Origin of the sequence: Bradyrhizobium sp. AUGA SZCCT0431 (genome assembly GCF_018131065.1) — a bacterium.
GTDB lineage: Bacteria > Pseudomonadota > Alphaproteobacteria > Rhizobiales > Xanthobacteraceae > Bradyrhizobium.
In genome coordinates this window covers 168,415-210,140 of record NZ_JAFCLR010000012.1, presented here as the reverse complement: position 1 = coordinate 210,140, position 41,726 = coordinate 168,415, and the positions used below count along the sequence as shown (strand labels likewise).

The window sequence follows — 41,726 nt, the reverse complement described above, 5'->3', positions numbered from 1 at the left end:
GCAACATCGACGTCCATCGCATCCCCGTCCTACGTTCGCGACGATGGCCAACGCCCCTCTGAGCAGGACGGGATGGCCAAAGATATACTCCTGATTGCCCTTCTGGAAAAGCGAAATATTTTTTATTTCGGGGCTTGACATGATTTCTGTAAAACAGAAGTGATTTGCCCGTCGGGTTATTTTGTCGCACCTCTCCGTCATTGCGAGCCACCGGGTCGCGCGAATGCGCGCCCGATGACAGGCTCCGCGAAGCAATCCATCGTGTGGCAGCAGAAGCATGGATTGCTTCGTCGCTAACGCTCCTCGCAATGACGAGAGAGAGAGAGAGAGAGAGAGCTCATTCCCCGATCAGTGTCAGCCACTCATCCTCGGTCAGCACGGCCACTCCCAGCTCACGCGCCTTTATCAGCTTGGATCCAGCATCCTCGCCGGCAACGACATAGTCCGTCTTCTTCGACACCGAGCCCGCGACCTTGGCGCCCAGACGTTCCGCCACCGCCTTGGCTTCGTCGCGGGTGAATTTGGTCAGCGAGCCCGTGAACACCACGGTCTTGTCCGAGACCGGCGAGCTCTTGCGCGGCCGTTCGGCGGGCTTCACCTCGATCTCGCGCAGGAGTTCGCCGAGCGCCTTCACATTGCGCGGTTCGGCAAAGAACTCGACCACGGCTTCAGCCACGATCTCGCCGATGCCGCCGATATTGTTGAGGTCCTGATAGGCCTCGGTGGTGTTCTCGTCATCCTTCGTGCCCTTGGCGGCCGCCAGCATCGCCTCGCGAAAATTATCGATCGTGTGGTAATGCCGCGCCAGCAACTTGGCGTTGCCTTCGCCGACATGGCGGATACCGAGCGCGAAGATCAGGCGATGCAGGTCGATGCTGCGGCGGGTGTCGATCGCGTTGAACAGATTGCGCACCGAGGTCTCGCCATAGCCCTCGCGCGCCATCAGCTTGCTGGTGGAGCGGGCGTCGCGCTTCTGCAGCGTGAAGATGTCGACCGGCGACATCACGAGGCCGCCTTCGTAAAACTCCTGGATCTGCTTGTCGCCGAGGCCGTCGATATCGAACGCCAGCCGGGAGACGAAATGCTTCAGCCGCTCTGTCGCCTGCGCCGGGCAGATCAGGGCGCCGGTGCAGCGCCGCACCGCCTCGTCTTCCTCGCGCACCGCGTGACTGCCGCACACCGGACAGGTTTCCGGAAATTTGTATGGCCTTGCGTTTTTCGGCCGCTTGTCCATGACGACGCTGACGACCTGCGGGATCACGTCGCCGGCGCGCTGAACGACGACGGTGTCGCCAATGCGCAGGTCGACGCCGTCGCGGATCGGGTTGCCATCGTTACCGATGCCCTTGATGTAATCCTCATTGTGCAGCGTCGCGTTGGAAACGACGACGCCACCGACCGTGACCGGCTCGAGCCGCGCCACCGGCGTCAGCGCCCCGGTGCGGCCGACCTGGATGTCGATGCCGTTGAGGATCGTGGTCGCCTGCTCGGCCGCGAATTTGTGCGCAATCGCCCAGCGCGGGCTGCGCGACACGAAACCGAGGCGATCCTGCCAGTCGAGCCGGTCGACCTTGTAGACCACGCCGTCGATATCGTAACCGAGCGTGGCGCGCTCCTCGCCGATCTTGCTGTAGAATTTGAGAACGTCATCGACATTCTTGCAAAGCTCGGTCCGCGGGTTGACGACAAAGCCGGCTTTGTCCATCCACTCCAGCATGCCGTGCTGCGTATCGGCCGGCCGCTCGCTCATCTCGCCCCAGGTATAGGCGAAGAATTTCAGCGGCCGCGACGCGGTGATCGAAACATCCTTCTGGCGCAGCGAGCCGGCCGCCGAATTGCGCGGATTGGCAAACACCGTGTCATCGGCTTCCGCCTGCTTCTTGTTCAGCTCGAGAAAATCCTTCTTGAGCATGTAGACTTCGCCGCGCATTTCGCAGGCCGCCGGAATGTTGCGGCCCTTCAGCGTGTGCGGAATATCCTTGATGGTGCGGACATTGGCGGTGACGTCCTCACCGGTAAAACCATCGCCGCGGGTCGCGGCGCGGACCAGTTCGCCGTTCTCATAGCGCAGCGACAGCGAAAGGCCGTCGATCTTCGGCTCGGCGACCAGCGCCGGAATATGGTCGGCATCGAGCTTGAGGAAACGCCTGATGCGATCGACGAATTCGGTGACGTCCTCGTCGCTGAAGGCGTTGCCGAGCGACAGCATGGCAACGGCGTGCTGCACTTTTGCGAACCCGCGCGCCGGTGCTGCGCCGACTTTTTGCGTCGGCGAATCCGTCGTAACGAAGTCAGGAAACTTTGCCTCGATCGCCTCCAGCCGCTGACGCAGCGCGTCGTAAGCCGCGTCCGATACGGTCGGCGCGTCCTTCTGGTAGTAGCGCTCGTTATGCGCCTCAAGCTCCAGCGAAAGCCTGACATGCTCGACCTTGGCCTGGGCCTTGGTCAGCTTGGCGACGTCAACGAGCGGTTTTTTGGATTTTGCAATCATGATGTAGGCTGTTCGTCATTCCGGAATGGTCCGCAGGACCATATCCGGAATCTCGATGTAAGGGCACCGGTAGCATGGCCTACTACGTGTACATTCTCGCGAGCCGAAGAGATGGAGCGATCTACGTTGGCGTTACCAACGACATCGTGCGTCGAATCTACGAGCATCGGATAAAGGCCGTCCCGGGGTTCACGTCCAAATACAATATCACACAGCTGGTTTGGTTCGAAATATACGACGATCCGATTTCCGCGATTTCCCGTGAGAAAGAACTCAAGAAATGGAAGCGGAGTTGGAAGACTCAACTTATCGAAGCACAGAATCCGCTTTGGAAAGATTTGTACGAGTCGATCTGTATTTAAGTTCGTCATTCCGGGGCGATGCGAAGCATCGAACCCGGAATCTCGAGATTCCGGGTTCGCTTCGCGCCCCGGAATGACGGAGAGAATCTACGCCGTCGCCGCGCGCAGCAGCCGGTCGGCGGCGGCCCGTGCTTCCGCGGTGATCTCGGCGCCTGCCAGCATCCGGGCGATTTCCTCGCGGCGGTGGTCGGCGGCGAGCGCGTTGACGCGGGTGGCGACGCGCTTGCCCTTGTCCATCGCGTCCTTGGAAATCAAGAGATGATGGTTGGCGCGGGCGGCGACCTGCGGCGCGTGGGTCACCGCCATCACCTGGACCTTGCCGGCAAGCCGCGCCAGCCGGGCGCCGATGGCGTCCGCCACCGCACCGCCGACGCCGGTATCGATTTCGTCGAACACCAGCGTGGGCGCCGAGCCGCGGTCGGACAGCACCACCTTGAGCGCCAGCAAAAAGCGCGACAGCTCGCCGCCGGAGGCGACCTTCATCATCGGCCCCGGTTTGGTGCCGGGATTGGTCTGGACCCAGAACTCGACGCGATCGATGCCCTGCGGGCCTGGCGATTGGGCGTCGGTCTCGACCTGCGCCATGAATTTTGCACGTTCGAGTTTCAACGGCGCCAGTTCGGCGTTGACGGCCTTGTTGAGCTTTTCCGAAGCTTTGGTGCGGGCGGCCGAGAGCTTGGTCGCTGCCGCGGCGTAGCGCTTGTCGGCTTCATCAGCGGCGGCTTCCAGCTTCTTCAATTGGTCCGCGCCGGCATCGATCAGCGCCACGTCGGAGGCATATTTCGCGGCCAGCGCCGCCAGCGCCTCGACCGGCGTCGAATATTTGCGCGAGGCGGCGCGCAGCGCGAACAGGCGCTCCTCGATCCGCTCCAGCTCGGCCGGATCGAAATCGGCGGCAATCAGCGCGGCGCTCAGATGCTGATCGGCCTCCTCCAGCGCGTTGATCGCGATATCGATCGCCTTCACCGCGGGCTCGACCAGCGCCGGCGAATTGGCGGCGCGGCGTTCCAGCCGCCGCACCGCGGCCGCCAGCGCCGGGACCGGCGAATGGTTGCCGCCGACGGCCTCCTGCGCCTCGCGCAGATCGCTGGCGATCTTTTCGCCCTGCATCATCGTGGTACGGCGTTCGGCGAGCTCGGTTTCCTCGCCTTCCCTGGGCCGCAGCGCTTTCAATTCGTCGGAGGCGTGGCGGAGGTAGTCGGCTTCGCGGGCGGCGCGCTCCATGCCGGCGCGGTGGGCGTCGAGCGCATTGTTGGCGGTGCGCCTGATATCCCACAGCGTTTCCAGCGCAGCCACGTCTTTTTCGAGCCCGGCGAAGGCGTCGAGCAGTTGCCGGTGGGTCGAGGCATCCACCAGCGCACGTTCGTCGTGCTGGCCGTGGATCTCGACCAGCGCAGCACCAACGGCTTTGAGCGTCTGCACACTGATCGACTGGTCGTTGATGAAGGCGCGGGTGCGCCCGTCGGCGAGCTGCACGCGGCGCAGGATCAGCTCGCAAGAATCTTGAGAACTCGCGTCGTCGAGGCCGTTTTCGGAGAGGATCTTTGCGGCCGGATGGCCCTTGGGCACGTCGAAGGTGGCGGTGACCTGGCCCTGCTCCACGCCGTGGCGGACCAGCCCGGCGTCGCCGCGGCCGCCGAGCGCCAGCGCGAAGGCATCGAGCAGGATGGATTTGCCCGCGCCGGTCTCCCCGGTCAGCACCGCGAGGCCACGGGAAAACTCGATATCGAGCCGTTCGATCAGGACGATGTCACGGATCGACAGACGGGCCAGCATGCGAACTAAATTCCTAGCCGAGACCCATCTTCTTGAAGGCCCTGGAAATATAGGAACCCTGATTCTCGCTCGGCTCGAGACCGCCGGACTTTACTAGATTATAGGCGTCCTTGTACCAGCGGCTGTCAGGAAAATTGTGCCCAAGGACGGCGGCGGCGGTTTGCGCTTCGCCGACGATGCCGATCGCAATATAGCCCTCGGTGAGGCGGAACAGCGCCTCCTCGACATGGCGCGTGGTCTGGTAGCGGGTGACCACGGTCTTGAAGCGGTTGATCGCCGCGGTGTAGTCGCGCTTTTTCATGTAATAGCGGCCGACATCCATTTCCTTGCCGGCAAGCTGGTCACGCCCGCCTTCGAGCTTGGCCTTGGCGCTGGTGGCGTATTCCGAGGTCGGATATTTGCGAATCACCTCTTCGAGCGCGGCGATCGCCTTCTCGGTGCGGCCCTGATCGCGCGAAATATCCGGGATCTGGTCATAATGGGAAGCCGCGATCAGATATTGCGCGTAGGCGGCGTCGGGGCTGCCCGGATGCAGCGTGACGTAACGGGTCGCCGCGCCAATGCAGCCGTCATAGTCGCCGGCTGAGTAGAACGAGTACGCCGACATCAGCAGCGATTTGCGCGCATAGTCGGAATAAGGATGCTGCCGGTCGACCTCTTCGAATTTCTTCGTCGCCGCCTTCGCATCCTTGCGCTGGTTCATCAGGTACAAGCCCTCATTGTAGAGCTTGTCCGCGGGTTCCTCGATGAAGGTGTCGTCCTTGGCGGTGAACTTGTCCCACAGCGAACCGGTGCCGCATCCGCTCAAGGGGACAGCCAGCACGATCAGGCCCGCCGCCAGCCGGAGCGACCGGCCGGCCCGATAAAGGCCGGATGATTTGCATGGTTCGAGCGTCATACGCTGTGCCGACATGAAATGTGAGACCTGACGCCTTTTACGCAGTTGTAGCTACGCAGTTGGTAGCGGTGCGGCTGGTGGTTGAGCCCGTTCATCCATGAACCGCGGTCATGAACGCAATATTCCCCGTGCCCCATATTCCCAAGCGCTCAGTATTGGTGGCGCCCTGTCTTGCAACCGCGGGCCTATCTAGCCGAAAAATGGTCCTTAACCAACCGAATACGCAGGCATTTCGCCCGGATTAAGGCGGCAAGACACCATCGTTACTAATTGTGGTTACTACGGAAATTGGGATGGGCGGCCGGAAAGCCGGCTTCAGGACATTTCCAAATAGAAAGTCAGGACACGTCCGGGCCATAGGCCGGAGCGACCATACCGCCGACCATTCCGGCGCCGGCTTCGACGCGGGGGCGGCGTGCCGGTTCGGCCTCGACCACCCGCCAGGCGCTGCGATCGGCCATCAGGGCCGTCAGCACCGCGTGGTTGAGCTTGTGGCCGCCACGCGACGACCGGTAGGCGCCGAGCAACGGCAGGCCGGCCAGCGCGAGATCACCGATCACGTCCAGCACCTTGTGGCGGGCGCATTCGTCGCTGTAGCGCAGGCCTTCGGTGTTGAGCAGACGGGTCTCGTCGAATACCACCGAATTCTCAAAGGACGCGCCGAGCGCGAAACCGGCGCTCCAGAGCCGCGCCACGTCATTCATGCAGCCGAAGGTCCGGGCGCGGGAAATCTCGCGACGGAAGCTTTCGGGGCTCAGATCGAGCGAATAGCTCTGGCGGCCGATCACCGGATTGGCGAAGTCGATCTCGACCTCAGCGCGGAAACCGTTGGCATAGGGCAGCAGTTCGCCGAAGGAATCACCGATTGCGACCTGCACCGGCTTCAGCACTTGAATGAAGCGGCGCGCGGCGGACTGGGTCACGATGCCTGCCTGATCGATGGCGGCGACGAAGGCAGCCGCGCTGCCGTCCATGATCGGAACTTCCGGGCCGTCGACTTCGATGGTGGCGTTATCGACACCCATGCCCCGCAGCGCAGCAAGCACATGTTCGGCGGTGGAAACGAGCGGGCCCTGGCGGTCACCGAGTACGGTCGCAAAGTCGGTGGCGATCACGGATTCCGCGATCGCGGGAACTTCGCGGTCGGCATCATCAAGACCGGTGCGGACAAAAATAAAACCTGCGTGGACAGGCGCAGGTCCGATAGTCAGATTAACAGGTAAACCAGAATGAACGCCGACACCCGTCACGGTGGCTTGCGACCGAAGCGTTGTCTGACGGCTGAACTTCATTCGATAATCGCCCACTACCGACTTATACCTTCAGACAGAAAAGGTCCGCTTTCGCGTCGAATCTGCTTCCGGTATCCCCAAGTCACGGCAGACCATAGTCACTGCCCTTGAGCGCACAACTCACGCTTTTTTACCGATTGTTACCCTATCTCTGCCGCATTCAGGCCAAGGCTTAACCAAATTCCGGCGCGGTCCGGCCTCGTTCCGGCCGCCGCATCAGATCACGGAAATCATAATTAATCATTTAATATCAGTGACTTGATTACGAAGCTTTGAAGCCTCGCATTGCACAGGAAAAAGGCCCCGGCTGAAACCGCCGGGGCCTTTTGGGTTGCCTGAATTGTAACAAAAACTCAGTTGGACTGCCGCCGGAGGAAGGCCGGGATATCAAGATGGTCGTCGCCCTGTGGCGCCGCGGCAACAGGTGCGGGGCGGCCATGGACATCCAGACCTTGCGGCGCGGGACGTCGGGCATACTCAGATACCGGCTCGTTGCCCATCTGCTGGGCGACGGAACGTTGCGGCTTGCGCTCGGGCAGCGGCGCCATCGCCGGACCGGAGGCGCGGGCCGCGATCGGCGGCTCGCTCTCTTCGTCGCGGCGGCCGAGGCCGACATTGGCCAGGCGCTGCAGCAGCGACAGCCGGGCCTTCTGCGGATGCTCTTCTTCCGACTCGCCGCGGGCCTGCCGGATTTCGGCCTGGGCCGTCATCGGAAGGTCCTCGAACTTCGGCATCCGCGGGCTGCGGGCGGGCGGACGTTCGGCCGCCTGCGGGATGAAGGTCTCCGGCAGCGCAGCATGCGCTTCCGGCTCGGCGCGGGCCGCCTCGTTGTGATCCGGGAACAGCGTGGGCTTCTGCGCAATCGGGCGAACCGTGACGTCGCCATAGGAACCGGGCTGCAACGGCGCCTGGGCCTGCGGCACTTCCGGAGCGACCGCCGCGGCAATGGCGGCGAGCGCGGCACGCTCGACGCTGCTGGACCCGCGCTGCTGCGGGGCGGCGGCGGGAACCGGGGGTGGCGCGGCCTGCTGGGCGGACGCGGGGGCCTCGAGCTTCTGGGCGCGGTCGGCAAGGCGCTGGTTGTCAGCACGCAGCCGTGCGGTGAGATCGGCCAGACGGGTGTCCGGCGTCGGGGCGGCCGCGTTGGTCGCGACCGCAGCACCGCCTCCGGCCGCGTTGCGCGCGATCAGCGCCTGTTCGATACCGGTGGCAACGACGGAGACGCGGATGACGCCGTCGAGGTTTTCGTCGAAGGTCGCGCCGACGATGATGTTGGCGTCCTGGTCGACTTCCTCGCGGATGCGGGTGGCGGCTTCGTCGACTTCGAACAGGGTCAGGTCCTTGCCGCCGGTGATCGAGATCAACAGGCCGCGCGCACCCTTCATCGACGAGTCGTCGATCAGCGGATTGGCGATCGCAGCCTCGGCCGCGGTCAGCGCGCGCTTCTCGCCGGTGGCTTCGCCGGTGCCCATCATCGCCTTGCCCATTTCCCGCATCACGGCGCGGACGTCGGCGAAGTCGAGGTTGATCAGGCCTTCCTTGACCATCAGGTCGGTGATGCAGGCGACGCCCGAATAGAGCACCTGGTCAGCCATCGCGAAGGCGTCGGCGAAGGTGGTCTTTTCGTTGGCGACCCGGAACAGGTTCTGGTTCGGGATGATCAAGAGCGTGTCGACCACCTTGTGCAGTTCGGCAATGCCGGATTCGGCGGTGCGCATGCGGCGCTGGCCTTCGAAGTGGAACGGCTTTGTCACCACGCCGACGGTGAGGATGCCCATCTCGCGCGCGGTCTTGGCGATCACGGGGGCTGCACCGGTGCCGGTGCCGCCGCCCATGCCGGCGGTGACGAACACCATGTTGGCGCCGGTGAGATGATCGCGGAGCTCGTCGATGACCTCCTGGGCCGCGGCCGCACCGACATCGGGCTGCGATCCGGCACCTAGGCCCTGGGTCACTTGCGTGCCCATCTGCACGATGCGCTGGGCCTTGGACATGGTCAGCGCCTGCGCGTCGGTATTGGCGACGACGAAATCGACGCCCTGCAACCCGGCAGTGATCATGTTGTTGACGGCATTGCCGCCTGCTCCACCGACGCCGAAGACGGTGATCCGTGGTTTCAGCTCGCTGATGTCAGGGGGTGTCAGATTGAGTGCCATGGTTGCCTCTCGATTATTACGCGCGCGTTGGTTCGCCCCGGCCGACGGCCGCGGGAGTGGGTGCAGGAGTTGGTGCAGGAGTTGATGAATGTCGTTTGGTATGAAAACCGGTCATCAGAAGCCCTCTCGAAGCCATCGTCCGACCCTTCCGAAATAGCCGTCAGTCCCTGTCCTGAGCTGCCGCGTATGCCGCGGTTCGACGTGTTCAAGGTGTGCGTATTGCGGATAGACCAGGAGGCCCGCGGGCACCGCGAACGAAGCGCTCTTGGCCTCATTGGGCAGCCGGCCGAAGCCGAGCGGGCGGCCGATCCGGACCGGCCGGTTGAGAATGCGGGTGGCAAGCTCGACGGTACCGGTGAGCTGGGACGCGCCGCCGCTCAGGACAACCCGCGCCCGCGGCTCTGCCGCAAAGGGGGAATCCGCGAGCCGGTCCCGGACCATTTCAAAGATCTCCTCGGCGCGATGCCGGACGATGTTCGCGATCGTGGCGCGCGAGACGATCTGCGGCGCATCGCGCTCGTCATCGCCTGCGGTCGGTACGGACATCAGCTCGCGCGCGTCTGACCCGCCGGTCAGCACGGTGCCGTATAAGGTCTTGATTCGCTCGGCATCCGCAATGCATGCGCCGACGCCGCGTGCAAGATCCATCGTCATGTGTTGCCCGCCGACCGCAAACCCCGAGGCGTGCACAAAGCGTCCGGCCGAATAGGTCGCGATCGTGGTCGATCCGGCGCCCATCTCGACCACGGCGGCGCCGATGTCGGCTTCGTCGTCGGTGAGGACCGAAAGGCCTGCCACATAAGGACTTGCCGCCATGGCCTCGACGTTGAGATGGCAGCGCTCGACCACCAGCATCAGGTTCTTGGCCACCGTGGCATCCGCCGTCACGACGTTCATGTCGACGCCGAACTGCCGCGCCACCATGCCGCGGGGATCGCGGATGCCCTTGACGCCATCCAGCGTGTAGCTGACCGGCAGCGCGTGCAGCACGGTGCGGCCTTCGCCGGTGGCGTGGCGCATGCCGGTGGACGTCACGCGGGTGACATCTTCCGAGGTGACCGAGCCGCCTCTGATATCGGCGGCGGCTTCGACCAGCTGGCCCTGCAGCCGGCCGCCGGAGACCGACAGCAAGACGGATTCGACACGGACCTTGGCCATGCGTTCGGCCAGCGCCACCGCCTGGCGCACCGCCTGTTCGCATTCGGCCAGATCGACCACCGCACCGGCCTTGACGCCGCGCGACTGGATCTGGCTGTAACCGATCAGTTCGACCGCGTGGCTGCGGCCGCGCAGTGCCTCGTTCGGCGGCGACGGCTTCAGCCGCGCGATCATGCAGGCGATCTTGCTGGTGCCGATGTCGAGCGAGGCCACCAGCGCGGTGCGCTTCTGCGCCATCGGCCGCGTCTTCGGGGTCTGGTTGCGATCGAGGCCGGTCATGCTGCGTCACCGGCTTTTTTCTTGGTCTTCTTGTCCTTGAACAGTTCCTCGCGGGCCTTCGCCGCGTCTTCGGACAGCAGCACCGTCAGCCGGTCCGGCAGGCGCATGTCGACCACGACGATGTCGCGGGAGAACAGCCTGTCCTCCTTGTCGAGCTTGCTCAGCAGCGCCAGCGCATTGCCGACGTCGTGCTCCGGCAGGCGGATATCGAGACCGTCCTTGAGGCGCAGGTTCCAGCGCCGTTCGCCGACATAGATCGCAGCCTTGGTCACGCTGCGGACCTGCGGATAGCGATCCAGCAGCGCCAGGAAATCCCTCGCCTTGTCGGCGGCGCCCTTGCCCACCACCAGCGGCAGCGAGATGAAGCGCCGCGACATATAGGGTTCGAGCACCGCGCCATCCTCGGCGATGACGGACAGCCGGCCGTCCTGCTGCCACAGCGCGAACGCGGTACGCTCGACGATGTCGATCTGCAGCCGGCCGGGATAAAGCTTCAGGATCGCGGCGTCTGATATCCAGGGATTGGTCTTGAGCTTGTCGCGCACGGTGGCGGCATCGAGGAACAGCAGCGAGGAGCGGCCGTTGACGCCGCCGATCGCGAGCACTTCATCCTGGCTCAGCTGCTTGCGGCCGTTGATGGCCACCTCGGTGATGCGGAAGCCGGCCGAATTCGCCAGCGCGTTGCGGGTATCGCTGAGCGCACCGACGAACTCGTCGACATGGCCGCCCTTGACGACACCAAGCAAGGCGCTGCCGAGCAGCATCAGCACGGTCAGGGCGACGCCGGCACGGTTCGGCAGGTAACGTTCGAGCCACAGGATCAGGCGGTTCGGCGGTTCGCGGTCGATCACCCGCTTCGCCCGCACGCGGGCGCGAAGGCCCAGCCGCTCGCGCAACAGCACGACCGCTCCGATAGCGGCGGCTTTCAGGTCAGCTTGGGGCCCCAGCGATCGCAGCGATCGAGCGAGGCGTCCTGCACCATCCATTGCACGAGCTCGTCAAAAAGTTGTTCCCGCAAAAAGGCTTGCGGGCTCTGGCGCACGTGATGTCTCGGTGATGCCGGGATGGGTTAAGACCTCGGTTGTGAGGAGGCCATTTTTCCCTCGATGCGATCGTCGAAGCGGAAATCCGCAACAGCTTACGCCCCGGCAGCCAAGCGCCACATGCGCCGCCAGCGTTAACCTTCGGACTTCCTGGTAAACAAAGGGTAAATCTGACCGGTCAGCGGCGTGTTTTGAGCAGCCTTGTGAGTAGTTTGCCGGGCATTGGTTAGGATTTTAGTAATATTTCATCCGGGCCGGGCGAGTTCCCTCATTTGGCGCATTAACCCGGCGAATCACCCCCGCCTGTCGACACGCTTCTCGGCCAGTACGATCTGGTCGCGCAGGAAATCGGAAAAATCGATTCCCTGGGCCTTCAGCGCCTTCGGATAGAGCGAGGCGGCGGTCAGCCCCGGCAAGGTGTTGGTCTCGAGATAGATCAGCCCCTTGGCCGAGACGATGAAATCGCTCCGGGAATAGCCGCTGCACGACAGTGCCCGGTGCGCCCGGTGCGCGTGATCCATCAGGTCAGCGGTAATCGCGGGCGAAAACCGGCCCGGGCAAATCTCCTGGGTCGATTTGAGCAGGTATTTTGCCGTGTAGTCGAACGCGCCCTCGCCCGGGATGATCTCGACGGGCGGCAGCGCCATGATGGTGCCGTCGGATCGCTCCAACACGCCACAGGTGGCTTCGACGCCGGAAACGAATGCCTCGATCAGATATTCCTCCGATTTGGCGGCATTCCGGACCGCGACGAGGTCCTGCTTGGCGTTGACAAAAATCAGGCCGTAGCTCGATCCGTCGCGCGCCGGTTTCGCAATCAGCTTGCCGTATTCGGCGAACGCGGCATCGATATCGTCGAGCGCGATGCCTACCGGCGTCTCCACGCCCGCAATCGCCGCGAAGCGCTTGGCCGCGGTCTTGTCGAAGGCCAGATTTGAGGACGCCGAGCCGGATCCCGTGAAGGGAATGCCGCGCATTTCGCACATCGCCTGCAGTTCGCCGTTCTCCGCCCTGCCCCCGTGCAGGCCGAGCACCAGCACGCGATCTTCGGCTTTCGCTTTATCGAGCGCCGCTTCGAATGCGATGCCGCGATTGCCGGGGTCGAATTCGTCCTCGAACGGCCGCTGGTGATTGAGCAGGGCTTCCGACTTTACGTCGTGCACGGTGTCGGCGACGTGCCAGAACCACAGATCCGCCTCCGGTAAGGCCCGATGCAGCGCCTGCGCGCTCGCCACCGAGACCAGCCGCTCCTTGTTGGTGCCGCCGAAGAGAATGGTAATCCGCATCAGCCTTGCCCTGCTCTTTCGTCATTCCGGGATGGTCCGAAGGACCAGACCCGGAATCTCATTGCCCTTATATCGTTTCGAGATTCCGGGTTCGCGCGATGCGCGCCCCGGAATGACAACTAGGTTGGAATCCCGATCCGCTTGATTTCCCAGTGTAACTCGATTCCGGAATTTTCCTTAACCCGCGCACGCACGGTTTCGCCCAGCGTTTCAATGTCATGCCCGGTCGCGTTGCCGGTGTTGATCAGGAAGTTGCAGTGCATTTCCGACACCTGCGCGCCGCCGACGCGCAGGCCGCGGCAGCCGGCGGCGTCGATCAGCTTCCAGGCGCTGTTGCCGGGCGGGTTCTTGAAGGTCGAGCCGCCGGTCTTTTCGCGGATCGGCTGCGCGGTCTCGCGATGGGTCTGCACTTCTTCCATCCGCGCCCGGATGGTTTCGGGCGCGGCAATGGCGCCGCGGAAACGCGCGGAGGTGAAGATGATGGAAGGATCAACGCCGCTGTTGCGATAGACGAACTTCATGTCGGCATTGCTGAAGACATGTTTCGTGCCGTCGCGGCCGATGCCGGTGGCCTCAATCAGGACGTCCTTGGTCTCGCTGCCATTGGCGCCGGCATTCATGCGCAGCGCGCCGCCGATGGTGCCGGGAATGCCGAACAAGAATTCCATGCCGCCGATAGTGGCTGATGCCGCGGTTTCCGCCACGCGCTTGTCGAGCGCGGCGGTGCCTGCGACCACGACGTCGCCATCGGCGCGGGTCTCGCCGAACGCGCGCGGCGACAGGCGGATCACGACGCCGGGAATGCCGCCATCGCGCACGATCAGGTTGGAACCGACGCCGACGACATAGACCGGCAATGCGTTCGGCAGTTTTTTCAGGAAGTACGCGAGATCATCTTCATCCGACGGCGTGAACAACACCTGCGCCGGACCGCCGACCCGAAACCAGGTCAGCTCTGCCAGCGACTGGTTCGCCAGCAACCGCCCGCGCAGGTCGGGCATCGCAGCTTTGAGATCGAGGGTGATGTCGGGGAATGCTGCCACGTCTACCCCAGCACCTTCAATTCGCCGGGCAGCGCGTAGGCCCATTGGGTGATGTTGCCGGCGCCGAGGCAGACGACGTAGTCGCCGCTATCAGCGATGCCGCTGATCACCTTGGCAAGTTCGGAAGAGTTTTGCAGCGGAATGACCTCGCGATGGCCGTGTGCGCGCAGGCCGAGCACGAAATGGTCGCGATCGATGCCCTCGATCGGCGCCTCGCCCGCCGGATAGACTTCGGCGACGACGACCGCATCGGCGTCGTTGAAGCAGGTGCAGAATTCCTCGAACAGCGATTGCAGGCGGGTAAAGCGATGCGGCTGCACCACGGCGACGATCTTGCCGTTGGTGGATTCGCGCGCCGCCTTCAGCACCGCTGCGATCTCGACCGGGTGATGGCCGTAATCGTCGATGATGGTGACGCCGTTCCATTCGCCGGTCTTGGTAAAGCGCCGCTTGACGCCGCCAAAGCCCGCCATCGCCTTGCGGATCACCTCGTCGGAAATGCCGAGTTCATGCGCCACCGCAATCGCCGCCGTCGCATTCGATGCGTTGTGGCGTCCCGGCATCGGCAGCATGATGTCGGGTATCTCGTGGGTCGCGTCGGTCTTGCGGTTGCGGAACACGACCTTGAACTTCGAGCCGCCGCCCATCGGCGTGAGATCGACCAGCCGCACATCGGCCTGCGGGTTCTCGCCATAGGTGATGATGCGGCGATCCTCGATCTTGCCGACCAGGGTCTGCACCACAGGATGATCGGTGCACATCACGGCAAAGCCGTAGAACGGCACGTTCTCGACGAAATTGCGGAATGCATCCTGGATCGCCTCGAAAGTGTTGAAGTGATCAAGATGCTCGGGATCGATGTTGGTGACGATCACGACATCGGACGGCAGCTTCAGGAACGTGCCGTCGCTCTCGTCGGCCTCCACCACCATCCAGTCGCCCGCGCCCAATCGCGCGTTGGAGCCATAGGCATTGATGATGCCGCCATTGATCACGGTCGGATCGAGGTCGCCGGCGTCGAGCAGCGTCGCGACCATCGTCGTCGTCGTGGTCTTGCCATGGGTGCCGGCGATCGCGACGCAGCTTTTCAGCCGCATCAATTCGGCCAGCATTTCGGCGCGGCGCACCACGGGAATGCGCTGGGCGCGCGCCGCCATCAGTTCGGGATTGTCGCGCTTGATCGCTGTCGAGACCACCACCACGTCGGCGCCGTCGACATTCTCGGCCTTGTGGCCGACCGAGACGGTGATGCCCTTGTCGCGCAGCCGAGTGACGTTGCCGCTTTCAGAGGCGTCCGAACCCTGCACGGTATAGCCGAGATTGCTCAGGACTTCGGCGATGCCGCTCATGCCAATGCCGCCGATCCCGACGAAGTGGATGGGTCCGATCTCGCGCGGCAGTCTCATGGTTCGTTCCTCGGCGTCATCGCCCGCAAAAGCGGGCGATCCAGTACTCCGCGCCGCCAGCGAGTCCAACCATCGGCGCGGTGTACTGGATGCCCCGCTTTCGCGGGGCATGACAAGAGCTTTTTCCGCCTAGATTCCGGCAACTTTCTGCACCAGATCGGCCAGCCGCTCGGCAGCGTCCAGCCTGCCCACGGTGCGGGAGGCGGCGGCCATCTCGGTCAGCTTCGCCGGCTCGGCGGCGAGTGCGGAGATTTCAGAAGCCAGGCGGTCCGGCGTGAACTCCGCCTGCGCGATGCGCAGCGCCCCGCCGACCTTGGCCAGCACGCCGGCATTGGCGAACTGGTCCTGATCGATCGCGCCGGGCAGCGGCACCAGGATCGAGGGCCGGCCGATCGCGGCGAGTTCAGCCACGGTGCCGGCGCCGGAGCGCGAGACCACCAGATGGCTGGAAGCCAGCCGCGCCGGCAAATCCGTGAAGAACGGCGCCAGCTCGGCGCTGATCTTGAGCCGGTCATAGATCGCGCGCACCCGCGCCATGTCTTCTTCGCGCACCTGTTGCGTCAGGATCAGCCGGCTCCACAACACCGGCTCCAGCCGTTCGATCGCCGGTGGCACGATGTCGCTCATCACGCGCGCGCCCTGGCTGCCGCCGACCACCAGCAGGCGAAGCGGCCCGTTCGCCTCGGGCGACGCAAAGGGAATCGCGGCGGCCGCCAGGATCGCCGGACGCATCGGCGTGCCCACCGTCGTTGCCTTGCTTGCCAGCGCCGGATCGCGATCGAGCACGCCCGGCAGCGAGGTCGCGATCGCGTTGACGCGGCTTGAGAGAAACCGGTTGGCGCGACCGAGCACCGCGTTGGCGTCGTGGATGAGGCTGGGCACGCCGAGCAATCTGGCCGCCATCAGCGGCGGCAGCGTCGGATAGCCGCCGAAGCCGATCACGGCTGATGGCTTCAGCCGCCGCACCAGATTGAGCGCTATGAGGCCGCCATAGCCGAGCATGACAGCGGTGCGCGCCAGCGCGATCGGGTTGCGGCCGCGCACGGTCTCGCTCGGCACCACGTCGATATTGTCCTTGGCCCTGGAGAACAAGCCGCTGTAGCGCAGCGCGCGGGCGTCGGTCGCGAGCCGCACGCGAAAGCCGCGTTTGATCAGCTCGACGCCGAGCGCTTCCGCCGGAAATAAATGGCCGCCGGTGCCGCCAGCCGCGAGTAGGATGAGGGGTGAGGTATCCATGGGAATTCTTCTATAGCCAATCAGCCGTCATTGCGAGCGCAGCGAAGCAATCCATCTATCCGTTATGCCGCGCTATGGATTGCTTCGCTGCGCTCGCAATGACGGGGTTAGATCTACCTCGCCGCCTACGCGTAACTCCGCACCGAGTTGGCATTGTTCTGCGACTCGATCTCGGTGCGCGGGCGCTGCCGCGTCAGCGCCAGCATCATGCCGACGCCGTAAGCCAGCGAGAGGAACGAGGAGCCGCCATAGGAGATGAACGGCAGCGTCATGCCCTTGGCGGGGATCAGCTGCAGATTGACCGCCATGTTGATCGCGGCCTGCACGCCGAACAGGATGGCGAGGCCGGAAGCGGCAAACCGGGAGAACATGTCCTCGCTGGCGTAGGCGCGCAGCAATGTGCGGATCACGACAAAGGCGAACAATGCGACCAGCGCCAGGCACAGGATGATGCCGAACTCTTCCGCCGCCACCGCGAACACGAAGTCGGTGTGGCTGTCCGGCAGGCTGCGCTTGGCGATGCCTTCGCCGGGCCCGAGCCCGAACCAGCCGCCGTTCCAGAATGCATCCATCGCCATGTCGAGCTGGAACGTATCGCCCGAGCCGGGATTCATGAATCGCTTGATGCGGTGGGCGACGTGCGGCACCAGCAGATAGGCGCCGAACAATCCGGCGGCGGCGGCGCCGGCAAGACCGACCACCCAGATCATCCGCATGCCCGCGATGAAGAACAGCGCGCCCCACACCATCAGGATCAGCATGGTCTGGCCGAAATCCGGCTCCATCACCAACAGCGACACCAGCATCAACAGCAGCACCATCGCCATCGAGGTTGCCGGCATCTCCGGACGCTTGGTCGATTCCGCAAACAGCCACGCCGCGATCACGACGAAAGCAGGCTTGGCGGATTCGGAGGCCTGGATGTTGACGCCGAGCAACGTGATCCAGCGCCGCGAACCCTTGACCTCGGCGCCGAACATCAGTGTCGCCACGATCAGCACGATCGAGACCGCAAATACCAGCAGCGCCCCGCGGCGGATGTTCTTCGGGGACATGAAGGATACCCCGATCAGCACGATGAAGGACGGCAGCAGGAACATCACGTGCCGGTTGAAGAAGTGGAAGGGATCGAGCCCGATCCGGGTCGCCACCGGCGGGCTCGCCGCCAGCGACAGGATGAGGCCGCCCACGACCAGCGCGATGATCGCCGCGAGCAGCAGTCTATCCACGGTCCACCACCATTCCGAGAACGGGGTGCGTTGGTCACGGGCGAGCATGGGCGTCCCCAAATGGCAGAGGTAACGTCCATTGGTGGCGGAGGATGGTTTCCAAGGGGTTAATGGACCGTCTCAAATTTTTCGGTTTCACGATTTGCGCCCGCGGCTTTAGGGTGGGCCCCAAAATCAAAGGGGGAAACCATGCAATCGCTCACCTGTCTCGTCGCCGCATCGCTGCTCGTCGCATCGCTTCAGAGCGCATCCGCCAAGGACGAGAACTGGGTGGTTTCATGGACGGGTTCGGTCCAGGGCCCCTATCCTGTCGGCAACCCGTCCGCCCAGCCCGACCAGAAATTCGCCTTTCCCGATCCTGCAGCCGGCGCGCGGGATCAGACCTTCCGCCTGATCGTGCGTCCCGATCTGTGGGGCCGCCAGGCCCGCCTTCGTTTCAGCAACGCGTTCGGCACCAAGCCCGTGACATTCGACGGCGTTTGTGCCGGCCTGCAATTGGGCAGTGCGGCGCTGCTCCGCGGTTCCAATCGCCTGGTGACGTTTGGCGGCAAGATGTCCGTCACCGTCCCACCCGGCACCTCGGTCTGGAGCGACGCGGTCACGCTGCCGTTCGCAGGGCAGCCCGACAACCTCGCCGGCCGCAAGCTCGCGGTGAGCTTTCACATCGCAGGTGAGAGCGGTCCGATGACCTGGCACGCCAAGGCGCTGACGACCTCTTACGTCACCGCGCCCGGCGCCGGATCCAAAGGCACCTTGGAGGACGAGGCGGCCTTCCCCTATACGACCGCATCCTGGTTTTTCCTCGATGCGATCGAGATGACCGCGCCCACGGATGCTTTCGCCATCATGGCGTTCGGCGATTCCATTACCGACGGCACCGCGTCCACCATGAACGGCGACGACCGCTGGCCCAACGTGCTCTCGCGCCGCCTCAAGGCAATCCATGGCAACAAGGTCGCGGTGGTGAATGGCGGCATCGGCGGCAACCAGATCGCCGGACCTGCCGAGTACGGCGCAAGCAAACCATTCGCCGGCGGCCCCGCCTCGGGCCAGCGGCTCGACCGCGACGTGCTGACGCTTTCCGGCATCTCCAGCCTGATCTGGCTGGAAGGCATCAACGACTTCAGCAAGAACGGCAACACCGAAAGCGACAAGGTCATCGCAGCGATGAAGGAGGGCGTCGCCCGGCTGCGCGCGAAATGGCCGAATGTCCGCGTGATCGGCGCCACCGTGACCACGGCATTGGGAAGTTCCAGCGCGGCGCATGGTTTCGCCGAACAGGACACCAAGCGAAAGGCACTGAACGACTTCATCCGCACATCAGGCACATTCGACGGCGTGATCGATTTCGACAAGGCGACGCTCGATCCGCAATCGGGTGGCCTCAAGCCGGAGTTCGTGCCCGACAGCACGACGGGAGGCGCCGGCGACAAGCTGCACCCCAACCGCACCGGCTATCTGGCGATGGGCCAGGCGATCGACCTCGATCTGTTCAAGCCAGCGCGAACCGGTCGAAGTGCGAAGTCGAAGGAGTGATGCGTAGGAGGGTGGAGAGCAACCTCTCCTCCTTCGTCATGCCCGGCCTCGTGCCGGGCATCCACGACTTAAGCCTTTGCCGCACCAAAGACGTGGATGGCCGGGCATAGGCGAGCGGAAGCGACGCCGCCCTTCAGACGGCTATGCCGCCATGACGGCACGTCACACCACCGGCTTCACGCCCGGCATCGCCGTGACGAGATCGCGGAATTTGGCGCCGCGGATTTCGAAATTGCGGTACTGGTCGAACGAGGCGCAGGCCGGCGACAGCAGCACCACGGGATCGGCAAGGCCTGAGGCTTCGGCGTCGCGCGTGGCGCCGGCGACGGCGACCTCGAGCGTTTGCGAAATCTCGTGCGGCACGCGTGTGCCGAGCGTGCCGGAAAACTCCTGCGCGGCTTCGCCAATCAGATAGGCTTTGCGGATGCGCGGGAAATATTCGGTGAGGCTGGTAATGCCGCCGATTTTCGGCTTGCCGCCGGCGATCCAGAAGATGTCACCAAAGGACGACAGCGCATGCGCTGCCGCGTCCGCATTGGTGCCCTTGGAATCGTTGACGAACAGCACATTGCCGCGGCGACCAACCTGCTCCATGCGGTGGGCGAGACCCGGAAAACTGCGCAGGCCGTTCTGCAAGGTATCGGTCGAGATACCCATCGCCAGCGCGCAGGCCGAGGCGCAAGCCGCGTTCTGCGCATTGTGCAGGCCGCGCAATGAGCCGATGCCGCCGAGCTTTGCGATTTCGCTCCGCGCGCCGCCGGACGCCCGAACGATGGTTTCGCGCTCGACATAGACGCCGTCGGGCAGCGGGTTTTTCACGGAGATGCGCACCACGCGCTTGCCGGCCTGATCGAGCCGGTCGGCGATGTTGCGGCACCAGCCGTCGTCGACACCGACGATGGAGGTGCCCTGCGGCTGCACGCCCGCGACGAGCCGCGCCTTTACCGCTGCGTAGTGCTCCAGCGTGCCGTGGCGATCGATATGGTCTTCGCTCACATTGAGGAGAATGCCGACGGACGGATCGAGCGAGGGTGCCAGATCGATCTGATAGGACGACATCTCGACCACATGCACCCGCCCCATCCGCGGCGGTTCCAGCGACAGGATCGCGGTGCCGATATTGCCGCCCATCTGGGTGTCGTAACCGGCGACCTTCATCAGGTGCGCGATCAGCGCCGTGGTGGTGGATTTGCCGTTGGTCCCGGTGATGGCGACGAACGGCGCATCGGGTGCGTGACGCCTTCGTTCCCTGCAAAACAGTTCGATGTCGCCGATCACCTCGACGCCGGCCTGCCGCGCCATCAGCACCGACCAATGCGGCGCCGGATGGGTCAGCGGCGCACCGGGCGTCAGTATCAGCGCGGCGAAATTATCCCAAGACGCCGTACGCAGGTCGGCGGTGATGAAGCCTTCCTGCGCCGCCTTGGCGACATTATCGGCGCTGTCGTCACCGGCAATCACCTCCGCGCCGCCCGCCTTGAGCGCGTGGCAGCTCGCGAGCCCGGAGCCACCGAGCCCGAAGACGGCGACCGTCTTGCCCGCGAAGGAAGTGACGGGGATCATGATTTAGCTCGTCATTCCGGAAACCGCGCAGCGGTTATCCGGAATCTCGAGATTCCGGGTTCGTGCTTCGCACGCCCCGGAATGACTGTGATGGGAGATCAACATGATCACCGCAGCTTCAGCGTGGAGAGGCCGGCCAGCGCCAGCATCACCGAGATGATCCAGAACCGGATCACGATCTGCGGTTCGGTCCAGCCCTTCTGCTCGAAATGATGATGCAGCGGCGCCATCCGGAATACGCGTTTGCCGGTCAGCTTGAACGACACCACCTGCACGATCACGGAAACCGCTTCCAGCACGAACAGGCCGCCGATCACGGCCAGCACGATCTCGTGTTTGACCGCAACCGCGGTCGCGCCCAGCATGCCGCCGAGCGCGAGCGAGCCGGTATCGCCCATGAAGATCGAGGCCGGCGGCGCGTTGAACCACAGGAATCCCAATCCGGCGCCGAGCACCGCGCCGCACAGCACCGCAAGTTCGCCGGTGCCGGCGACGTATCTGATCTGCAGATAGTCGGAGAACACCGCGTTGCCGGTCAGATAGGCGATCATGCCGAAACTGGCGGCGGCGATCATCACGGGGACGATCGCCAGACCGTCGAGGCCGTCGGTCAGGTTGACCGCGTTGCCGGCGCCGACGATGACGAAGGCGCCGAAGATCACGAAGAACCAACCGAAATTGAACACCATGTCCTTCAGGAAAGGGATCGCCAGCGACGTCGAGGTCACGTCGCGCCCGAGCCGCACCAGCGCGTAACAGGCGATCAGCGCGATCACGCCTTCGATGGCGAGACGAAACTTGCCGGCAAAACCGCTATGGGTCTGTTTCGTCACCTTCAGATAGTCGTCGTAAAAGCCGACAAAGCCGAAGCCGAGCGTCACCGCGAGCACGATCCAGACATAGGGATTGAGCGGGTTGGCCCACAGCAGCGTCGAGACGACGAGGCCGGACAGGATCATCAGCCCGCCCATCGTCGGCGTGCCCTTCTTGGCGATGATGTGCGACGCCGGACCATCGGTGCGGATCGGCTGGCCCTTGCCCTGCCGCAGCCTTAAGTGATCGATGATCCAGGGGCCGAACAGGAACACGAACAGCGCGCCCGTCACCATCGCCCCGCCGGTGCGGAAGGTGATGTAGCGGAAGACGTTCAAGAGGCCACGCAAAAAGGCGAAAGCAGGGACGGTGTTGGAAAGCTCGATCAGCCAGTAAAACATTCAATATGCCCTATTGCGGCCTGGTTGCGCCGTCTTGCCGGGTAAGCGCATTGGGAGCGCGTTGACAATCGTTTTCATCCTCAAACCAAGCAAATCTTGGTCACGATCGCGGCGGCGCGTCAGCGAATCACCACGGAAATCACGGGTGGGTCAGCCCGGCCAGTTTACGCTTTTGCCTGTAAGGCGGCCAGCAGCTTGGGCACAAACTTGTTGACCCAGAACATCTTTTTGCTGCCCTTGACCACCACGACGTCACCGCTTTGCAACAATGCGGCGATTTTCTGCGGCTCGAGCGTAGCGGGGTCGTCGTGCCAGCCGAGGGCGCTATTGGCCGGCAGCAGGTCGTACAGATGGCGCATCAGCGGGCCGACACAATAGACGCCGTCGATGCCGGGCAGATCCCTGGCCAGCTTGACATGATAGGCCGGCGCGTCGGGGCCGAGCTCCAGCATGTCGCCCATGATGGCGATACGCCGGCCTGACTTGACCGGCCGCGCCTTCAGGCTGTCGAGCGCCGCGACCATGCTGGCCGGATTGCCGTTAAAACTGTCGTCGATCACGGTGACGCCGGCGGCGGTCTGCTCCACACCGCGCCCGGTCATGATGCCGACCTTGCCGAGCTCTTTGGCCAGCGCCGCTTCATCGAGGCTGGCGGCATGGACCGATGCCAGCGCGGCCAGCGCGTTCTGCAGACGATGCGGCGCGCCTGGCGTCAGGTCGAACGCGACCTGTTTGCCGCCGACCTGCACCGAGACGTCCCAGCTTTCGCCATGAGGGCTGTGTTTCAACTCATGCACTTCCGAGCCACTGCCGAAGCGGACAAGCTTGCCGTTCCATTCCGGCGCTTCGACGTCGGTCGGCAGCACCAGCACGCCATCTTTTGGCAGGCCTTGCGCGATGCTCACCTTCTCGCGCCGGATCGCCTCCAGGCTGCCGAGCTTTTCCAGATGCACCGGCTGGACGTTGACCACCAGCGCCACGGTCGGCCGCGTCAGCTCGCTGAGCCGCGCGATTTCGCCGGTCTGGTTCATGCCCATTTCCACCACCCACAACGAGGCGCTCGGGCTGGCATTGCACAGCGTCAGCGGCACACCCCAGAAATTATTGAAACTGCTCGGGCTGGCATAGGCGTTCGGATAGGCGGCGAGATATTCCTTGGTGCTGGTCTTGCCGGCGCTGCCGGTGAGGCCGATCACCGGGCCCTTGAACCGCGCCCGCGCCGCGCGCGCCAAACCCCAGAGACCGTCGATCAGCGTATCCTTGACGATCAGCTGCGGAACACGCACGCCTTCGATCCTGTGCGGCACGATCATCGCCACCGCGCCGGCGGCTTCCGCCTTGTCGGCGAATTCCCAGCCGTCGCGCGCGCTGGCGAAGCTGGAAATGAAGCCGCCGCTCGGCGTGCCGCTGAGCGCCACGAACAGGCATCCGGGTTTTACCAATCGGCTGTCCTGCGTGACGAAATCGATCGCCGTATCCGGAAATGTTCCGGAAAGCCCTAACGCTTTTGCTGCTTCGGCAATCGTCCACAAAGGCGCAGCGCTCATGTAGTCCTCTTTGCAAGTGCGGCCGCCACCGCGTCGTGATCACTGAACGGTAGCGTCTTGTCGCCGACGATCTGGCCGGTCTCGTGGCCCTTGCCGGCGATCAACAGCGCGTCGCCCGGCTGCAACGCCGTAATCCCGGCCTTGATGGCTTCCGCCCGGTCACCGATATCAGCGGCGCCCCTGGCGGCGTCCAGAATGGCTGCGCGGATTCTGGCCGGATTCTCGCTGCGCGGATTGTCGTCGGTGACGATGACACCGTCGGCGTTCTCGGCCGCGATCGCGCCCATCAGCGGACGCTTGCCGGCGTCACGGTCGCCGCCGCAGCCGACCACCACGACCAGCTTGCGCTTCGCATAAGGCCGCAGCGCCTGCAGCGCCTTTGCCAGCGCGTCCGGCTTGTGCGCGTAGTCGACGAAGATCGGCGCGCCATTATGCTCGCCGACCTGTTCCAGCCGGCCCTTGGCGCCTTCGAGATGTTCGAGGCCGGCTAGCACCGCCGCGGCTTCACTGCCGGTGCCGATCGCCAGCCCGGCCGCGACCAGCGCATTCTCGATCTGGAATTCGCCGACCAGCGGCAGCTTGATCATGTGCCTGCGTCCGCGATGCTCGAGCGTCAGCTTCTGCGCAAAGCCATCGACGACAGCATCGACCAGACGGATGCCCCCGTCCGCACCATCAGCGTTGCGGCCGATGGCGATAATCCGCAGTTTCCGTTCGCGCGCGGCGTCGATCACCTCCAGTGAGCAATCATGATCGGCCGAGATCACGGCGGCCCCATCGGCCACGACGAGATCGCGGAACAGCCGCAGCTTGGCGCCAAGGTAATGCGCGACATCAGGATGATAATCCATGTGGTCGCGCGTCAAATTGGTAAAACCGCCGGCGGCGATGCGCACGCCATCGAGCCTGTATTGGTCCAGCCCGTGCGACGAGGCTTCAAAGGCAAGATGCGTGACGCCGTCGCCGGCGATCTCGTCGAGCTGGCGATGCAGCGCGATCGGGTCCGGCGTCGTCAGTGAGCCGTAGACGGTGCGCTTGGGCGACACCAGGCCGATGGTGCCGATGCTGGCGGAGGCGTGGCCGAGCCGCTGCCAGATCTGGCGCGCGAACGCAGCCACCGAAGTTTTTCCACTCGTGCCGGTGACGGCCGCGATTGTCTGAGGTTGCTTTGGATAAAATCGTGCCGCCGCCAGCGCCAGCGCACGGCGCGGATTTGGCGTCGTGACAAACGGCACGCGATCGCTTGTGGGGTGATCACCCGCGATCGCGACCGCGCCTGCGGCGATGGCTGAATCGACAAAGCGCGAACCATCGGTCTTGCTGCCGGCGAGCGCGAAGAACAAATCGCCCGGCTTCACCGCGCGGCTGTCCACCGCCAGGCCCTTCACGTCGATCGCTTCCGCCTGCGGCTCGATCGCGGCATCACTGCTGAAGAGGTCGCGAAGTCTCATGGTCTTCCAGTCCGGCGCAGCAAAGGTGCTGCGTGATCTTACGCCTTACTGGGTTGTCTTCGATGCCGCAAGAATGAGGCGATCCGACGTCGGCAGATCGAAGCGCGGTTCGACGCCCAAAAGCGGTCCGATTCGGGCGATCACCTTGCCGCCGGTCGGCACCGTGTTCCAGCCCGAGGTGATGAAACCATGGGTTTCCGGCAGCGCCTTGGGCTCGTCCAGCATGATCAGCAGCTGATATTGCGGGTTGTCGGCCGGGAAGATTGCGGTGAAGGAATTGAGCACCTGCTTCTTGGAATAGCGGCCATTGACCACTTTTTCCGAGGTGCCGGTCTTGCCGCCGATGTAATAGCCCTTCACGTCGGCCTTCTTGGCGGTTCCGATCTCGGCGTTCAGCCGCATCAGATAGCGCATCTTGTCCGACGTTTCGGTCTTGAGCACCTTCTTGCCGATCGCCCTCGCTTCTTCCTCCGAGCGCTTGAGGAAGGTCGGCGGGATAAGATAGCCGCCGTTGACGACCGCGTTGATGCCCATCACCGCCTGCAGCGGCGCCACCGCCATGCCGTGGCCGAAGGCAATGGTGATGGTGTTGAGTTCACCCCAGCGCTTCGGCACGATCGGCGACGTGCTTTCCGGCAGTTCGGTGCGCAGCCGGTCCAACTGGCCGAGCTTTTTCAGGAACGCCTTGTGCGCCTCGACGCCCTGCCCCAGCGCGATCTTGGCCGCGCCGACGTTCGAGGAAAACGTGAATACTTCCGACAGCGTGATCGAGCGGCCGACGGGATGCGTATCGTGGATGGTGAATTTGCCGTATTTCAGCGCACCTCGCCCGTCGTACAGCGTGTTGAGGTTGGCCTTGCCGGAATCCAGCGCCATCGCCAGCGTCAGCGCCTTGAAGGTCGAGCCCATCTCGAACACGCCCGTGGTCAGGCGGTTGATCCGCTCGGGGTCGTGCGCCTCTTTCGGGTTGTTCGGGTCGAAATCCGGCAACGACACCAGCGCGACGATCTCGCCGGTCCTGACGTTGGAGACGAGGCCGGAGGCAGCCTTGGCCTTGTACTTTTCCTTCGCCTTCATCAGTTCGTCGCGCAGCGCATGCTCGACGCGCAGATCGATCGACAGTTCCACCGGCTTCTGCAGGCGATCGGTGGCGAAGCCCGCGCGGTGAAGGTCGGCCAGCCCGTTATTGTCGAGCCATTTCTCCATCCCGGCGATGCCCTGGTTGTCGATATTGACCAGACCGATCAGATGGGCGACCGACGCACCGGTCGGATAGACGCGCTTGTTCTCGCGCAGGAAGCCGATGCCGGGAATACCGAGGCGATGAATGGCCTGCTGCTGCTTCGACGTGATCTCGCGCTTCAGCCACACAAAGCCCTTGCGCGACGACAACCGCTCGCGGACCTCTGTCGTGTCGAGATCGGGCAATGTCGCGGTCAGAAGCTCGATCGCCTCGTCCTTGTCGATGATGCGGCGCGGTTCGCCGAACAGGCTCGGCGACTTGACGTCGGTCGCCAGTATCTCGCCGTTACGATCGACGATGTCGGGCCGCGCGGTCGCGATCGCGTCCCGCGAACCGGTGCGCGCCGCACTGTGGCTGTCGGCGCCGATCGCAAACATGACGAGGCGTCCGGCAATAATGGCGTACACCAATGCGAACGCCAGCACGGCAAATCCGACGCGGGCCCGCGCTTTCGCCGCGCGATCGACATTGCGCCCGTAGAGCAGGCTGCGGATCAGCCGCTGCCGCCAGGGTTCGGCAGGCTTTGCAGGTCTGGTGGTGGCAAGCGCCTGATCGGTCATTGCTGATCTCCCGGCGCGGGCACCGAGCCGGTCACGGTCGGCGCATCGGTGGCAGCCTCGATGGTATTGATCATCGCGCCGATTGGATCGGGCGCGCCTGGCCTCGCAAAGCTGGGCGGCCGTTCCGGCAGGTTCTTCAACTGGTCATATTGCGTCGCGACCAGCGGCTTCAGCGGCAAATGCCGGTCGGCAAGGCCCTGCAGCCGCAGCGGCGCGTCGAGCTTGGCCCATTCGGCGCGGAGCGCGGCAATGGCGTCGCGCTGCTCGCGGATCTCCGCATTCAGCCGCAGCACGCGCTCGGTGCGCGAGGTCGATTCCATCTTGATCCGGTAGACATAGGAGGCGGCGAACACCAGCATGCCGATCACGAGGAGGTGGAGGATCCGCATGATCAGCCTCCCCGCATGACGCTGTCGATGGTCGGCCATGCCGGCAGTGCCTCTGCGGCATGCGCCGGCGCCGCGGTCCGCTCGGCGGCGCGCAGCTTGGCGGACCGCGCACGCGGGTTGGCCGATATCTCCGCCTCATTGGGCGTGACCGGACGCTTGGTCAGAATCTGGAAACTCGAAGCGGCCTGCGCGACCTCGGGCAGATGCCGCGATCCGCCGCCGGACTTGCCGCGCTGGTTAAGGAAATCCTTGACGATGCGGTCTTCCAGCGAGTGAAACGACACCACGACCAGCCGGCCGCCCGGCTTCAACACGCGTTCCGCCGCCGACAGCGCCAGATGCAGTTCGTCGAGTTCCGCGTTGACGAAAATCCGCAAGCCCTGGAACGTCCGCGTCGCCGGATGAATTTCGTTCGGCTTGGAGCGGACCACCTTGCCGACGATGTCGGCGAGCGCCTTCGTGGTCGTGATCGGCGCTTCCTTGCGGGCGGCGACGATGGCGCGCGCGACGCCGCGGGAGTGACGCTCCTCGCCGAAGATGTAGATGATGTTGGCAAGATCGGCTTCGGAGGCTTTCGCGACCACGTCCGCCGCGGTCGGGCCGTCATGGCCCATCCGCATGTCGAGCGGGCCACCGAGCCGGAACGAAAAGCCGCGCTCGGCCTGATCGAGCTGCATCGAGGAGACCCCGACGTCCATCACGACGCCGTCGACGGCATCAACGCCCTGCGCGGTACAGACCTCGGCGAGATTGGAAAACCGGTCCTCGACCAGCGTCAGCCGGCCATCCGCCTGGTCGACCAGATCGAACCCGCCAGTAATCGCCGACCGGTCGCGGTCGATGCCGATCACCCGGGTTCCAGCGGTTTCCAGGATCATCCGGCTGTAGCCGCCGGCGCCGAAGGTGGCGTCGACATAGATGCCGCCGGCGCGGGGGCCAAGCATCTCGACCGCCTCGCGGCCGAGAACGGAGATATGGCGGGGGGCAGCCGGGGTCATCCGCCGGCCTTCAGCGTATTCCAACGTACGATACGGTAACTGGACGCCAACCGGCCCATTGCGCCTCAAATCCCTGCGCTTTGCCGGGCTGTTCCGGCCAAAAAACCGCTGCGAGGCGCGATGGCTGTTTCCCGCCCCCGCCCGCAAACCCTGTTTTCCGGACGGAATTTGCTGGGCTGCCATGGCTTTTCGAGCGTGAAAGAGGGCCTCGGCCGTCCCCAAAACCGGTTCGGCCCATCAACACTTAGTAACGGCACTTAGCGTTAAGAAAGCGTTGATGATCGGCCACGGCTTTTACGCGCTTTGTAGCTACTCTCAAGCCGGTGATGTCCCGGCTCACTGGCGCAGCCAGTGAATGCCCCGGCTCTCGGCTCACCTGGCGAAGCCAGTGATGCCCGGGCTCACCCGGCGAAGCCAGTGATGCCCGCCGCACACACTCGGTCAAAATGCGAGACCGGGCGCGGCTGCCGGATTGCGCGGATGACTTGGTAAAGGAATAGTAAAGATCGTTATTTTGTAAAATTTGCGGGTTGTCGTTCTCCTGCCCGGTTTGAGCTCATATAATGGCTGCTGGTTCGTTCACGTCTGCTGGTATTGATTCGAAGCGTCAACGCGCCCTTCCCGTTCCCAGGGCCATCGCGGACATGAAGACTTTTACCCCGGATTCCTCGATTGCCTCCGACGTGATCCCGTCGGCGAACTATGGCGACCGCAACAAGGGGCGCCTGCCCGACATGATCCTGCTGCACTACACCGGCATGCCGGATGTGGAAGGCGCAATCGCCCAGCTCTGCACCGCGGGAACCGACGTATCGGCGCATTACATCGTGCTGGAAGACGGCCGCATCGTGCAATCCGTGCCCGAGAGCAAGCGCGCCTGGCATGCCGGCGTGTCGTTCTGGGCCGGCGAAGAAGACATCAATTCCTGTTCGATCGGGGTCGAGATCATCAATCGCGGCCACGACTGGGGCTATCCGGATTTCCCGCTGCGCCAGGTCGCCGCCGTGATCGCGCTGTGCCGCGGCATCATGCTCCGCCGCAACGTGCCGCCGCATCGCGTGCTCGCGCATTCCGACGTCGCGCCTGCGCGCAAAAAGGATCCCGGCGAGAAATTCCCGTGGCATTCGCTGGCCAATTCCGGCGTCGGCCATTGGGTGCAGCCGGCGCCCGTCGTGCGCGGCGAAACGCTCAAGCTCGGCAGCATCAGCGACGATGTCGCGGGCCTCCAGACTGCCCTGGCCCGGTACGGTTACAACGTGCCGAACCACGGCAAGTACGACGGCCCGACCATGGAAGTGGTCACCGCGTTCCAGCGCCACTTCCGCCCGGCCCGCGTCGACGGCATCGCCGATCATTCGACCATGAGCACGCTGCACGCGCTGCTGGCCACGTTGCCGGCCGATGCGACGCCGACGCAGGTCGCGGCGCAGTAGCTAGAGCACACCGGTCCCCGCGCTGTCCCGCAGCTGACGTATGAAGTTCTCGTCGTCGTAGCGTGACAGGCTGAGACGCTCCGCAAACTCGGGCCGCTGTGCGCCTTGAACCCAACTCGCGCAAAGCGCGCCCGTGGCGCAGGCCGCCATCGTTCCGAAACCGGAAAGCGCACCGGCGACGAAGACGCCTTTGGTTTTCATCGGCCCGATCAGCGGCCAATTCTCTTTGGTCATGGTGTAATAGCCGCCGTAATGCGTAATCTGCCGTGGCAGCCGGCCGTAATATTGCTTCACGCGCGGGTTCAGCCTGCTCGCGCCTCTCAGAACGATATCCGGAAAGTTGGGATCCGTCGGGAGATCGTCCTGCGGTTCTGACGGCTGCCGATTATAAGCCCAGCCGAGCTTGATCCATTTTCCGTGATCGCCGCCTTCCGGGCGGCAGTGAATTCCGCCCGGCATCGGGCGGGCGAGCCAGGCCGTTGCGCCATCCTCCTCGAGAAGCTGCCGCTCCTGACTGGTCCAGTCGATCGTCTGCCCGTCCAGATCGATCGAGAACGGCATTCGTCGATCGATTGCGCCGAGGTTGTCGGCGAACGCAATCTTCTGGTGAAATACGTTCTCGACCGGGAGTTCTTCCCCCAGCATTCGCGCGATGTCGGCGACGTACGGGCCGGCGGCGTTGACGATTATCCCGGCATGCAGTGCCTGCTCGCCTTCGTCGCCACGCATCTTCAGGGCGAAGCCACCATCTTGCCGAACGATTTCGGTGACGCGCGCACGGCTCACTGCGCCTCCGGCTGCTCGGACTTCCTCCAGCATCAGACTACCAAGCTGCTGCCCGCTGATATCTCCGGCGCGGCGGACGTGCAGAACGGTGGAGACCTCAGGATCAAACGTTGGAAAATGGCGACGGATCAGTTCCGGGTTTTGAAGTACGTCGACACCTTCGGGCGCATCCTGCCAATCCTCCGAGACCGCCGGTATGTAGGACGAAGGCGACGCTGCGCCATGCACGCGTATCCGGCGCGCACCTTCCGGCCCGTAACCTGTATGGAGCTCCTCCAACAATCGGTCCGGCTTCGCCTGACGCGTGGCCAGTGCATAGCCCCGGCGGGTAATACGGACGCGGTTGTCGTGCCGACGGGCGATTTCCTCGAGCAGATCGATGCTGTAGTCGGTGAATGCCGTCATGATCGGATGCGGCCACCAGTTGCGGTAGTTTTCACCCGAAGCTGCCGAGGTCAGGCTCATGGGTGCATTCTGGTCGACGACCACGATCCGCAAGCCGGGACGGCTCCTTGCCAGATAATAAGCGCAGGCGATGCCGACGATACCTGCGCCGATCACGACGATATCGGCTTTGCGGGCGTTCATTTCATTCTTTCTCCAGGCTGGCTTCCGCCGGCAACGCGATCAGGGCGCGCGGGCGTTGAGGCGGTGGATCAAATCAGCTTTCCGGACTTGCATCCCGTGAAGCGTGACGTTGTGCCGACCTCAGCGTTTTCTGCGTCTGCACGATGTGCTCGCGCAAAAGCCGAACCGCCTTTTCAATCTCGCCGGCGCGACACAATTCGAGCAACTGGTAGTGCTCGCGCTGCGGGCGCTCCTTGCCGGTCGCTCGTGACACCAGAGCCCGCGTAAAACGGCTCACATGACCATAATTTGCTTCGATCATCGCAAGCAGGCGCGGCCGGTTGCACGGCGCGTAGAGCGTTTCGTGGAATCTCCAGTTGAATGCGCCCCACTTTTCCGGATCGGGCTCTTTGTCGTACGACCGGAGGATCTTGTTGGCATCGTCGAGATCAACCTCTCCCATGGCCGGGATAGCAAGGCGCAACGCATGACATTCAAGTGCGATGCGAATCTCGAGCAGTTCCACAACCTCGTCGATCGACATATCGGATACGACGGCGCCGCGATTGGGCAGGAACGTAACGAATCCCTCGGCCTCCAACTGCTTGAGCGCTTCTCTCACGGGAATACGGCTGGTTCCGAACCGTTCCGCCAACTCGTCCTGCCTGAGCTGAAATCCGGGCGCAAACTCGCCCAGGCTGATCGCGAGCCTCAGCGCCTCGCGCACGGCATCCGGCGTGGACCCATGCCCCCCGGTCCCTCGGCTCTTTGCGGATACTCCAGGTCCCATTCGGCTTTCTCGGCGCTTGCTGCAGACCGCGACATCCGATCGCGCGGCTATGTATAAAATCAGTTTGTATATTATACAATCCATATGTATAAAATCCAGCCCAATCATATCCAGGAACAACCGGTCAGTTGAAAAGGGAGTAAGTCCATGAAAGGACTGTTTTATTCGTTGATCCTGGCGACCGCGGTCGCCGTCCCTGCGCATGCGCAGTCGCCCGGCGGAACGCTGGCCAAAATCAAAGACACTGGCGAAATCCGGCTCGGGCACCGGGACGTTTCGATCCCGTTTTCGTACCTCGACGACAATCAGAAGCCGATCGGGTTCGCGATGGATCTTTGCGGACGGATAGTCGATGCGGTGAAAAGCGAACTCAAGCTTCCTGCCATTCAGACGAAGCTTCAGCCGATCCAGCTTGCCACTCAAATTCCGCTCATTCAAAACGGCACGATCGATATCGTTTGCGGTCCCGCAACCAACACGCTTGAACGGCAGAAAGTCGTGGCCTTCAGCAACACCATCTTCGTCTCGAGCATTCGTGCCGTGGTGAAAAAGGACGCTGCGATCAAAACCTTCGAAGACCTGAACGGCAAGCCGGTCTCCCTGACGTCAGGTTCAACGTCAATTGCCCTGCTGACGGCGCGTGGTCAGGAGAAAAATTTCCAGACCAAGAACATCCTGTCGGGTGATCATGCCGGGTCGTTCCTCGCGCTGACGACGGGCCGCAGCGAGGCCTTCATCATGGACGACATTCTGCTCGCCAGCCTGATCGCCAACAGCCCTGATCCGGACAACTGGCGCATTATCGACGACAGCCTCCGCACCGAGCCGTACGGGCTGATTATCCGCAAGGACGATCCGGAGTTCAAAGCGTTGATCGACAAGACGCTGGTCGCCATGATGAAAAGCAATCAGTTTGGCGAACTCTATGCGAAATGGTTCATGAACCCGATTCCGCCCAAGAACGTGAATCTGAATTTCCCGATGACGCCTCCGTTAAAAGACGCGGTTGCCAACCCAACGGACAAGGGAGTCTGATTTATCCCGATCGCGATGAATCTCGCCTAGGCCTTCGCGCCGGCATCGCGGTCCAGCTCTGCCATCCGCCGTGCATAAAGCCGCCGCAACGGCTCCAGTTGCGTCGCTGATGTGGCTGCCTGATAGGCTTCCCGCGCCGCATCACGCCGGCCGAGGCGGCGCAGCAGATCGGCGCGGACGGCCGGCAGCAACTCATACCCTTTCAACCCGCCGCGCGCCTCCAGCGCATCGATCAGGTCGAGCGCCCGCGCCGGTCCATCGACCATCGACACCGCGGCGGCATGGTTGAGTTCGATCACCGGCGATGGGCTGATCCGCAGCAGCACCTCATAGAGGCCGGCGATCTGCGGCCAGTCGGTGTCGTTATAATTCGGCGCACGCGCGTGCAGCGCTGCGATCGCGGCCTGCACCGCATAGGATTGCGGCCGCCCCGGCATCCGCAACGCCTCGTCGACCAGCTTCAAGCCCTCCGCGATCTGGGCCTGATCCCACAGCGACCGGTCCTGCTCTTCCAAGAGCACGATGTCGCCGCCCGCGGTCTCGCGGCCGGCGCGCCGGGAATCATGCAGCAACATCAGCGCCAGCAATCCCTTGATCTCGCCGCGGCCGGGCGTCAGCGCGTCGAGCAGCCGCGCCAGCCGGATCGCTTCGCGGGCCAGATCAGGCCGCATCAGATCTTCGCCCGAGGTCGCGACATAGCCTTCGGTGAAGACCAGATAGATCACCGCGAGCACGCCGCGCAGGCGCGGCTCCAGTGCTTCGCGTTCCGGCACTTCGTAGGCGATGCCGGCGAGGCGGATTTTCTGCTTGGCGCGCACCAGCCGCTGCGCCATCGCGTCTTCGCTTGCGAGAAACGCCCGCGCCACCTGCGCTGTCGAGAGCCCGCACACGGTGCGCAGCGTCAGCGCCACCTGCACTTCCATTGCAAAGGACGGATGGCAGCAGGTGAAGATCAGCCGCAGCATGTCGTCGTCGAGCACGTTGTCGGCGGCCTCGTCAGGCGCCGACGCATTGAGCAGGATCTCGCGCGTCAGCTCCTGCTGCTTGCCGCGAAACGCGACGTTGCGGCGGACGCGATCGATCGCCTTGTTGCGCCCGACATTGACCAGCCAGGCCCGCGGATTGGACGGCATTCCGGCGACGGACCAGCGCTCCAGCGCCACCGCGAAGGCGTCCTGCAGGGCATCCTCGGCGAGATCGAAATCGCCGACGAGGCGGATCAGGGTCGCCAGCGCCCTGCCCGCCTCGTCGCGGAAGATTTTTTCGATCTCGGTAGGGGTCATGTCGTCCTGTTATCAGCCACCGTCATTCCGGGATGGTCCGAAGGACCAGTCCCGGAATCTCGAGATTCTCCGATGTGCGATTGCACATCGTAGTTCGCTTCGCGCCCCGGAATGACGAGACACCTAGTCATAAATCATGATCGGCCGCACCTCGACCGACCCCGTCTTGGCGCCGGGAATGCGCGCGGCGATGCCGAGCGCCGTGTCTAGATCCTTGGCCTCGACAAGGTAATAGCCGGCAAGCTGTTCGCGCGTCTCCGCGAATGGACCATCCGTGGTCAGCATCTTGCCGTCGCGAACCCGTACCGTGGTCGCGGTCGTCGTCGGCTGCAAGCCGTCGCCAGCCTTGAAATGGCCGCTCTGAACGATGGATTGGGTATACGCGCCGTATTCCGCCGTCATTTCCTTGCGCCCCGCGGCGTCCATTTTGCCGAGCTCAGCCTCATTCTGATAGATCAACAACAGATATTGCATCGCGCTACTCCTTCTTGATCGGCGGGTTTGCCGACACCCGGTCGAACGGGCCGGACGCGAAACGACATCTTCAGGATAGTTTATTTTGCTCCGTTTCGTGGCTTGACGCCACGCCACCCAGCCCCCATGCGTAAGGGGTCAGTCGGCCGGACGGCCGCTCCCGCTACGGTCGAAAGGCTGCGGGAGAGGAAAGTCCGGGCTCCATCGACATACGGTGCCGGATAACGTCCGGCGGGGGTGACCCCAGGGAAAGTGCCACAGAGAACGAACCGCCCTCTCCTCAGGAGGGGGCAAGGGTGAAAAGGTGCGGTAAGAGCGCACCGCGGGTCCGGCAACGGAACCGGCATGGCAAACCACACCGGGAGCAAAACCGAATAGGGACGGCACCGCGGGCAGTTCGCGAAAGCGAAAACGCCGCAGGGCGATGTCAGGCTCGCCGTCCGGGTAGGTTGCTCGAGGCCATGTGCAAACATGGTCCCAGAGGAATGGCCGTCACGTATCACTCGCGAAAGTGAGTGGTGCCCTACAAAACCCGGCTTACAGGCCGGCTGATGCTCTAAAGCGTTTTCGAGCGAAGTGGATTCCGGTTCGCGTGAAGAAAACGCGTCTTACTGAAGAAGAGAATGAGGGGTTCGGCGTAACGCGCCGGACCCCTCGCCATTTTCAGGAGCGCGCGCTCCGGCAGCTCAATCGCGCGCCGCCTCCTCGATCGCCTGGGCCAGCCGCGCCGGGTTGCTGAAGAACATCTCATGGCTGCCGTCGCACTCGACGAGGCGAAACAGGCCGAGGCGCTCCGACAACCGTGGATGCCACGGCAGGCTGTGCGGAAGGGCGATATCCTGGCGGCAGTTGACGTAGGATTTGCCGACCGGCAGTTCCGCCAGCGGACGCTTCAGCGCGATCTTGTCGGTGAATGTCTTGTAGGGATGCGGGTTGAGTTTGGCGTACGCAGACTTTGCCAGTTCGAGGTCGGCGTCGTTGATGAACGCATCGCGCCAGATTTCAAACGGCAGCATGACCGCGTTCTTGTTGGCGGCCGCCACCGCATCGAACAGCCCGACATAGTGCGGCGGCACCATGTCGTTGAGGCACTGGCCGTCCAGTGGCACGAATGCATTGACGTAGACGAGACGCTTGATGCGATCCGTCAGCCGATCGGCAACGCCTGAAATCAGCATTCCCCCATAGCTGTGGCCCACCAGCCAAATATCCCGCAGATTGTTGGTTTCGATGTAGCTGGTAACCGACGCGATCGCCTGTTCCAGCCCGATCTTGTCGCGATCGTCGCCCGCGTTGTTGCCGGCAACCGTCGGGCAATGCACGGCATGGCCGTATTTGCGCAAGTGTCCGGCGACGGCATCCATTTCGGCGCCGGTGTGCCACGCGCCGTGTACAAGGACGTAAAGGCCTGCCATTTCCGTCTCCCCCGTTTATGGAAGTGGATTTGATAGGCCCGTCAGATTATGCCGGATGGCCGGATTAAGCCACCATCATCGCCGATTTACGCCAAGGCCATTACCATCCCGGGTCAGCGCTGCCGCCGGAACGCGCCCGGCGTCATGCCGAGGTATCGGCGGCATTGACGGATGAAGTGAGACGGATCGGACAGGCCGACCCGTAGCCCGATTCCACCGACACCGATGTGATCGAACCTCGGCTCGCTCAGCATCCTGCGTGCGGCCGCCATGCGGCAGTCGTTGAGCAGCCCGCTGAACGTCAGCCCTGACTTGTTGAGACAGCGATGAAGCGTGCGCTCGGAGACACGCAGATGCGCCGCGACGGTCACAGCGGTCAAACCCGGCTCGGCGTAGAGCAGCCGGATGGCACGGCCGATCTGATCCAGAAGCTGCGTGGCATCGCGCTGCTCGGACGGCGTGGCCGGAATCTCGCTGCCGAACGCCAGCGCCAGCAGCGCCCCGAGCTGGTCGGTCAGAACCCGCGCCGGCAGTGGCCGGTCGACCGCGAGTTGGGGCGTCAACTGGCAGGCAAAGGCGCTGAGCGCAGCGCCCCAGCCGGCACGCCCGTCGATCCGCTGTCCGATGCGCCGTTCCGGATCGACGATCCACGATTCGACCCAGGCGATCGGCAACTCCAGCGACAGCGTATTCGAGGTCACCGGGAAGTTGAATTCGTAGCAGCGCCGGGAGTCCAGCAACACGAGATCGTGCGGCTGCATGATCGACCGATGGCCGTTTTGCATGACTGTCCAGTCGTTGTCGGTCTTGCAGAGGAGGTAGTAGTAGTTCGACGCACTGCGCCCGAGGCTGGCTTTCCTGCGGTAGACGTGCTGCGCCGAGCCCTCAACGCGATTGACGCCGATGGTGTCCAGTTGCCCGCGCTGAACCGAGCAGTCGAAGCCCGACCTGACCGGCGTCGTGACGTCCATCTCGAGAAAGCATTCGCAGACGGCGCCGATCCAGTAGTCCAGCCGCCGCTCCGGTTCGACCACGCTGGTTGACCACTTCTCGATGACTGCCGTCGCCCTGGCCGCCATGGCTCTGACCTCCCGTTATTTTTGCGTGGCGATCTTCTCCAGCAGTGCCATCAGCGCTTCCGGTGCGGTGACGTTCGGCGCGTGGCTGGCATCGATCTCGAAATAGCGCCACGCCGGATCGCTCTTTGTCTTCCTCGCAAACGGACCGAACGTGTCGGCCGGCGGGAAGCGGGTGGCGTAGATATAGCTTCGCGGCAGCGTCAGCCTGCCGCCGTGCAGCTTGAGTCTGGTCTCGAAGCATTTGACCGGCATCGGAGCGCGGCGCGCAGCCAGCCATTCGACATCTTCAGCTGCGGTGTCCGGTGGCGACGTCATCGGCGGGATGCGCCAGCCATCCCCCTTCTTCGCCCCATCCAGCATCGGCTGCCGGCCCGGTTCGTTGATGTCGAACAGCGACTGTCCGTCTTCCGGCACGAAGGCGTCGACATAGATCAGCTGCGCGATGCGGTCGCGGGCGCGGTCGGCGACGCCGGTCGCGACCATACCGCCATAGCTGTGGCCGACCAGCACGATGTCGCGCAGATCCTCGTATTTGATGACATTGAGCATGTCCTCGATATGGGTTTCGAGATCGATCGAGGGGTTTGCCAGATGCGCGCGCTCGCCAAGCCCGGTGTAGCTCGGCGTCACCAGCCGATGCCCGGCGGCGCGCATCAGCGGGTGCATCTTCTTCCACGCCCAGCCCGCCGACCACGCGCCGTGACAGACAAGGAAGGTCTTTGCAGAGGTTGAGCTCATCGGGGGCGTTTCCATGAAGTTATTGTTGAGGGCTTGAATTGCGATAGTACCCGCTGGCGGCGTCGTGTAAATGTCGTGGCAAATTCAACAACGTCATTCCGGGGCGATGCGCAGCATCGAACCCGGAATCTCGAGATTCCGGGTCCGGTCCTTCGGACCATCCCGGAATGACGGGGGAAGAAAAAATTGGAAACGTCCACTTACGCGCTGTTGCTTTTTGGCGCGCTTGCCGGGGGCTTCGTGTCCGGCCTTGCCGGTTTCGGAACAGCGCTGATGGCGCTGGGGATCTGGCTTTATGTGCTGCCGCCTTCGCTGGCCGTACCATTGGTGCTGATCTGCTCGGTCAGCTCGCAGATCTCGACGCTGCCGACGATGTGGAAGGTTCTCGACTTCAAACTGGCCGCGCCGTTCGTCATCGGCGGGCTGGCCGGCATGCCGATCGGCGCGCTGCTGGTGGCGCAGGCCGAGCCGCAAATATTCAAATTGAGCGTCGGAGTGATGCTGCTGGTGTTTCCGGCCGCGCTGTTTTTCGTCCGCAAGCCGATGGCGTTCGCCTTCGGCGGCAAGCCGGCGGACGCTGCCGTCGGATTTGCCGGCGGCATCCTTGGCGGCCTCGCCGGGCTGTCCGGCCCGCTGCCGACCCTGTGGGCCAGCGTGCGTGGCTGGACCAAGGATCAGCGCCGCGGCGTATTCCAGATCTTCAACGGCAGCGTGCTCGGCGCCGCCCTGCTGCTGCAAATCATCAGCGGCTTCGTCAAGACGGAAGTGTTCTGGCTCGCGCTGCTGGCGCTGCCGGGCACGCTGATCGGTGCACGGATCGGCGCGCGGACCTATCAGGCCCTGAGCGACCGCAATTTCTACGACATTGTGCTCGGCTTGCTGTTTCTGTCCGGGCTCGCACTGGTGTGGAGCAGCATTGCTCCGACGTAGCGGCGCATGGCGGCCATGTGCTCCGAGTAGATTGCTGTACGCTGGCCTGCAAAACAGCTAACCAGTCGCATCATGACCTCTCCAACTTTTTCGCGCGCGCACCTCGGTCTGTTGCTGGGTTTCATCGGCGTGCTGATCTTCGGCGGTACGCTGCCGGCGACGCGGATCGCGGTGTCGGCAATTGATCCGATTGCACTGACCTCGCTGCGCACTGTGATTGCCGGACTGTGTTCGCTGGTACTGCTTCTGATCCTGCGCCGTCCGTTGCCACCGCGCGCGCTGTGGCCGCAACTGGTGATCACCATGATCTGCGTCGCCATCCTGTTCCCGTTCCTGATGTCGGTGGGGGTGCAGACCGTCGACGCCTCGCATGGCGGCGTGGTGTTCGGGATCATGCCGATCGCGACCGCCCTGGTCGCGGTCATGATCACCCATGAACGGCCGCGGCCGCTGTTCTGGATCGCCTCGTTCGCGGGCGCAGCATTGGTGATTGCCTTTGCGCTGCGGCAAGGCGGCGGTGAACTGTCGGCCGGCGATCTGTTCCTGCTTGCGGCGGTCGTCGTCGCCGGCATCGGCTACGCCTTCTCCGGCCGGCTCACCGCGCAGATGCCGGGCTGGGAAGTCATCAGCTGGGTGCTGGTGATCGCGTTGCCGCTCTCGATCCCGGCCGCGGCGCTGACGATGCCGGCCGACATCACCCACATCCCCTTGAAACCGTGGCTCGGGCTGCTTTACGTCGCGCTGTTCTCGCAGTGGATCGGCTTCTTTGCCTGGAACGCCGGCATGGCAATGGGCGGCATCGCGCGGGTGTCGCAGGTGCAATTGCTGCAGCCCTTTGTGGTGTTTGCACTCGCGGCGATTTTCAACGACGAGACCATCACACCGCAGATCGTGCTGTTCGCCGCCGGCGTGGTCGCAACCGTCGCGATCTCGACGCGCACGCGCGGGCGCAAAGCGCCGGATCGTTCGGAGCTGACATCAGTTCCAGGGATCACGCCGCCGGCAACGCCGACTTGAGCGGCGCCAGGCGTTTCCTGAACTCCAGATGCAGCAACCACAAACTCAATGCGGCTTGCAGCGTCGTCGTCAGGTTCGATATGTACCACGCGTACTCGATGCGAAACCCTGGCCTTGCAGACAGCCAGAGCACGGGCAAGGCGTAGGTGATCAAACGTGCGCCGGAACTCAGCAGCACCGGTTTGGTGTTGCCCAATCCCTGGAACATGCTGGAGCACACGAAGTTCAATCCCTGCGCGACGAGATTGAGCGAGACCAATTGCAGGAACACGACGGCGACCGCTATCGTCTGACCGTCGCTCGCGAAGCCGCCGAGCAGCAGCCCGGGCCAGCATTGCGCCAGGATCGTGAAAACGATCATCACCACGGTGGCGATCACCGCCGCCTTGGCGAAGGTTTCCTTCACGCGTGCGGCGTTGCCGGCGCCGAAGTTCTGCCCGGCAATCGGTCCGGCGGCGAGCGCAATCGCCAGTGCCGGCATCTGGATGAGGCCGAGCACACGCGTCCCGATGCCAAATCCAGCCTGCGCCGCCGCGCCAAAGTCGCGTAACGCATAATAGATCACGCCCATCCAGAGGAATATGATCGCAAACTCGCCGCCGGCCGGCAGACCGACATTGAGGATGCGCTTCCAGTGCCGGGCCTGCGGACGCAGTTGCGCGAGATCGAGGCCGACATAGCGCTCCAGTCTTCGAAAATACATCCACAGCATCAGCGCGCCGATCAGCACCGCAATTGAAGTCGCAAGGCCTGCGCCCGCGACGCCGAGCGCAATGCCGGTGCCCCAGCCGGAGATCAGGACCGGCGCCAGCGCAATATTGATGATCACCGCGAGCACCTGCACGATCATGCTGGGCCGCACGATTCCCGTGCCGCGCAGCGCCGCCCCCATCACCTGCCCGAAGAATTGCAGCGCCAGTGCGGGCATCAACCAGAGCAGATACGTCGTACCGGCCTCGACGGTGGCCTCATCGGCCGCAACCATGCGCATGTAACCGCCGGCGAGTGCGGATCCCACAACCCAGGTCAGCAACCCGCACACGGCTGCCAGGCCGAGCGACTGGTTGAACACCAGATTGGCGTCTGCCCGGTCCTTGCGGCCCACGGCCTGCGCAATGAGCGCGACGGTGCCGACGCCGAGCACCTGCATCGGACCGTTGATGAGAAATCCCAAATTGCCCGCCGCCGCCACGCCCGCGATGGCCGCTTCGCCAAGCCCGGCGACGAAATACAGATCGACGAGCTGGCAGATCATGATGGTGACCATGCCGGCGACGATCGGTGGCGCCATGCTCAGGATGTGGCTCACGATCGAGCCCTGCGTAAGATCTTTCATTTCAAATCCGCCCCTCGAGCCCGTTCCGATTGAATCGGAACGGGGCTCCATCTTTTTGTATTGACGCGCTTTCTTTACGCGAACCGGTAGCCACTTCGCTTCAAAACGCTCCTGCACGCGGCCTCGGAACATCCGGGGTCCGCGCGCCGCAATGTCATTTACTCCGCCGCCGTAATGCGACCGAACTCCGTCGCCTGCCGCTCGAACAGCCCGCGATAGATGCCCCCCGCGCGCGCCGTCAGCATCGCGTGGGTGCCCTGCTCGACGATCTTGCCGCGATCGAACACCAGGATCCGGTCGAGGCTGCGTACCGTCGACAGCCGGTGCGCGATCACGATCGAGGTGCGGCCTTTCATCAGCCGCTCCATCGCCTGCTGGATCAGGCCTTCGGACTCCGAGTCGAGGCTGGAGGTCGCCTCGTCCAGGATCAGCACCGGCGCGTCAGCCAGGAACGCCCGCGCCAGCGCGACGCGCTGACGCTCGCCGCCCGACAGCTTGACGCCGCGTTCACCGACCAACGTGCCGTAACCCTTCGGCAGCCGCAGGATGAACTCGTGCGCATTGGCGAGCCGCGCCGCCTGCTCGACCGCCGCCATGCTGGCGCCGGGCCTGCCATAGGCGATGTTCTCGGCCAGCGAGCGGTGAAACAGGATCGGCTCCTGCTGCACGATCGCGATCTGGCTGCGC

General features: G+C 63.9%; 34 protein-coding genes, 1 other RNA gene and 1 pseudogene (1 of these 36 running past the window's edge). 7 read left to right on the top strand and 29 right to left on the bottom strand.

Annotated elements, in window-relative coordinates:
• Positions 1-337: 337 nt before the first annotated feature.
• A complete protein-coding gene (ligA, locus tag JQ567_RS14530) occupies positions 338-2,491 on the bottom strand; it encodes an NAD-dependent DNA ligase LigA (protein ID WP_212439447.1) in 2,154 nt (717 codons plus the stop codon).
• 74 nt (positions 2,492-2,565) lie between these two features.
• Between ligA and JQ567_RS14525 the strand changes: the two genes are divergently transcribed.
• On the top strand, positions 2,566-2,853 hold the full coding sequence (locus JQ567_RS14525; RefSeq protein ID WP_212439446.1) for a GIY-YIG nuclease family protein: 288 nt from the start codon (positions 2,566-2,568) through the stop codon (positions 2,851-2,853).
• Positions 2,854-2,940: 87 nt separating this feature from the next.
• Here the strand turns inward: JQ567_RS14525 and recN are convergent, their stop codons facing one another.
• The 12 genes and pseudogenes from recN to ftsW form a co-directional block, all read right to left on the bottom strand.
• Positions 2,941-4,629: a DNA repair protein RecN gene (gene recN / locus JQ567_RS14520; protein WP_212439445.1), complete on the bottom strand. Its 1,689-nt coding sequence runs from the start codon at positions 4,627-4,629 to the stop codon at positions 2,941-2,943.
• A gap of 13 nt (positions 4,630-4,642) precedes the next feature.
• Entirely contained in the window at positions 4,643-5,542 is a 900-nt protein-coding gene (locus JQ567_RS14515; RefSeq protein ID WP_212439444.1) for an outer membrane protein assembly factor BamD, read from the bottom strand.
• 323 nt (positions 5,543-5,865) lie between these two features.
• The gene (gene lpxC / locus JQ567_RS14510) at positions 5,866-6,819 is read right to left on the bottom strand and encodes a UDP-3-O-acyl-N-acetylglucosamine deacetylase (RefSeq protein ID WP_212439443.1); all 954 of its coding nucleotides are present in this window, start codon (positions 6,817-6,819) and stop codon (positions 5,866-5,868) included.
• Between the two features lie 353 nt (positions 6,820-7,172).
• The gene (gene ftsZ / locus JQ567_RS14505; protein WP_212439442.1) at positions 7,173-8,975 is read right to left on the bottom strand and encodes a cell division protein FtsZ; all 1,803 of its coding nucleotides are present in this window, start codon (positions 8,973-8,975) and stop codon (positions 7,173-7,175) included.
• Between the two features lie 114 nt (positions 8,976-9,089).
• Positions 9,090-10,412: a cell division protein FtsA gene (gene ftsA / locus JQ567_RS14500; protein WP_192738062.1), complete on the bottom strand. Its 1,323-nt coding sequence runs from the start codon at positions 10,410-10,412 to the stop codon at positions 9,090-9,092.
• On the bottom strand, positions 10,409-11,398 hold the full coding sequence (locus JQ567_RS14495; RefSeq protein ID WP_212439441.1) for a cell division protein FtsQ/DivIB: 990 nt from the start codon (positions 11,396-11,398) through the stop codon (positions 10,409-10,411). The genes ftsA and JQ567_RS14495 overlap by 4 nt, the downstream gene beginning before the upstream one ends.
• Positions 11,338-11,671: pseudogene (locus JQ567_RS38150) on the bottom strand (D-alanine--D-alanine ligase); the annotation flags it as partial. The gene JQ567_RS14495 and the pseudogene JQ567_RS38150, both read right to left, overlap by 61 nt.
• 77 nt (positions 11,672-11,748) lie before the next feature.
• On the bottom strand, positions 11,749-12,741 hold the full coding sequence (locus JQ567_RS14490; RefSeq protein WP_212439440.1) for a D-alanine--D-alanine ligase: 993 nt from the start codon (positions 12,739-12,741) through the stop codon (positions 11,749-11,751).
• Positions 12,742-12,860: 119 nt separating this feature from the next.
• Positions 12,861-13,742, bottom strand: coding sequence for a UDP-N-acetylmuramate dehydrogenase (gene murB / locus JQ567_RS14485; protein ID WP_409363600.1), 882 nt, complete (start codon positions 13,740-13,742; stop codon positions 12,861-12,863).
• Positions 13,743-13,786: 44 nt separating this feature from the next.
• The gene (murC, locus tag JQ567_RS14480; RefSeq protein ID WP_212439438.1) at positions 13,787-15,190 is read right to left on the bottom strand and encodes a UDP-N-acetylmuramate--L-alanine ligase; all 1,404 of its coding nucleotides are present in this window, start codon (positions 15,188-15,190) and stop codon (positions 13,787-13,789) included.
• Between the two features lie 129 nt (positions 15,191-15,319).
• The gene (gene murG / locus JQ567_RS14475; protein WP_212439437.1) at positions 15,320-16,426 is read right to left on the bottom strand and encodes an undecaprenyldiphospho-muramoylpentapeptide beta-N-acetylglucosaminyltransferase; all 1,107 of its coding nucleotides are present in this window, start codon (positions 16,424-16,426) and stop codon (positions 15,320-15,322) included.
• 125 nt (positions 16,427-16,551) lie between these two features.
• Positions 16,552-17,703 (bottom strand): putative lipid II flippase FtsW, encoded by a 1,152-nt coding sequence (gene ftsW, locus JQ567_RS14470; RefSeq protein ID WP_212439436.1) that lies wholly within the window; start codon positions 17,701-17,703, stop codon positions 16,552-16,554.
• Between the two features lie 141 nt (positions 17,704-17,844).
• Here ftsW and JQ567_RS14465 point away from each other — a divergent pair, with 141 nt between their 5' ends.
• Positions 17,845-19,191: a GDSL-type esterase/lipase family protein gene (locus JQ567_RS14465; RefSeq protein WP_212439435.1), complete on the top strand. Its 1,347-nt coding sequence runs from the start codon at positions 17,845-17,847 to the stop codon at positions 19,189-19,191.
• 162 nt (positions 19,192-19,353) lie between these two features.
• On the opposite strand, the gene murD is transcribed toward JQ567_RS14465, so the two are convergent.
• The 7 genes from murD to rsmH all read right to left on the bottom strand — a co-directional run bounded on the left by murD (position 19,354) and on the right by rsmH (position 28,156).
• Complete coding sequence (gene murD, locus JQ567_RS14460) at positions 19,354-20,754, bottom strand: UDP-N-acetylmuramoyl-L-alanine--D-glutamate ligase (protein WP_212439434.1); 1,401 nt, start codon at positions 20,752-20,754, stop codon at positions 19,354-19,356.
• Between the two features lie 107 nt (positions 20,755-20,861).
• Entirely contained in the window at positions 20,862-21,968 is a 1,107-nt protein-coding gene (mraY, locus tag JQ567_RS14455; RefSeq protein WP_212033787.1) for a phospho-N-acetylmuramoyl-pentapeptide-transferase, read from the bottom strand.
• A 164-nt stretch (positions 21,969-22,132) separates the two neighbouring features.
• Entirely contained in the window at positions 22,133-23,515 is a 1,383-nt protein-coding gene (murF, locus tag JQ567_RS14450) for a UDP-N-acetylmuramoyl-tripeptide--D-alanyl-D-alanine ligase (RefSeq protein ID WP_212439433.1), read from the bottom strand.
• Complete coding sequence (locus JQ567_RS14445; RefSeq protein WP_212439432.1) at positions 23,512-24,966, bottom strand: UDP-N-acetylmuramoyl-L-alanyl-D-glutamate--2,6-diaminopimelate ligase; 1,455 nt, start codon at positions 24,964-24,966, stop codon at positions 23,512-23,514. The genes murF and JQ567_RS14445 overlap by 4 nt, the downstream gene beginning before the upstream one ends.
• Before the next feature lie 45 nt (positions 24,967-25,011).
• Positions 25,012-26,769, bottom strand: coding sequence for a penicillin-binding protein 2 (locus tag JQ567_RS14440; protein WP_212439431.1), 1,758 nt, complete (start codon positions 26,767-26,769; stop codon positions 25,012-25,014).
• A complete protein-coding gene (locus JQ567_RS14435) occupies positions 26,766-27,158 on the bottom strand; it encodes a hypothetical protein (RefSeq protein ID WP_212439430.1) in 393 nt (130 codons plus the stop codon). Before JQ567_RS14435 ends, JQ567_RS14440 begins: the two co-directional genes overlap by 4 nt.
• A gap of 2 nt (positions 27,159-27,160) precedes the next feature.
• Entirely contained in the window at positions 27,161-28,156 is a 996-nt protein-coding gene (rsmH, locus tag JQ567_RS14430; RefSeq protein ID WP_212439429.1) for a 16S rRNA (cytosine(1402)-N(4))-methyltransferase RsmH, read from the bottom strand.
• A 563-nt stretch (positions 28,157-28,719) separates the two neighbouring features.
• Here rsmH and JQ567_RS14425 point away from each other — a divergent pair.
• Positions 28,720-29,589, top strand: a complete 870-nt coding sequence (locus tag JQ567_RS14425) for an N-acetylmuramoyl-L-alanine amidase (protein ID WP_212439428.1) — start codon at positions 28,720-28,722, stop codon at positions 29,587-29,589.
• Here the strand turns inward: JQ567_RS14425 and JQ567_RS14420 are convergent, their stop codons facing one another.
• Positions 29,590-30,963 (bottom strand): FAD-binding oxidoreductase, encoded by a 1,374-nt coding sequence (locus JQ567_RS14420; protein ID WP_212439427.1) that lies wholly within the window; start codon positions 30,961-30,963, stop codon positions 29,590-29,592.
• Between the two features lie 73 nt (positions 30,964-31,036).
• Positions 31,037-31,669, bottom strand: coding sequence for a GntR family transcriptional regulator (locus JQ567_RS14415; protein ID WP_312017398.1), 633 nt, complete (start codon positions 31,667-31,669; stop codon positions 31,037-31,039).
• Positions 31,670-31,900: 231 nt separating this feature from the next.
• Between JQ567_RS14415 and JQ567_RS14410 the strand changes: the two genes are divergently transcribed.
• Positions 31,901-32,767, top strand: a complete 867-nt coding sequence (locus JQ567_RS14410; protein WP_249165462.1) for a transporter substrate-binding domain-containing protein — start codon at positions 31,901-31,903, stop codon at positions 32,765-32,767.
• Between the two features lie 26 nt (positions 32,768-32,793).
• Here the strand turns inward: JQ567_RS14410 and JQ567_RS14405 are convergent, their stop codons facing one another.
• A complete protein-coding gene (locus tag JQ567_RS14405; RefSeq protein WP_212439424.1) occupies positions 32,794-34,050 on the bottom strand; it encodes an RNA polymerase sigma factor in 1,257 nt (418 codons plus the stop codon).
• 123 nt (positions 34,051-34,173) lie between these two features.
• The gene (locus JQ567_RS14400) at positions 34,174-34,524 is read right to left on the bottom strand and encodes a YciI family protein (protein WP_212439423.1); all 351 of its coding nucleotides are present in this window, start codon (positions 34,522-34,524) and stop codon (positions 34,174-34,176) included.
• Positions 34,525-34,662: 138 nt separating this feature from the next.
• On the opposite strand from JQ567_RS14400, the gene rnpB reads away from it, so the two are divergent.
• An RNA gene (gene rnpB, locus JQ567_RS14395) (RNase P RNA component class A) lies at positions 34,663-35,080 on the top strand.
• A 130-nt stretch (positions 35,081-35,210) separates the two neighbouring features.
• Here rnpB and JQ567_RS14390 read toward each other — a convergent pair.
• The 3 genes from JQ567_RS14390 to JQ567_RS14380 form a co-directional block, all read right to left on the bottom strand.
• The gene (locus JQ567_RS14390; RefSeq protein WP_212439422.1) at positions 35,211-35,939 is read right to left on the bottom strand and encodes an alpha/beta fold hydrolase; all 729 of its coding nucleotides are present in this window, start codon (positions 35,937-35,939) and stop codon (positions 35,211-35,213) included.
• Positions 35,940-36,052: 113 nt separating this feature from the next.
• Positions 36,053-37,018 (bottom strand): AraC family transcriptional regulator, encoded by a 966-nt coding sequence (locus tag JQ567_RS14385; RefSeq protein ID WP_212439421.1) that lies wholly within the window; start codon positions 37,016-37,018, stop codon positions 36,053-36,055.
• A gap of 15 nt (positions 37,019-37,033) precedes the next feature.
• Positions 37,034-37,771, bottom strand: coding sequence for an alpha/beta fold hydrolase (locus JQ567_RS14380; RefSeq protein WP_212439420.1), 738 nt, complete (start codon positions 37,769-37,771; stop codon positions 37,034-37,036).
• 171 nt (positions 37,772-37,942) lie between these two features.
• On the opposite strand from JQ567_RS14380, the gene JQ567_RS14375 reads away from it, so the two are divergent.
• On the top strand, positions 37,943-38,686 hold the full coding sequence (locus tag JQ567_RS14375; protein ID WP_212439419.1) for a sulfite exporter TauE/SafE family protein: 744 nt from the start codon (positions 37,943-37,945) through the stop codon (positions 38,684-38,686).
• A 72-nt stretch (positions 38,687-38,758) separates the two neighbouring features.
• The gene (locus JQ567_RS14370) at positions 38,759-39,703 is read left to right on the top strand and encodes a DMT family transporter (protein WP_212439418.1); all 945 of its coding nucleotides are present in this window, start codon (positions 38,759-38,761) and stop codon (positions 39,701-39,703) included.
• Here the strand turns inward: JQ567_RS14370 and JQ567_RS14365 are convergent.
• Together JQ567_RS14365 and JQ567_RS14360 are read right to left on the bottom strand one after the other, a co-directional pair.
• Positions 39,678-41,039, bottom strand: coding sequence for an MATE family efflux transporter (locus JQ567_RS14365; protein ID WP_212439417.1), 1,362 nt, complete (start codon positions 41,037-41,039; stop codon positions 39,678-39,680). The two genes, JQ567_RS14370 and JQ567_RS14365, sit on opposite strands and share 26 nt — an antisense overlap.
• 158 nt (positions 41,040-41,197) lie before the next feature.
• Positions 41,198-41,726, bottom strand: partial view of an ABC transporter ATP-binding protein gene (locus JQ567_RS14360; RefSeq protein WP_212439416.1) — the end only. Its footprint extends 1,274 nt past the window's final position; 529 of the gene's 1,803 nt are visible here — the last part of the coding sequence; its start codon lies beyond the right edge, outside the window; its stop codon occupies positions 41,198-41,200.

What these genes read in the sequence shown, in the direction of transcription:
- murB (WP_409363600.1), bottom strand. Translation starts at nt 13,742, where the DNA reads ATGCCCGACCTGCGCGGGCGGTTGCTGGCGAACCAGTCGCTGGCAGAG.
- JQ567_RS14420 (WP_212439427.1), bottom strand. Translation starts at nt 30,963, where the DNA reads ATGAACGCCCGCAAAGCCGATATCGTCGTGATCGGCGCAGGTATCGTC.
- ftsA (WP_192738062.1), bottom strand. Translation starts at nt 10,412, where the DNA reads ATGACCGGCCTCGATCGCAACCAGACCCCGAAGACGCGGCCGATGGCG.
- murF (WP_212439433.1), bottom strand. Translation starts at nt 23,515, where the DNA reads ATGAGCGCTGCGCCTTTGTGGACGATTGCCGAAGCAGCAAAAGCGTTA.
- JQ567_RS14385 (WP_212439421.1), bottom strand. Translation starts at nt 37,018, where the DNA reads ATGGCGGCCAGGGCGACGGCAGTCATCGAGAAGTGGTCAACCAGCGTG.
- rsmH (WP_212439429.1), bottom strand. Translation starts at nt 28,156, where the DNA reads ATGACCCCGGCTGCCCCCCGCCATATCTCCGTTCTCGGCCGCGAGGCG.
- JQ567_RS14390 (WP_212439422.1), bottom strand. Translation starts at nt 35,939, where the DNA reads ATGGCAGGCCTTTACGTCCTTGTACACGGCGCGTGGCACACCGGCGCC.
- JQ567_RS14465 (WP_212439435.1), top strand. Translation starts at nt 17,845, where the DNA reads ATGCAATCGCTCACCTGTCTCGTCGCCGCATCGCTGCTCGTCGCATCG.
- JQ567_RS14370 (WP_212439418.1), top strand. Translation starts at nt 38,759, where the DNA reads ATGACCTCTCCAACTTTTTCGCGCGCGCACCTCGGTCTGTTGCTGGGT.
- JQ567_RS14365 (WP_212439417.1), bottom strand. Translation starts at nt 41,039, where the DNA reads ATGAAAGATCTTACGCAGGGCTCGATCGTGAGCCACATCCTGAGCATG.
- lpxC (WP_212439443.1), bottom strand. Translation starts at nt 6,819, where the DNA reads ATGAAGTTCAGCCGTCAGACAACGCTTCGGTCGCAAGCCACCGTGACG.
- JQ567_RS14490 (WP_212439440.1), bottom strand. Translation starts at nt 12,741, where the DNA reads ATGCGGATTACCATTCTCTTCGGCGGCACCAACAAGGAGCGGCTGGTC.
- murG (WP_212439437.1), bottom strand. Translation starts at nt 16,426, where the DNA reads ATGGATACCTCACCCCTCATCCTACTCGCGGCTGGCGGCACCGGCGGC.
- recN (WP_212439445.1), bottom strand. Translation starts at nt 4,629, where the DNA reads ATGCTGGCCCGTCTGTCGATCCGTGACATCGTCCTGATCGAACGGCTC.
- murD (WP_212439434.1), bottom strand. Translation starts at nt 20,754, where the DNA reads ATGATCCCCGTCACTTCCTTCGCGGGCAAGACGGTCGCCGTCTTCGGG.
- ftsW (WP_212439436.1), bottom strand. Translation starts at nt 17,703, where the DNA reads ATGCTCGCCCGTGACCAACGCACCCCGTTCTCGGAATGGTGGTGGACC.
- JQ567_RS14380 (WP_212439420.1), bottom strand. Translation starts at nt 37,771, where the DNA reads ATGGAAACGCCCCCGATGAGCTCAACCTCTGCAAAGACCTTCCTTGTC.
- JQ567_RS14525 (WP_212439446.1), top strand. Translation starts at nt 2,566, where the DNA reads ATGGCCTACTACGTGTACATTCTCGCGAGCCGAAGAGATGGAGCGATC.
- JQ567_RS14445 (WP_212439432.1), bottom strand. Translation starts at nt 24,966, where the DNA reads ATGAGACTTCGCGACCTCTTCAGCAGTGATGCCGCGATCGAGCCGCAG.
- mraY (WP_212033787.1), bottom strand. Translation starts at nt 21,968, where the DNA reads ATGTTTTACTGGCTGATCGAGCTTTCCAACACCGTCCCTGCTTTCGCC.
- ligA (WP_212439447.1), bottom strand. Translation starts at nt 2,491, where the DNA reads ATGATTGCAAAATCCAAAAAACCGCTCGTTGACGTCGCCAAGCTGACC.
- murC (WP_212439438.1), bottom strand. Translation starts at nt 15,190, where the DNA reads ATGAGACTGCCGCGCGAGATCGGACCCATCCACTTCGTCGGGATCGGC.
- JQ567_RS14400 (WP_212439423.1), bottom strand. Translation starts at nt 34,524, where the DNA reads ATGCAATATCTGTTGTTGATCTATCAGAATGAGGCTGAGCTCGGCAAA.
- ftsZ (WP_212439442.1), bottom strand. Translation starts at nt 8,975, where the DNA reads ATGGCACTCAATCTGACACCCCCTGACATCAGCGAGCTGAAACCACGG.
- JQ567_RS14405 (WP_212439424.1), bottom strand. Translation starts at nt 34,050, where the DNA reads ATGACCCCTACCGAGATCGAAAAAATCTTCCGCGACGAGGCGGGCAGG.
- JQ567_RS14495 (WP_212439441.1), bottom strand. Translation starts at nt 11,398, where the DNA reads ATGGATGGTGCAGGACGCCTCGCTCGATCGCTGCGATCGCTGGGGCCC.
- JQ567_RS14440 (WP_212439431.1), bottom strand. Translation starts at nt 26,769, where the DNA reads ATGACCGATCAGGCGCTTGCCACCACCAGACCTGCAAAGCCTGCCGAA.
- JQ567_RS14435 (WP_212439430.1), bottom strand. Translation starts at nt 27,158, where the DNA reads ATGCGGATCCTCCACCTCCTCGTGATCGGCATGCTGGTGTTCGCCGCC.
- JQ567_RS14425 (WP_212439428.1), top strand. Translation starts at nt 28,720, where the DNA reads ATGGCTGCTGGTTCGTTCACGTCTGCTGGTATTGATTCGAAGCGTCAA.
- JQ567_RS14515 (WP_212439444.1), bottom strand. Translation starts at nt 5,542, where the DNA reads ATGTCGGCACAGCGTATGACGCTCGAACCATGCAAATCATCCGGCCTT.